This window comes from Phenylobacterium sp. SCN 70-31, from assembly GCF_001724605.1.
Taxonomy (GTDB): domain Bacteria; phylum Pseudomonadota; class Alphaproteobacteria; order Caulobacterales; family Caulobacteraceae; genus Phenylobacterium.
In genome coordinates this window covers 56,586-110,928 of the sequence record NZ_MEEX01000028.1, presented here as the reverse complement: position 1 = coordinate 110,928, position 54,343 = coordinate 56,586, and the positions used below count along the sequence as shown (strand labels likewise).

General features: G+C 69.0%; 59 protein-coding genes and 1 tRNA gene (2 of these 60 only partly in view). 29 read left to right on the top strand and 31 right to left on the bottom strand.

Annotation, left to right across the window (positions count from 1 at the left end; genetic code table 11):
* On the top strand, positions 1-489 hold the 3' portion of the coding sequence (locus ABS78_RS18625; protein ID WP_293382896.1) for a sterol desaturase family protein. 357 nt of this gene lie to the left of the window's left edge; 489 of the gene's 846 nt are visible here — the last part of the coding sequence; its start codon lies beyond the left edge, outside the window; the stop codon is at positions 487-489.
* A gap of 18 nt (positions 490-507) precedes the next feature.
* On the opposite strand, the gene ABS78_RS18620 is transcribed toward ABS78_RS18625, so the two are convergent.
* From ABS78_RS18620 to ABS78_RS18570, 11 genes are all read right to left on the bottom strand, one after another.
* Positions 508-1,236: a helix-turn-helix domain-containing protein gene (locus tag ABS78_RS18620; protein ID WP_293382893.1), complete on the bottom strand. Its 729-nt coding sequence runs from the start codon at positions 1,234-1,236 to the stop codon at positions 508-510.
* A 52-nt stretch (positions 1,237-1,288) separates the two neighbouring features.
* Positions 1,289-2,533 carry a cytochrome P450 gene (locus ABS78_RS18615; RefSeq protein WP_293382890.1) on the bottom strand — a complete coding sequence of 415 codons (1,245 nt, stop codon included), beginning with the start codon at positions 2,531-2,533 and terminating at the stop codon, positions 1,289-1,291.
* On the bottom strand, positions 2,530-3,024 hold the full coding sequence (lspA, locus tag ABS78_RS18610; protein WP_257835909.1) for a signal peptidase II: 495 nt from the start codon (positions 3,022-3,024) through the stop codon (positions 2,530-2,532). The genes ABS78_RS18615 and lspA overlap by 4 nt, the downstream gene beginning before the upstream one ends.
* Before the next feature lie 237 nt (positions 3,025-3,261).
* Complete coding sequence (locus tag ABS78_RS18605) at positions 3,262-5,718, bottom strand: heavy metal translocating P-type ATPase (RefSeq protein ID WP_293382887.1); 2,457 nt, start codon at positions 5,716-5,718, stop codon at positions 3,262-3,264.
* 11 nt (positions 5,719-5,729) lie between these two features.
* Positions 5,730-6,332 carry a cation transporter gene (locus tag ABS78_RS18600; RefSeq protein ID WP_257835910.1) on the bottom strand — a complete coding sequence of 201 codons (603 nt, stop codon included), beginning with the start codon at positions 6,330-6,332 and terminating at the stop codon, positions 5,730-5,732.
* Positions 6,333-6,364: 32 nt separating this feature from the next.
* A complete protein-coding gene (locus ABS78_RS18595; RefSeq protein WP_257835911.1) occupies positions 6,365-6,706 on the bottom strand; it encodes a hypothetical protein in 342 nt (113 codons plus the stop codon).
* 148 nt (positions 6,707-6,854) lie between these two features.
* Positions 6,855-10,073 (bottom strand): CusA/CzcA family heavy metal efflux RND transporter, encoded by a 3,219-nt coding sequence (locus tag ABS78_RS18590; protein ID WP_293382884.1) that lies wholly within the window; start codon positions 10,071-10,073, stop codon positions 6,855-6,857.
* An 8-nt stretch (positions 10,074-10,081) separates the two neighbouring features.
* The gene (locus ABS78_RS18585; protein ID WP_293382881.1) at positions 10,082-11,278 is read right to left on the bottom strand and encodes an efflux RND transporter periplasmic adaptor subunit; all 1,197 of its coding nucleotides are present in this window, start codon (positions 11,276-11,278) and stop codon (positions 10,082-10,084) included.
* Entirely contained in the window at positions 11,275-12,528 is a 1,254-nt protein-coding gene (locus tag ABS78_RS18580) for a TolC family protein (protein WP_257835912.1), read from the bottom strand. Before ABS78_RS18580 ends, ABS78_RS18585 begins: the two co-directional genes overlap by 4 nt.
* A gap of 48 nt (positions 12,529-12,576) precedes the next feature.
* Entirely contained in the window at positions 12,577-12,906 is a 330-nt protein-coding gene (locus ABS78_RS18575) for a hypothetical protein (protein ID WP_257835913.1), read from the bottom strand.
* A gap of 45 nt (positions 12,907-12,951) precedes the next feature.
* Positions 12,952-13,650, bottom strand: a complete 699-nt coding sequence (locus ABS78_RS18570; RefSeq protein ID WP_293382878.1) for a cation transporter — start codon at positions 13,648-13,650, stop codon at positions 12,952-12,954.
* A 69-nt stretch (positions 13,651-13,719) separates the two neighbouring features.
* On the opposite strand from ABS78_RS18570, the gene ABS78_RS18565 reads away from it, so the two are divergent.
* Genes ABS78_RS18565 through ABS78_RS18555 form a run of 3 tightly spaced genes read left to right on the top strand, consistent with a single transcriptional unit; the run spans position 13,720 to position 15,052 of the window.
* Positions 13,720-14,160 (top strand): helix-turn-helix domain-containing protein, encoded by a 441-nt coding sequence (locus ABS78_RS18565; protein WP_257835915.1) that lies wholly within the window; start codon positions 13,720-13,722, stop codon positions 14,158-14,160.
* Between the two features lie 23 nt (positions 14,161-14,183).
* Positions 14,184-14,555 (top strand): copper-binding protein, encoded by a 372-nt coding sequence (locus ABS78_RS18560; protein ID WP_257835916.1) that lies wholly within the window; start codon positions 14,184-14,186, stop codon positions 14,553-14,555.
* Positions 14,555-15,052 carry a Fur family transcriptional regulator gene (locus tag ABS78_RS18555; RefSeq protein ID WP_293382874.1) on the top strand — a complete coding sequence of 166 codons (498 nt, stop codon included), beginning with the start codon at positions 14,555-14,557 and terminating at the stop codon, positions 15,050-15,052. Before ABS78_RS18560 ends, ABS78_RS18555 begins: the two co-directional genes overlap by 1 nt.
* 35 nt (positions 15,053-15,087) lie before the next feature.
* Here ABS78_RS18555 and ABS78_RS18550 read toward each other — a convergent pair.
* Positions 15,088-15,172 (bottom strand) — tRNA-Leu (locus tag ABS78_RS18550).
* A 46-nt stretch (positions 15,173-15,218) separates the two neighbouring features.
* Positions 15,219-16,451, bottom strand: coding sequence for a site-specific integrase (locus tag ABS78_RS18545; protein WP_257835917.1), 1,233 nt, complete (start codon positions 16,449-16,451; stop codon positions 15,219-15,221).
* A gap of 366 nt (positions 16,452-16,817) precedes the next feature.
* On the opposite strand from ABS78_RS18545, the gene ABS78_RS18540 reads away from it, so the two are divergent.
* The 3 genes from ABS78_RS18540 (at position 16,818) to ABS78_RS18530 (ending at position 19,434) form a co-directional block, all read left to right on the top strand.
* A complete protein-coding gene (locus tag ABS78_RS18540) occupies positions 16,818-17,144 on the top strand; it encodes a FeoA family protein (protein ID WP_293382871.1) in 327 nt (108 codons plus the stop codon).
* Positions 17,141-19,015: a ferrous iron transport protein B gene (feoB, locus tag ABS78_RS18535; protein ID WP_293382868.1), complete on the top strand. Its 1,875-nt coding sequence runs from the start codon at positions 17,141-17,143 to the stop codon at positions 19,013-19,015. Before ABS78_RS18540 ends, feoB begins: the two co-directional genes overlap by 4 nt.
* Before the next feature lie 95 nt (positions 19,016-19,110).
* Positions 19,111-19,434, top strand: coding sequence for a hypothetical protein (locus tag ABS78_RS18530; RefSeq protein ID WP_293382865.1), 324 nt, complete (start codon positions 19,111-19,113; stop codon positions 19,432-19,434).
* Positions 19,435-19,586: 152 nt separating this feature from the next.
* Here ABS78_RS18530 and ABS78_RS18525 read toward each other — a convergent pair whose 3' ends face one another.
* Positions 19,587-21,215, bottom strand: coding sequence for an ABC-F family ATP-binding cassette domain-containing protein (locus ABS78_RS18525; RefSeq protein ID WP_293382863.1), 1,629 nt, complete (start codon positions 21,213-21,215; stop codon positions 19,587-19,589).
* Between the two features lie 252 nt (positions 21,216-21,467).
* On the opposite strand from ABS78_RS18525, the gene ABS78_RS18520 reads away from it, so the two are divergent.
* Positions 21,468-22,103, top strand: coding sequence for a hypothetical protein (locus ABS78_RS18520; RefSeq protein WP_293382860.1), 636 nt, complete (start codon positions 21,468-21,470; stop codon positions 22,101-22,103).
* Between the two features lie 119 nt (positions 22,104-22,222).
* On the opposite strand, the gene ABS78_RS18515 is transcribed toward ABS78_RS18520, so the two are convergent.
* The 6 genes from ABS78_RS18515 to hppD all read right to left on the bottom strand — a co-directional run bounded on the left by ABS78_RS18515 (position 22,223) and on the right by hppD (position 27,354).
* Positions 22,223-22,684, bottom strand: coding sequence for a MarR family transcriptional regulator (locus ABS78_RS18515; RefSeq protein WP_293382914.1), 462 nt, complete (start codon positions 22,682-22,684; stop codon positions 22,223-22,225).
* Between the two features lie 47 nt (positions 22,685-22,731).
* On the bottom strand, positions 22,732-23,736 hold the full coding sequence (locus ABS78_RS18510) for a fumarylacetoacetate hydrolase family protein (protein ID WP_293382857.1): 1,005 nt from the start codon (positions 23,734-23,736) through the stop codon (positions 22,732-22,734).
* Positions 23,733-24,008, bottom strand: coding sequence for a hypothetical protein (locus ABS78_RS18505; RefSeq protein ID WP_293382854.1), 276 nt, complete (start codon positions 24,006-24,008; stop codon positions 23,733-23,735). Before ABS78_RS18505 ends, ABS78_RS18510 begins: the two co-directional genes overlap by 4 nt.
* Complete coding sequence (locus ABS78_RS18500; protein WP_293382851.1) at positions 24,005-25,138, bottom strand: homogentisate 1,2-dioxygenase; 1,134 nt, start codon at positions 25,136-25,138, stop codon at positions 24,005-24,007. Before ABS78_RS18500 ends, ABS78_RS18505 begins: the two co-directional genes overlap by 4 nt.
* 15 nt (positions 25,139-25,153) lie before the next feature.
* Positions 25,154-26,152 carry an isoaspartyl peptidase/L-asparaginase gene (locus tag ABS78_RS18495; protein ID WP_293382848.1) on the bottom strand — a complete coding sequence of 333 codons (999 nt, stop codon included), beginning with the start codon at positions 26,150-26,152 and terminating at the stop codon, positions 25,154-25,156.
* Between the two features lie 89 nt (positions 26,153-26,241).
* Complete coding sequence (gene hppD / locus ABS78_RS18490; RefSeq protein ID WP_293382845.1) at positions 26,242-27,354, bottom strand: 4-hydroxyphenylpyruvate dioxygenase; 1,113 nt, start codon at positions 27,352-27,354, stop codon at positions 26,242-26,244.
* A 170-nt stretch (positions 27,355-27,524) separates the two neighbouring features.
* Between hppD and ABS78_RS18485 the strand changes: the two genes are divergently transcribed.
* The 5 genes from ABS78_RS18485 to ABS78_RS18465 all read left to right on the top strand — a co-directional run bounded on the left by ABS78_RS18485 (position 27,525) and on the right by ABS78_RS18465 (position 29,879).
* Positions 27,525-28,103, top strand: a complete 579-nt coding sequence (locus ABS78_RS18485) for a YqaA family protein (RefSeq protein WP_293382842.1) — start codon at positions 27,525-27,527, stop codon at positions 28,101-28,103.
* Positions 28,104-28,133: 30 nt separating this feature from the next.
* Positions 28,134-28,649: a disulfide bond formation protein B gene (locus ABS78_RS18480; RefSeq protein ID WP_293382839.1), complete on the top strand. Its 516-nt coding sequence runs from the start codon at positions 28,134-28,136 to the stop codon at positions 28,647-28,649.
* Positions 28,646-29,221: a demethoxyubiquinone hydroxylase family protein gene (locus ABS78_RS18475; RefSeq protein WP_293382836.1), complete on the top strand. Its 576-nt coding sequence runs from the start codon at positions 28,646-28,648 to the stop codon at positions 29,219-29,221. The genes ABS78_RS18480 and ABS78_RS18475 overlap by 4 nt, the downstream gene beginning before the upstream one ends.
* Positions 29,222-29,306: 85 nt before the next feature.
* Positions 29,307-29,525: a hypothetical protein gene (locus tag ABS78_RS18470; RefSeq protein ID WP_293382833.1), complete on the top strand. Its 219-nt coding sequence runs from the start codon at positions 29,307-29,309 to the stop codon at positions 29,523-29,525.
* Positions 29,526-29,591: 66 nt separating this feature from the next.
* The gene (locus ABS78_RS18465; protein ID WP_293382830.1) at positions 29,592-29,879 is read left to right on the top strand and encodes a hypothetical protein; all 288 of its coding nucleotides are present in this window, start codon (positions 29,592-29,594) and stop codon (positions 29,877-29,879) included.
* Here ABS78_RS18465 and ABS78_RS18460 read toward each other — a convergent pair.
* Both ABS78_RS18460 and ABS78_RS18455 read right to left on the bottom strand, forming a co-directional pair.
* Positions 29,876-30,682, bottom strand: coding sequence for a PEPxxWA-CTERM sorting domain-containing protein (locus ABS78_RS18460; RefSeq protein ID WP_293382827.1), 807 nt, complete (start codon positions 30,680-30,682; stop codon positions 29,876-29,878). The genes ABS78_RS18465 and ABS78_RS18460 overlap by 4 nt on opposite strands.
* Positions 30,683-30,782: 100 nt before the next feature.
* Positions 30,783-31,550, bottom strand: a complete 768-nt coding sequence (locus tag ABS78_RS18455; RefSeq protein ID WP_293382824.1) for a PEPxxWA-CTERM sorting domain-containing protein — start codon at positions 31,548-31,550, stop codon at positions 30,783-30,785.
* A gap of 414 nt (positions 31,551-31,964) precedes the next feature.
* Between ABS78_RS18455 and ABS78_RS18450 the strand changes: the two genes are divergently transcribed.
* From ABS78_RS18450 to ABS78_RS18425, 6 genes are all read left to right on the top strand, one after another.
* Positions 31,965-32,156: a Spy/CpxP family protein refolding chaperone gene (locus ABS78_RS18450; protein WP_293382821.1), complete on the top strand. Its 192-nt coding sequence runs from the start codon at positions 31,965-31,967 to the stop codon at positions 32,154-32,156.
* Between the two features lie 71 nt (positions 32,157-32,227).
* A complete protein-coding gene (locus ABS78_RS18445) occupies positions 32,228-32,959 on the top strand; it encodes a response regulator (RefSeq protein WP_293382818.1) in 732 nt (243 codons plus the stop codon).
* Positions 32,956-34,428 carry an ATP-binding protein gene (locus tag ABS78_RS18440; protein ID WP_293382815.1) on the top strand — a complete coding sequence of 491 codons (1,473 nt, stop codon included), beginning with the start codon at positions 32,956-32,958 and terminating at the stop codon, positions 34,426-34,428. Before ABS78_RS18445 ends, ABS78_RS18440 begins: the two co-directional genes overlap by 4 nt.
* An 83-nt stretch (positions 34,429-34,511) precedes the next feature.
* Positions 34,512-36,191, top strand: a complete 1,680-nt coding sequence (locus ABS78_RS18435) for a sulfatase-like hydrolase/transferase (RefSeq protein WP_363083563.1) — start codon at positions 34,512-34,514, stop codon at positions 36,189-36,191.
* 9 nt (positions 36,192-36,200) lie between these two features.
* Positions 36,201-37,202 (top strand): alpha/beta fold hydrolase, encoded by a 1,002-nt coding sequence (locus ABS78_RS18430; RefSeq protein ID WP_293382812.1) that lies wholly within the window; start codon positions 36,201-36,203, stop codon positions 37,200-37,202.
* On the top strand, positions 37,199-37,642 hold the full coding sequence (locus ABS78_RS18425) for a hypothetical protein (RefSeq protein ID WP_293382809.1): 444 nt from the start codon (positions 37,199-37,201) through the stop codon (positions 37,640-37,642). The genes ABS78_RS18430 and ABS78_RS18425 overlap by 4 nt, the downstream gene beginning before the upstream one ends.
* Positions 37,643-37,700: 58 nt before the next feature.
* Here ABS78_RS18425 and ABS78_RS18420 read toward each other — a convergent pair whose 3' ends face one another.
* On the bottom strand, positions 37,701-38,120 hold the full coding sequence (locus ABS78_RS18420) for a DUF1330 domain-containing protein (RefSeq protein ID WP_293382806.1): 420 nt from the start codon (positions 38,118-38,120) through the stop codon (positions 37,701-37,703).
* Between the two features lie 26 nt (positions 38,121-38,146).
* Positions 38,147-39,049 carry a haloalkane dehalogenase gene (locus ABS78_RS18415; RefSeq protein WP_293382803.1) on the bottom strand — a complete coding sequence of 301 codons (903 nt, stop codon included), beginning with the start codon at positions 39,047-39,049 and terminating at the stop codon, positions 38,147-38,149.
* Positions 39,050-39,197: 148 nt separating this feature from the next.
* Between ABS78_RS18415 and ABS78_RS18410 the strand changes: the two genes are divergently transcribed.
* Positions 39,198-39,809 carry a TetR/AcrR family transcriptional regulator gene (locus tag ABS78_RS18410; RefSeq protein ID WP_293382800.1) on the top strand — a complete coding sequence of 204 codons (612 nt, stop codon included), beginning with the start codon at positions 39,198-39,200 and terminating at the stop codon, positions 39,807-39,809.
* A 16-nt stretch (positions 39,810-39,825) separates the two neighbouring features.
* On the opposite strand, the gene ABS78_RS18405 is transcribed toward ABS78_RS18410, so the two are convergent.
* The 3 genes from ABS78_RS18405 to ABS78_RS18395 all read right to left on the bottom strand — a co-directional run bounded on the left by ABS78_RS18405 (position 39,826) and on the right by ABS78_RS18395 (position 42,418).
* The gene (locus ABS78_RS18405; RefSeq protein ID WP_293382797.1) at positions 39,826-40,386 is read right to left on the bottom strand and encodes an HNH endonuclease; all 561 of its coding nucleotides are present in this window, start codon (positions 40,384-40,386) and stop codon (positions 39,826-39,828) included.
* Positions 40,387-41,012: 626 nt separating this feature from the next.
* The gene (locus ABS78_RS18400) at positions 41,013-41,399 is read right to left on the bottom strand and encodes a glycine zipper 2TM domain-containing protein (protein ID WP_293382794.1); all 387 of its coding nucleotides are present in this window, start codon (positions 41,397-41,399) and stop codon (positions 41,013-41,015) included.
* Positions 41,400-41,530: 131 nt separating this feature from the next.
* On the bottom strand, positions 41,531-42,418 hold the full coding sequence (locus tag ABS78_RS18395; protein WP_293382791.1) for a branched-chain amino acid aminotransferase: 888 nt from the start codon (positions 42,416-42,418) through the stop codon (positions 41,531-41,533).
* Between the two features lie 74 nt (positions 42,419-42,492).
* Between ABS78_RS18395 and ABS78_RS18390 the strand changes: the two genes are divergently transcribed.
* The 3 genes from ABS78_RS18390 to ABS78_RS18380 all read left to right on the top strand — a co-directional run bounded on the left by ABS78_RS18390 (position 42,493) and on the right by ABS78_RS18380 (position 45,122).
* Complete coding sequence (locus ABS78_RS18390; RefSeq protein ID WP_293382788.1) at positions 42,493-43,200, top strand: response regulator transcription factor; 708 nt, start codon at positions 42,493-42,495, stop codon at positions 43,198-43,200.
* Positions 43,201-43,258: 58 nt separating this feature from the next.
* Complete coding sequence (locus ABS78_RS18385) at positions 43,259-44,620, top strand: ATP-binding protein (protein ID WP_293382785.1); 1,362 nt, start codon at positions 43,259-43,261, stop codon at positions 44,618-44,620.
* Positions 44,621-44,687: 67 nt separating this feature from the next.
* Entirely contained in the window at positions 44,688-45,122 is a 435-nt protein-coding gene (locus ABS78_RS18380; RefSeq protein WP_293382782.1) for a DUF2147 domain-containing protein, read from the top strand.
* A gap of 44 nt (positions 45,123-45,166) precedes the next feature.
* Here the strand turns inward: ABS78_RS18380 and ABS78_RS18375 are convergent, their stop codons facing one another.
* The 3 genes from ABS78_RS18375 to ABS78_RS18365 all read right to left on the bottom strand — a co-directional run bounded on the left by ABS78_RS18375 (position 45,167) and on the right by ABS78_RS18365 (position 46,928).
* Entirely contained in the window at positions 45,167-45,907 is a 741-nt protein-coding gene (locus tag ABS78_RS18375) for a pyrroline-5-carboxylate reductase dimerization domain-containing protein (RefSeq protein WP_293382779.1), read from the bottom strand.
* Between the two features lie 128 nt (positions 45,908-46,035).
* Complete coding sequence (locus tag ABS78_RS18370) at positions 46,036-46,539, bottom strand: YbjN domain-containing protein (protein WP_293382776.1); 504 nt, start codon at positions 46,537-46,539, stop codon at positions 46,036-46,038.
* Between the two features lie 140 nt (positions 46,540-46,679).
* Positions 46,680-46,928 (bottom strand): accessory factor UbiK family protein, encoded by a 249-nt coding sequence (locus ABS78_RS18365; RefSeq protein WP_293382773.1) that lies wholly within the window; start codon positions 46,926-46,928, stop codon positions 46,680-46,682.
* Positions 46,929-47,045: 117 nt separating this feature from the next.
* On the opposite strand from ABS78_RS18365, the gene lgt reads away from it, so the two are divergent.
* The 3 genes from lgt to pgeF are packed head-to-tail and all read left to right on the top strand — an operon-like array spanning position 47,046 to position 49,792.
* On the top strand, positions 47,046-47,942 hold the full coding sequence (lgt, locus tag ABS78_RS18360) for a prolipoprotein diacylglyceryl transferase (RefSeq protein WP_293382770.1): 897 nt from the start codon (positions 47,046-47,048) through the stop codon (positions 47,940-47,942).
* Complete coding sequence (locus ABS78_RS18355) at positions 47,939-49,018, top strand: SAM-dependent methyltransferase (protein ID WP_293382767.1); 1,080 nt, start codon at positions 47,939-47,941, stop codon at positions 49,016-49,018. The genes lgt and ABS78_RS18355 overlap by 4 nt, the downstream gene beginning before the upstream one ends.
* A 6-nt stretch (positions 49,019-49,024) precedes the next feature.
* Positions 49,025-49,792, top strand: a complete 768-nt coding sequence (gene pgeF, locus ABS78_RS18350) for a peptidoglycan editing factor PgeF (protein WP_293382764.1) — start codon at positions 49,025-49,027, stop codon at positions 49,790-49,792.
* Between the two features lie 20 nt (positions 49,793-49,812).
* On the opposite strand, the gene ybaL is transcribed toward pgeF, so the two are convergent.
* Complete coding sequence (ybaL, locus tag ABS78_RS18345; RefSeq protein WP_293382761.1) at positions 49,813-51,768, bottom strand: YbaL family putative K(+) efflux transporter; 1,956 nt, start codon at positions 51,766-51,768, stop codon at positions 49,813-49,815.
* A 148-nt stretch (positions 51,769-51,916) separates the two neighbouring features.
* On the opposite strand from ybaL, the gene ABS78_RS18340 reads away from it, so the two are divergent.
* The 3 genes from ABS78_RS18340 to ABS78_RS18330 all read left to right on the top strand — a co-directional run.
* Positions 51,917-52,852, top strand: a complete 936-nt coding sequence (locus tag ABS78_RS18340) for a ribose-phosphate pyrophosphokinase (RefSeq protein ID WP_293382758.1) — start codon at positions 51,917-51,919, stop codon at positions 52,850-52,852.
* Positions 52,853-52,962: 110 nt separating this feature from the next.
* Positions 52,963-54,021, top strand: coding sequence for a hypothetical protein (locus ABS78_RS18335; RefSeq protein ID WP_293382755.1), 1,059 nt, complete (start codon positions 52,963-52,965; stop codon positions 54,019-54,021).
* A gap of 176 nt (positions 54,022-54,197) precedes the next feature.
* A protein-coding gene (locus ABS78_RS18330) for a 50S ribosomal protein L25/general stress protein Ctc (protein ID WP_293382752.1) crosses the window boundary here: on the top strand, positions 54,198-54,343 show its 5' portion. It continues 463 nt past the right edge of the window; the window shows 146 of its 609 coding nt (coding positions 1-146); it begins with the start codon at positions 54,198-54,200; its stop codon lies beyond the right edge, outside the window.

Genomic DNA, 54,343 nt, shown 5'->3' with positions numbered 1-54,343 from the left:
ATCACCCTTTGCCATTACTTCAGCCACAAGTTCCAATGGCTCTGGCGCTTCCACGCCGTCCATCACTCAGTAAAGCGGATGTACGGCTTCAACGGCCTCATGAAGCATCCTGTGCACCAAGCCGTGGAGACGCTCGCCGGGACTGCGCCCCTGATCCTGATGGGCATGCCGCTCCAGATCGGCGTCCTTCTCGGCTTCGCGGTCGCGATCCAGCTCCTGCTGCAGCATGCCAATGTCGACATGCGGCTCGGACCGCTGTGCTACGTGATGGCCTGGGCGCCCGTGCATCGCTTCCATCACCAGAAGGGGCCCGGCGTCGGCGACGTGAACTTTGGACTGTTCACCTGTCTCTGGGATTATCTTTTGCGCACGGCGTACTACGATCACAGCAAGCGCCTCAGCTCCGACGACATCGGCATCGGCGATCAGCCGAACTATCCGACGGACTATGTCGCCCAGCTGGCGGCCCCGTTTCGGAAAATCAGCTGAGACCAGGCGCTCGCCGGCCTAGGCGCTGGGCGTCGCGAGGTGGAGTTGGCTGGCGGTCACCCCGAACGTGGCCTTGAGGGTGCGGGCGAGGTGCGCGGCGTCGGCGAAACCCGCAGCATGCGCGGCGACCGTGGCGTCACGGCCAGCCAGGAGATGCTCGGCGGCCAGGCGAAGCCGCCGCCAGAGCAGGAAGCGCCGATAGGGCAAACCGACCTCCTCTGCGAAGAGGTGGCGGAAGCGCTCAGGAGACAAGCCCGCGACGGCGGCCGCCCGCTTGAGGGGCGTAGGCCCCTCCGATAGATCCTCCTCGAGCACAAGCATCGCCGCCTGGAGGCGCGGATCCAGGGGCCGGGGCGCAGGCGTGGGCGACGACAGCCACCTCGCCCAAAACTCTTGCCCCGGCGCGCCCCTCAACACGGCAAGAGATCGCGTTTGCCGGATTTGCCGCAGCTTGGCTTCCAGCTCCGTCGCCGCGTAGCGCGAGGGCTCCAGGAAGATGAGCTCGGCCGAAGGGGACGCCACGAGGCGATGGGGCGTCAAGGGATCGATCAGGACGCAGTCAGCGGAGACGCTGCGTCCCTCGGCATCGTGGACCGTGAGCGGCTCGCCGCTCAGGACGGCCTGTGCGGCGAAATGACGGTGGGCGGCGGCGTCGCCCACCGCGCCGCGCCAGACTGCCCATGTCGCTCCCAGCTCCAGTGCACCGGCCCAGCCCGGTTTATCCTTGCCCCCGGCAGGCCGACTCATGAGCGATTCCACAGTCCGATCCATGGAGCGGTCAGAGCGCCGTCGGGCGCCATCAGTTCAGGCCAACGCCGCGCATGATGAAACGGCTGCGCGGCAAGGCCGGCAATCGCCCGAAGTCGAGCCCGAGGTCCTGCTGGGGGACCTCGTAGCGAATCCTTCGGGTCAGCACCTCGAAGGCGCGCTCCATGATCTCAACTACGATCCACTCGCCCGGGCAGCGGTGGCCGGCCAGATGGTCACCGCCTCCCTGCGGCACGAAATCGAACGGACCGGGCGGATGGGCGGCGAACCGTCTGGGTCGAAAGGCGTCCGGATCGGCCCAGGCGGACGGATCGTGGTTGGTGCCGTACAGGTCCAGGATCACCTGCCGGTCCGCCGGGAAGCTGAGGCCGCGCCAGGTGAAGGGCTGCCGCACGCGCGCGATGAGCGACGGGAAGAACGGGTAGAAGCGGCGCACCTCCTGGATGAAGGCGTTGCGTTGCACCGGTCCCTCACGCGCTACCTGCGCCGCTTCCGGATGGGTGTGCAGGGCGTGGGCGAGCAAGACCACGTAGACAGCGGTCGCGACGGTGGGACGCAGCACGTTGGCGAGCTCGACGGCGGCGATGTTCGCCGCGAGCAGCTCGCCGTTGAACTCCCGCGCATGCGCGATCCGGAAGGCGGCGGTGTCCTCATCCGGTGTCTGGCCGCCGTCCCGGATCGCCTCGACAACCCGCGAGAGCCAATGATCGACCTTGCGGCGTGCGTAGCGGGACCAGAGATGTCGAGGGCCGCGCGCGCCGGCCGCATCGAACAAAGCTCGGAGTTCTCGCGCGCGGCGCTGGACCTCTGCCGCCTCGAGCGGCACGCCAGCCCACGCGCACACCGCACGCGTGAGCATCGGATGCAGTTCATCGTAGAAGGTGATCTCGCGGCCGTCCGACGCCCAGCCCGCCGCGGCACGCATTAGTTCCGCTTCGAGAAGCTCTCCAAGCACCCTGATGCGCTCAGGCGCCATCAGGTCCATGAACAGCTGCTTGCGGTGGCGATGTGCGTCACCGTCGAGCCCCTGAACGCCCCCTTCGCCGAGCAGGGTTTTGCGGATCGGCGACGGCATGGCGCCTTCTCGCTTGAAGCGGTCCACGTCGTAGAAGAGGGCCGCGGCTTCGGGTCCTTTCAGGCAGATCGTGTCCTTGAAGAGGACATGCGTTTCGAAGCCGTCTGCGCCGATCCGAATGCACTGTTTGGAGATGAAGCGATAGGGGTCAGTCACTAGGGCTAGAGTGGCGTCATGCGGCGGCTGGTGGCGGGCGGTCATGGATGCCCTTTCGCTGGAGGACTGGACGGGGTGGTGGCGGAGGCCTGCCGGCCAAGCGAGGTGAGCAGCAGCCATGCGACACCGACGGTGATCGCGGTGTCTGCGAGATTGAAGGTCGGCCAATGGAAATCGGCGATGTGGGCGTCGATGAAGTCGGTCACTGCGCCGAGGCGGACCCGGTCGACGATGTTCCCTAGGGCGCCACCGACAAACAGCGCGAGCGGCGCCGCCACGGCGAGACGGCGCTCGCGCCACATCCATGCCATGAGCCACAGCGCGACTGCCGCCGTGCCGGCGACCAGCAGCCAGCGCCCAAGTTCGCCTGAGCCGGCGAAGAGTCCTAAGGTGACGCCCGTATTGGACCCGAGCTGCAGGTTCAGAAATGGCCCCAGGGTCGCGGGCTCCGTGAGGTGGGCGCGCGCTATGAGCTTGGTGGCCTGATCGGCCGCGAGCACGCCGAGGCTAAGGGTGAGTCCAAGCGTCCTGTGCATCGAGGCTCCTTTAGCTGCTCAGCCTGCCACCTCTAGCTGCTAGAGGATCAAGCCCGATCTGGCGCCGCTCGAGCGCGCGAGCGGACCGGCCTGCGCCGGCGGCCCGCTGACAGAGCTTCAGGGAAGCGCGCTCGGTCCAGCGCCGCCGCAAAGGGACTGCGCAGCCCAACGTCGCGACGTGCGAGCCACTGCATTCGCTGGCAGGACTGTAGCAGTGCTTGTTGAAGCACAGCAATTTCAGGGCTTGTCCCGATGGCCCAGCAGGCGCAGGGCGTTGAACACTACGAGGAGCGTCGACCCTTCGTGGAAAACGACGGCCGCACCGATCTTCAGGCCAAAAATGGTCGCAGGGATCAGGAACGCGACCATCCCCAGGCTGACCAAGAGGTTCTGCTTGATGATGGCGCTGGTCTGACGGCTTAGGCTGACCGCGAAGGGCAGTCGCCGCAGGTCGTCCGCCATTAGGGCGACGTCTGCGGTCTCAAGCGCCACGTCGGATCCGGCTGCGCCCATCGCGATCCCCACGGTCGCGTTCGCCATGGCCGGCGCATCGTTGACGCCGTCCCCGACCATCGCGACGCCGCCCGCTTGCTCGCGGAGCGTCTTGATGAAGGCGACCTTGTCCTCCGGCATCAGTCCGCCGCGGGCGTCGGTCAGACCGAGCTTGGCGGCGATGGCGTCAGCGACGCCCTGATTGTCGCCCGACAGCATGATCATGCGCTTGACGCCCAGCCGGCGGAGGGCGGCGATGACCTCTGCGGCGCCCTCGCGCGGCGTGTCCTGTAGGCCGATCACGCCGAGGTAGGTCTCGCCGCTCCGAACTACCATGACGGTCCGCCCTGAGCTGGAGAGCCGCTCGACTTCACCGCGCACCTGCTCAGGCACGGGTCCCCCCGGAACGGTCTCGAAGAGCTTGAGTTTCCCGATGAAGACGTCTTCACCGCCAAAGCGCCCGCGGACACCTTGTCCGGTGATGCTCTCCACCGCCTCGGCGCGTCCGGGCGGGCCAGGCAGCCTTTCGGTGGCTGCCGTGACAACCGCTGCCGCAAGCGGATGGTCGCTCAGCCCCTCGACCGCCGCCGCCGTCTCCAGGAGCCGCGCTTCGTCTACGCCCACGGCAGGCACGACGTCGGTGACGCGGGGGCGTCCCTCCGTCAGGGTGCCGGTCTTGTCGAACGCCAGAGCCTGCAGCCTCCCAAGGTTCTCCAGCGGCCCGCCCCCCTTCACCAGGACGCCGCCGCGTCCTGCGCGAGCCACGCCGCTGAGGACGGCGCTCGGGACGGAGATCGCCAGGGCGCAGGGGCTGGCGGCGACCAGGACCGCCATCGCGCGGTAGAAGCTCACGCTGAACGGCTCGTCGACCACGACCCAGGCGAACATCAGGGCGAAGACACCCAGGAGGACGGCCGGGACGAAGATCCGTTCGAACTTGTCGGTGAAGCGCTGCGTGGGCGAGCGCTGCGCCTCGGCCTCGGCGACCATGGTGACCACGCGAGCTAGGGTCGACTCACCGGAGAGGCGCGCCACGCGCACCTCCAGGGCTCCAGCCCCATTGATGGTGCCCGCGAACACCTTTTGCGCGGCATCGGCCGTTTCGAATGCGATGTCGTGGCCCGCCGCGCGCTTGTCGACCGGCATGCTCTCGCCGGTGACGGGGGCCTGATTGACCGAACTCTCGCCTACGACGACGACCCCGTCGGCCGGCAGCCGTTCGTTGGGCCGAACCATGACGATGTCGCCGATCTCGAGCGCCTCGACGGGGACATCTTCGAAGGTGTCGCCACGCTTGCGGCTTGCGCGCTCCGGCGCCAGTTCGGCCAGCGCCTCGATGGCCCTGCGAGCCCGCCCCATCGCGTAGTGTTCCAGTGCATGGCCTAGGCTGAAGAGCACGAGCAGCAGGGCGCCTTCGGCCCACTCGCCCAACGCCGCCGCACCCGCCGCGGCGACCAGCATCAGCGTGTCGATCTCGAAGCGGCGCTTACGGAGATTTTCGAGCGCTTCGCGCAGCGTGAAGTAGCCGCCGAACCCGTAAGCCAGGAGATAGAAGGCCAGCGGGATGGCGCCCTCAAGGCGGAAGGACGCAAGCCAGCCGATCAGCAACACCACGGCGGACAGCCCGGCGAAGACCAGTTCCGTCCGCTCGCCGAACGGGCCACCGTGCTTGTGCTCGTGTCCCTCTCCCGGCTTGTGCTCGTGGCCCCCGTGCTCGCCCTCCTTCGCGGAGGACTTGCGTCGTGCGGCTTCCGCATTTGACTGCCCAAGGGCGGCCGCGCGCTCCAGCAGGTAGGCCTCCAGGGCGACGGGCTCGACCTTCGCGGGGTCGAACTCGACCAGGACCGCGCCGGTCACGCCCACATCGGCGTGGAGCACCCCCGGACGGCCTCGGAGGTCGTCCGCCAGGGTCCGGGCGGCGCGGGCATGCAGCGGCTGGCTCAGGCGAAAGTTGGCGTGGCCGGAGGCGCTTGCGAGGCGGGCGCCCTGCTGCACGGCCAGGGCGCGAACCTGGGACGCAGAGATTTGGGCTGGATCGAAGTGCACGCAGAGCACCGCGTCCTCGCGGCCCTGCACATGCGCTTCGGCGACCCCGGGCCTTGAGGCAAGGACCTCCGCGAGTTGCTGCACACAGCGCTCGCAAGCCTCCGCGGCGGCCGGCAGCAGGACCGGGATCTCGAGACGAAGCTTGTCTTCAGCCACAGCGCGTCCTTTCAACTTTCCGTCGCGGGCTCTGCGCGGCTCTCGGCCGCGTCCCGTAGAATTTCCAGCCCGCCCTTCGCCGCGATCAGGGCCACCAGCACGCCCACGACCAAGTCCGGCCAGGCCTGGTTCAGCCACATGATCAAGGCCCCGGCGACGAGGATGCCGCCGTTGGACGCGAAGTCATTGAGGCTGAAGGTCTCTGCCGCGCGCATGTTCACGTCGTCGCTTTGCGCACGGCGCAGGAGGAATAAGCAAACGAGGTTCACGCCCGCAGCGACGAGCGCCAGGGCCATCATGGTCCAACCGACGGGCTCGGTTCCGAGCCACCAGCGGCGGATCACGTCCAGAAGCACGCCGCCCGCGAAGATCAGCAGCATGATACCGGAGACCCCCGCCGCTCGGCGTTTCCAGACGGCGGCGCGGCCGACGGCCAAGAAGCTGATCGCGTAGACGGCGGCGTCTGATGCGTTGTCAACGGCGTTGGCGATCAGCGCGCTCGAGTCGGCGAGCAGACCGGCTAGGCCAAGGCTGACGAACAGCGCTGCGTTGAGCACGAACACCCAAAGCAAGGTCCGCCGTTGCGCACGGTCGACGTCGCTCAATGCGGCCATGTCTCCTTGGCAGTTGACTTCGGAGACCTCCCTCATTGCTCGGGGCCGATGGGGTGCGCGCCCGCGGGTGCGTAGTTGACCCGGATGCGACCGATGAGGTCCGCGGGCACTCCGAGGCGAGCGGTATAGGCCGCTGCTGCCGGATGCCGGCCCACGAGGGAGCCGCGCCATCGGACGTGCTTCAACGCCAGCAGGCCGCCCTGCCGGTCGAAGGCGGCGACATCCAGGTGGCCCCCAGTGGGGAGCCTGGACGTTGGGCGGCGGCGCACCAAGCCGCGGACCACGGCCGGATGTTCGCCGACCCGCAGATAGCCGGTGAGGATCTTTAGCGGGCCTCCTTCGACGAGCTCGACGGCTGGGGTCGGCTCGGCCAAGGCCGCGCCGGACGCCGCAGCGATCAAGCCCGTGGCGAGAGTCGCTACACGGCAGAACCGCTGGGCAGCCCGGGGGCCCGGCCGTGGCGCGCCTCGCACCCGGCCGCTCCGGACCTTCAACGGGCCTCGTTCCATTCCGCTCATGGTGTCAGTCCTCAATCCCTTCGGCGCTCCGATGTCGGACCGCCTGGGCGGCAAACGTCGGCAACACCAACAGGGTCAGAGCGGTTGCTGTGAGCAGACCTCCGATGACGACTGTGGCGAGAGGCTTTTGCACCTCAGCGCCTGCGCCGTGTGCGATGGCCATGGGGATGAAGCCGACAATGGCGACAAGAGCGGTCGTCAGGACAGCGCGTAGCCGGCTAGACGCACCTTCGATGGCTGCATCCTTCGGGAGCAGCCCTGCTGTCAGGCGCTCGCGGATCGCCTGCATCAGGACGAGCCCGTTCAGTGTCGCCACGCCCGACACCGCGATGAACCCCACAGCCGCGGAGACGGAGAAGGGCATGCCCCGCAGGAGCAAGGCGACGGCGCCGCCGACGAGGGCGAGGGGAACGCAGGCGAAGACGAGGGCCGCCTCCGCAAACGAGCCAAGCGCCATGAAGAGCAGAATGCCGATGAGCACGAAGACCACCGGGATCACCAGTCCTAGCCGTTGTTCGGCACGCTGCAGGTTCTCGAACTGACCGCCCCAGTCGAGGTAGACCCCGGTGGGCAGGGCGACTTTCGCGACGCGCTGCTGGGCGTCGCTCACAAATCCGCCGAGGTCGCGGCCTCGAACGTTGGCCTGCACCACCATCCGCCGGCTCCCGTTCTGCCGGCTGATCTGGTTGGGGCCTTCTGCTGTGTCGATGCGAGCCACGGACGCCAGAGGCACCACGGCGCCGGAGGTCGACACGACTGGCAGAGCTGCAAGGGCGGCGGGATCGTTGCGCGCCGCTTCCGGCAAGCGCACGACGACATCGAAACGGCGGTCGCCCTCGAAGATCTGACCCGCCTCAGCGCCCCCAATGCCCGCCGAGACGGCCTCACTCACGTCCGCCGCCGAAAGGCCGTAACTGGCCGCAGCGAACCGATCGACTTTGATGGTCAGGGTGGGCAGGCCGGAGGCCTGCTCGACCCGCACGTCCGCCGCGCCGGGGGTCTGCCGCAGGGCGGCGGCGACCTGATCGGCTGTTCGCTGCAACGTTCCGAAGTCGTCCCCATAGACCATCACAGCCAGGTCCGTGCGGACACCCGAGATCAATTCGTTGAAGCGAAGTTCGATCGGCTGGCTGAACTCGAAATTATTGCCGATCTGTTGGCCCGCCGCCTTCTCGATTCGTTCGATCAGTTCCTCTTTCTGAAGTCTCGGGTCCGGCCAGGCCTTGCGATCCTTCAGTACGATGACGCTGTCGGAGATGTTGGGCGGCATGGGATCCACCGCCGCTTCTGCGGTGCCTGTGCGGGAGAACATGGTCTCCACTTCCGGCTGAGCCTTGATGGCGCGCTCAAGCGCCATCTGCATGGCGATGGATTGCTCCAGAGAGGCCGACGGCACACGCAGGGCCTGCATCGCGATATCGCCTTCGTCCAGGGTCGGGATGAATTCGCGGCCGAGTGTGAAGAACGAGATCACGCCAACGAGCAGCGCCATGCCCGCCGCCATGAGCACCATCCTTGGTCGCGACACCGCCGCTCCGATCGCCGGCTGGATGCGCTGGCGCGCCCAGCGAAGGATGCGAGTCTCGTGCTCCTCCACCCTTCCGTCTGGGCCCGAGTGCACCGACTTAGGATCCCGCACGAGCAAGGCGGCCATGGCAGGCACGAAGGTGAAGGACAGGATGAACGCGCCGACCAGGGCAAGCATGACCGTCGCGCCCATGGGCTGGAAGGTCTTGCCTTCGACGCCTTCGAGGGTGAGCAACGGGGCGAACACGAGCAGGATGATGAGCTGACCAAAGGCGGCGGGCTTGACCATCTGCCGGGCGGCCTCAACCGCCGCGCCGAGACGCTCGTGTCGGGTCAGCACCCGACCCAACTCGGCACGGCGCTGGCTGAGCAGTAGCAGCGTATTCTCGATCACGACGACGCCGCCATCGACCATCAATCCGAAGTCGAGGGCACCGAGGCTCATCAGGTTTCCGCTGATCCCGAACCGGTTCATCCCGATCACCGCGAACAGGAAGGAGAGCGGGATCATCAGCGCCGTGATCGTCGCCGCGCGAATGTTGCCGAGCAGCAGGAAGAGGATGACGATGACGAGAAGCGCGCCTTCGGTCAGGTTGCGCGCAACGGTCTTGATGGTCGAGTTGACCAGCTCGCTTCGGTTGAGCACCGGAATCGCGACCACGTCGGGCGGAAGTGAATCATCCACTTCTGCCAGCCGTTCCGCCGCGGCTTGAGCGACGGTGCGACTGTTGCCCCCGGCGATCATCAGCGCGGTGCCGAGAACGGCCTCGTGGCCGTCGCGACTGGCGGCGCCGAGCCGCAGGCCCTGTCCGATCTCCACGGTCGCGACGTCTGCGACCCTCACGACCAGACCATCCCGGTTCACCACCGGAGCCTGCGCCAGGTCCTGAATGGACCCGGCGAGGGCGTCGCTCCGCACGACCAGGGCCTCGCCCGCCCGCTGAACGAAGCCTGCGCCAGCCTGGGTGTTTGCGCGCTCGAGCGCCTGCACAAGATCGCCCAGACTGAGCTTGTAGGCTGACAGTCGGGCGGCGTCCGGGCGGACTGCGTACTCCTTTACATAACCACCGACGGTATCCACGCCCGCCAGCCCCGGGGTGGAGCGCATCTGCGGCGCGATGATCCAGTCCTGCACCGTGCGCAGGTAGGTCGCCCTCTGCTGCGGAGTCGCCAGCCGCTCTCCCTCGGGCGTGAGGTAGACGCCATCCGGCTGCCAACCCGGCCGCCCAGCCCGCGCCTTCGCCTGGTCGAAGGCCGCGTAGTCGACTGTCCACATCAGGACTTCGCCGAGCCCGGTGGTCACGGGGGACAGCGCCGGCTCGACACCGTCGGGCAGGTTCTCCTGTGCTTCTCTCATCCGCTCGGCGACCTGCTGACGAGCGAAATAGATATCAGTCTGGTCGGTGAAGACGGCGGTGATCTGGCTGAAGCCGTTGCGCGAGAGTGAGCGGGTGCTCGTCAACCCTGGGATCCCCGCAAGGGCGGTCTCCAGCGGATAGGTGACCTGCCGTTCGATCTGCTCGGGGGCGAGCGAAGGCGCGACGGTCGTGATCTGGACCTGACGGTTGGTGATGTCCGGGACTGCATCGATCGGCAGCCGGGTGAGTTCGAAAAGCCCGAGGCCAGCCACAACGGCGACAGCGAGGATCACGAACCAGCGGAAGCGTACGGACGCTTCGATCAAGGCTTTAAACATAGGAAGTCCTAGTGTCCGTGCTCGGCTTCGCCCTTGGCGAGTTCGGCTTTCAGGAGGAAGGCGTTGGCCGCGGCGACCCGCTCCTCGCCGCCCAGCCCGCGGAGGATCTCGGTGCGGCCGCCGGCTTGGCGCCCAACCAGCACCGGTGTGGCACGGAAGCCTCCGTTCACCGCCACGAACACGACGCTCGAGCCCTCGATGCTCTGAACGGCATCGCTTGGCACTGTCAGCCCGCCTGCCTCAGCGCCGGTGATGACCGCGCCCGTCACCGCCGAGCCTGCCGGGGGGAGCACGCCTCCAGCCGCGCGTGCGCGGATGACCGTCGCACCCGTCTGCTCGCCGGCAGCCGTCGCAACTCCGACGATCACGGCGTCAAATTCGCCCGTGGGCCCTTGGACCCGAATCCGGGATCCTGCGCGAACGCCGGTGGCGACACTCGGCGGTGCATTGAAGACCAGTTCGACCCGGTCGGGGTTGGTCACTTCGGCGACGACGCCGCCCTGCGTGACGAAGCCGCCAGGCCCGATCGCGACAGAGGTGACGACGCCGGAAATCGGGCTGGTGACGGTCAACCGGCCCGCAGCGTTCGGCCCCCCCGACGCCGACGCCCGCGCACGGGCGGCCCGCGCCGCCGCCTCGGCGCTGAGCGCTTGAGCTCGCGACGTCTCGACCTCTTGCCGTGCAACGATCCCCTGGGAGCCAAGGCTCTGGTCACGTTGATAGGCGCGTCGCGCGGCGTCGGCCGCTGCGGCTGCAGCGTCGGCGTCGGCTCGGAAGGTAGCGGCTTCGCCGCTTACCAGGACCGCAAGGCCCTGGCCGGCGCGGACCGATTGCCCGGCGGCTACGAGAACCCGTTCCACGCGGCCGGCCACAGCCGCTCCAACGCTGGCCCGGGCATCGATCATCGGCTCGACACGCCCCGAAAGCCGGACTTCGCCGCCGCTGCCACGGGTGACCGCGACCAGCTGAATTCCGGAAGCGCGGATCTGCGTCGGCGTGAGCGCAACGACTCCTTCGGGCGCTGCGGCGCCCTCTTCGCTGTGGCCTTCTTCCTCCGCGCCTTCTTCCGCGTGCTCCTCGCCAGCGGCGGGAGCCGCGGGCTTGCTCATCATGTTCGACAGGACGAACCCGCCCCCGCCGGCCAGCATCACTGCGGCCGCGACCGCGCCATATAGGCGCGCATTGTCCCTCTTCATTGTCATCATTGTACTCCGGGGGTGGCGACGCCGCTGAGCCGAGCTTGCGCGGCCTGGGCGCTGATCCGCTCGACGGCGGCTGCAATGGTTTGGGCGCGCGCTTCAGTCAGGGCGCGGCGGGCGGCGACCAGTTCGGCGAGCGGGAGTTTGCCGGCCTCGTACCCGATGCGGGCGAGACGATAGGCTTCTTCGGCGGTGCTCTCGCCCTCGCGGGCTGCCGCGAGCCGGGTTTCGGCCGCTGAGATGCGCGCCGTGCTGGTGCGGACGGCGGCTTCGGCGTCGAGCCTGGCCGCGTTCAGCCGGGCCTCGGCGGCTGTCTGTTCAGCCCGAGCGGCGGCGATATTGCCGCGGTTCTGATCGAACAGCGGCAGGGGCACAGAGACGCCCGCGACGAGCGCGGTGGCGTCGTCCTCTTGGAAACGGCGCAGGCCGACGGAGAGGGTCACATCCGGAATGGCTCGACGTCGTTCAACGCTAAGGCGTCGCGCCGCCGCTTCTCGCTCAGCCTGTGCAGCGAGGAAGGCCGTCGTCGCGTTCGCTGCGGGATTGGCTCCGGAGAAGAGTGGAGCTTTCGCCTCGAGTAGGCTGACCGGGATCGAGGTGATTGGCGCCGACGCCCCGGCGAGGGCTGTCAGATTGCCGAAGGCAGTCGCACGCGCAGCCTGGGCTTCGTCCACCGCCGCACGGGCGGCTTGCACCGCCGCCTGAGCCTGGAGACGCCGCAGGTCGGCCTCCCGTCCCGCCGCGACCAGGGCTGTGGCGATGCGCGCATCCTCTTCCGCGAGGCTTCGCGAGTCATGGGCGAGTTTCAGTCTCCGTTCGGCCGCCTCGGCATCAGCATAGGCGGCCGCCAAATCGAAGGCGTATTCCGCTTCGATCCGGCGGGCCTGGGCGCGAGCCGCCTCGACTTCCGCACGCCCAGCCGCGACCCGCCCCGAGCGCTTGCCGCCAAGCTCGACAGTCTGACCGATCGTCGCGGTGGTCTCCGACAGGCTCGTCCCGCGGAAGGGACCGGAACCGGAGAAGTTTTCGATCTCGAGTCCCACGCTCGGGTTGGGGATCGCGCCTGCCTGCCTTGCGAGCCCTTCGGCCCGAGCGATGTTGGCGCGCGCCTCGGCGAGACGGGGGGCGGTGGCCTGCGCCTGGGCCAGCAGTGCGGCGAAGGGCGGCGCAGGTTCGGCCATAGCGGCGCCCGCTGCGCCGAGGCTGACCAGCAAGAGCAGTCCCGCCAAAGGCGAGCTGCGGAAGTCGGGTTTCATGGTGTCCCTCTTGAACGTGACGGAATGAGCGCGTCAGCGCGCGAGCCGTCAGGCTCTGGGAGGTCGGATCAGCCCGAACTTGGGATCGGAGATCGGCACCCGGTTGCGCACGAACGGGTGGGCAACCGCCAGCAGCGGAGCGGACAGCTCGCCGGCGGCTAGCGTGGCCGGTACGTAGGGCGCGCTGTGATGGCAATGTCCGTGGATGCAGATGCCGCGTCCCTCGTCGAGAGGCGGTGGACCAGCATCGTCGGCGGGGGCGGCGGCGACAGGCAGTTCAGCCGCAACGGCGCTCAGGCTGCCTTCGTCGCGGCAGATGAGGCCGTCGAGACCCGGCCCGAGCGTGAGCACGGTCAGCACGAGCGCAGCGAGCACCATGCCGACCTTCCGCCACCAGGGTGAGGTCCATTCCATCGCCCGTCCCTATATCGAGACTGACGAGCGCTGGGAATGCGTTACAAAATCACGTTCGGCTTTCGCCGCGCGACGCTCTTCACGGGCCTGAGCGGTGATCTGCCAAGCGGAGCGGAAAAAGACCGCTGCCAGCAGCACGCCCACGATCACGTCCGGCCAGCGCGACCCTGCCACAGTGACAGCCACGCCGGTGGCTGCCACGGCAAGGCATTGGATGAGGTCATTGCGCGTGCAGAGCCAGACGGACCGGACGTTGGCGTCGCCCTCGCGGAAGCGCACCAGAAGCAGGGCCGCCAGGAGGTTGGCGGCTGCGCCGAACAGGCCCAGGCCGGAGATAGCGCCGCCCTCCGGCGAGGCCCCGGTGAGCGCCCGCCAGATGGCCAGGCCGAGGATGCCGGTCGCCATCACGGCGAGGCTGGCGCTTTTGATGAATGCGGCGCCGGAACGCAACTGGACGCTCTTGCCGATCACCCACAAGCTCAAGGCGTAGGTGGCCGCATCGGCTGCGAAGTCGAGTGTGTTGGCCGCCAGCGCAGCCGAGTCGGCGAGCCAGCTGCCGATGGCGACGACGACAAAGCCAACGATGTTGATAGCGATGACGGCGGTGAGGGCGCGCTTGTAGGCCGGAGACGCGCCGTCGAACGCGACGGCGCTCCCGCAGCCACATCCCGCGGCAGCCGGCCTCTCGGAGGTTGAACAACTGGACATGCAACCACCCTGCACCCTCTAGTGGCTAGAGGATCAAGCACCTATTTTGACGGCACGACAGGAGGCCGCATGCCAGCGCTCACAATCGGCAAACTCGCCAAGGCGACCGACGTGAAGGTCCCGACGATCCGCTTCTACGAGCAGATCGGGCTTCTGCTCAAACCGGACCGCACCGAGAGCGATCGCCGCATTTACGATGATCGGGCCGTGCGTCGGTTGGCGTTCATCAAGCACGCGCGCCAGCTTGGCTTTTCCGTCGACGCGATCCGCACCTTGCTCGACCTAGCCGATCATCCGGATTACGCCTGTGACGACGCAAACGCCCTCGCAGCAGAACAGCTGACCTCAATCGAGACGAAGATTGCCCAGTTGCAGGCGTTGCGGTCCGAGTTGAAGCGCATGGTTGCGACCAGCTGCCGTGGCCTCGCCGGCGACTGCCGCGTCATCGAAACTTTGGCCGATCACGCCCTTTGCGTCACGGATCACTCGACCTCCCGAGCGCTCCCGTGAGGCCGTTTGCTGGCGCCGCCCTGATGCTCCTGCTCGCCATCCTGTTGATCGGCTGCGAGCGGGAGCCGACCGTGGAGCTGACGCCAGAGGAGATGAGCCATTTGAGGCTCAAGCGGTTGGACCCGGAACACGGCCGACCAGTACGCCCGCTGATCTCGCAGTTCGGCACCGAGGAAGGACTTGGAGAGGTGGTCGCAATCGATCCGAGCAGGTTGACGGTCTCGCTTCGTCACACGCATCAATCCCGCAACGACTGGCCGAGCATGGTGATGAACTTTCGTGTCCGGCAAAGCGATATCGCACGCCTTCGGCCGGGCGCGCGCGTCTACTTCCGCGCTACCGTGCAGGATGAGGCGGGCGAGATCCTCTACGTTTCTCCAGCGCCGGCGAGCTGATGGGCCACCAGTTCGAGCCGCCGGGCATGGCGTGTAGCCACCGAACGAAGGGCGAGCTTGCCGACAATGCGGTCGAACGGCGGCTCGCCGAAGCCTCCGACCACTGTGCTCGGGTGGGCCAAACCTGGACTCCAGGGCGAGCACGCATCTACGACTTGTTGGTTCGCGCGGAGAGGCCGATCGGCGCCTATGAGCTGTTGCAGGCGCTCTCGAGGCCAAGCTACGCAGCCAAGCCACCGACGGTTTACCGGGCTCTGGAGTTCTTGGTTCGCGTCGGCCTCGCACACCGGATCGAGAGCTTGAATGCATTCGTGGCCTGCGACCGCCATCACGGCCGCTCAGCGATCGAATTCCTGATCTGCGACTGCTGCGGCAGGGCCCAGGAATGTGAACTCGAAATCGATCAGACCGCATTCGCGGCCGCTTCTGCACGAGGCTTCAAGCCCAACCGTCTCGTTCTGGAAGTCCACGGCGTGTGCCCAGACTGCGTCGGCTGAGTCCCGATAGCAGCCCGGCATTGTCGGAGATTGTTTGGTGCGGGCGGTCGGAATCGAACCGACATGACCGAGGTCGCGGCATTTTGAGTGCCGTGCGTCTACCAGTTTCGCCACGCCCGCGGCGGAGACCTATCTAGCTTCCGAGGAGGCGTTCGCCAAGAAGGCGCTAGGCGTTCGCCAGCGCCTTTCCCGCGGAAGGGACCTTCCGCGTTTTGGAACGGCCGTTAAGCGCTGCTGCATCCACGCGCGTCTTGATGTGGGACGCGTAGAATTTCTCGATCATCTCCACGCTCGTCCGGCAGTTCTTGGCCACCTGGTAGATGTCGGCGCCTTCGAGCAGGCGCAGGCAGATGTACGTGTGACGCAGGCTGTAGGCGGTGCGCGGGTTGCCGTCGCGATCCTCCTTCAGCCCTAGCTCGTCGAGCACTGCGTTCATGAGCTGCCGCTGGATCTTCCCGAACACGGGAGCTGTCGGCTTGCACACGCCGCGCCGCTTCAGCAGCCGCTCGAAGGGGGCGACCGCGTCGGGCGTGCTCTTGCAGAAGCCGACACCGCGTTTGCCGCGGACGTCGATCTCCAGAATGCGTTGCCGCGTGGCGGCGTCTGTCACGACCTTCACGTCTCGGAATTCGAGGCGCTGGGCCTCGTCGGGGCGGAGCCCAGTGTTCGCCATGAACTCCACGAAGTCGTGGAAGAGCTCGCACTCACTCCGCCAACGGTCGCGCTTCGGGCTGCGGGCGCGTTCTTCGGTCGCTGCGCGTAGCCGTTCGTACTCCTCAGGCGAGAACCACGCGCGGTGCGAGATCTTCCCCGACGTCTTGTACGGCGCCGACATGTCTGGAACGGCGGCGATCCATCCATGGCGGTTCGCCGACTTGAGCACCTGGCGAAGCGTGACCGTCTCCTGATGCAAGGTGCTCCGCGCCGGGCGCTTGCCGCCCGCGTTGCCGAGCCGCGCGACGCGATATTGCTGGATCAGACCCGCTGTCACCTCGCTGACCGGGCGTTTGCCGAAGAACGGGAGAAGATAGAGCTTGAGGTGCCGTTCCTTGTTCTCGACGTAGCGCGCATTCCGCTCACCGGCGGTCAGGACGCGGTACTCAGCCATGAACGCTTCCGCGGCCTGCTTGAAGGTCTTGGCCGTCGGGGAAGAGGGCAGTGGCGGGACGGTCGCGACCGCCCGGTTGAGCCCAAGGCTGCGAGAGCCCAACCGATCTTCGGCGATGCGGTCGAGCGCCCACTCACGAGCGACGGTCAGCGCCGCGTCGAGCCGGTCCTGGTGGGTCGACGCTCGATGGTTCCGGCCGCTGAGGTAGATGGCGCATTGCCAGAAGCGGCTGTTTTCGCGCCTGTAAACGTGAACTCGGCCGTCGAGAAGGGTATGGCGTTCGGCGGGCATGTCTTCGGCTCCTGCTGAGCAGGTGTGCAGGACATGTGTAAGTCCGAAGGCCTATTAAGCTGCTGTTTTTGCAGCGAAAGATAGACGCTCCTGGCTTTTGAGTCCGGCGCGTCTACCAGTTTCACCACAGGGGCAGCGGTTGCTGGTTACACCGGCTGGCCTCGGGGGTGCAATCGGCCAGACGCGCGAACGCATCCCCAAAGACATCCCCAGAACCTGCAGGGCGCAGGAAACGCCACGAGGCCCCGCCGCGACCGGTCGACGCCCGAGGAGGACCGCGTCAATGCGGCCCTTGCGTCGGGGCCGGCCACGCAATAGTTGATAATCGTTCGCATTAGTGGCGGGCGCTGGAATTCCTGGGATACGATGCACGAGACAGTCGGCGCCCCCGTTGCGCCTGCGGAAGTAGGGGCGTCCGCGGAAGGACTCGTCCGCCTGAGCCAGGCCCGGCCCGGTGACCACGGCGTCATCGCCGAGGTGCGGGCCGATCACGCCACGGAGCATGCCGTGGACGTCCACGAACTGGAGCGTCGCCTGCTGGAGTTCGGCTTCGTCGAGGGCGCCGCCTTCGAGGTGCTGCATCAGGGGCTGTTCGGCGCCGACCCCATCGCGGTGAAGCTGGACGACATGCGTGTCGCGTTGCGCCGGCGCGACGCCGCCGACGTGTGGGTGCGGCTGGAGGCGGACCGATGAGCGAGGCCGCGCTTCCGCCGACCCGCATCGCGCTGGTCGGCAACCCCAACACCGGCAAGACGGCCCTGTTCAACGCCCTCACCGGCGGGCGCCAGAAGGTGGCCAACTACGCCGGCGTCACCGTGGAGCGGAAGGAAGGCTTCCTGACCACGCCCGGCGGCCGGCGGCTGTCGGTGCTGGACCTGCCCGGCACCTATTCCCTGCGCGCGCGCAGCCCCGACGAGGTGGTGACCCGCGACGTGGTGCTGGGCCGCCTCGCGGGCGAGGCGGCGCCCGACGTGGTGGTGGCGGTGGCCGACGCCACCAACCTGCGCCTGGTCCTGCGGCTGATCCTGGAACTGAAGGCCGTCGGGCGGCCGATGGTGCTGGCGCTCAACATGTACGACATCGCCCAGCGCCAGGGCCTGCGGATCGACCTCGAGGGCCTCGGCCGCGAATTGGGCTGCCCGATCGTGACCACCGTGGCCACGCGCAAGCGCGGGATCACCGAGCTGGCGGAACAGGTCGATGCTCTCGTCGAGTCCGGCGCGCTGGCCACCGACAACGCGTGGCATGAACCGTCGGCCGCCGAGATCCGCAGCGCCCACCGCGACGCGCAGCGCCTGCTGAAGGCCCACGTCCGCCCGCCCGAGCGGCCCGACACCCTGACCGGCCGCATCGATTCGGTGCTGCTGCACCCCGTGGCGGGCCTGGTCATCCTGCTGGCCCTGCTCTTCCTGATGTTCCAGGCGGTCTTCACCTGGGCGGGGCCGCCGGCCGACGCCATCGAGGGCGGCGTCGCCTGGCTGGGCGGCCTGGTGGGGGAATGGCTTCCGGACGGCCTGATCCGCAGCCTGATCGTCGACGGCCTGTTCGCGGGCGTGGGCTCGGTGCTGGTCTTCCTGCCCCAGATCCTGGTCCTGTTCCTGTTCATCATCCTCCTGGAAGACCTGGGCTACATGGCCCGCGCCGCCTTCCTGATGGACCGGATCATGGGCGGCGCCGGCCTGCACGGACGCGCCTTCATCCCGCTGCTGTCGTCGTTCGCCTGCGCGATCCCCGGCGTCATGGCGGCGCGGGTCATCGACCAGAAGCGCGACCGGATGACGACGATCCTGGTGGCGCCGCTGATGACCTGTTCGGCGCGGATTCCGGTCTACACCCTGATCATCGGCGCCTTCATCCCCGACCGCACGGTGGGGCCGGGCCTGAATCTCCAGGGTCTAGTGATGTTCGGGCTGTACGCCGCCGGCATCGCCAGCGCGTTGGCGGTCTCGTTCGTGATCCGCAAGGTCTTCTGGCGCGGCGCGGTCGAGCCGTTCCTGATGGAGCTGCCCACCTACAAGCTGCCCTCGCTGGAGAGCGTGCTCCGCAACCTCTGGCTCCGGGCCGAGATCTTCATCTCCCGCGCCGGCCGCATCATCATGCCGCTGATGGTGCTGGTGTGGGTGCTGTCCACCTTCCCCGGCCCGCCCCCCGGGGCCACGGACCCGGCCATCGACTACAGCTTCGCCGGCATCATCGGCCAGGCGTTGCAGCCGCTGTTCGCCCCCATCGGCTTCAACTGGCAGATGGTGGTGGCCCTGATCCCCGGCTTCGCGGCGCGCGAGGTGGCGGTGGCCGCGCTGGGCACCGTCTACGCCGTGGGCGACGCCGAGGCCAATGTGGGCGCGCTGGGCGCGCGGCTGGCCGAGCACTGGAGCCTGGCCACGGGCCTCTCGTTCCTGGCCTGGTACGTCTTCGCGCCCCAGTGCGCGGCGACCCTGGGCGTGGTGAAGCGCGAGACCAACTCCTGGGGCTGGACCGCGGTGATGTTCGTCTACATGGTCGCCCTCGCCTACCTCGCCTCGTTCGTCGTCTACAACGTGGCGGTGGCCCTGGGAGCCGGTTGACGGCCTGGCCGACGGGCGCCGTCCCGGCGTTAACCTCGCCTTTCCCGTGCGATTTAACCGGCCGATAAAGGAACAGGGTGAATGCTGTCGGCGTCATGCAGAAACCGCAGGAACCCGCCAACGACGCCCCCACCGGGAAGAAGCCGCCCATCCGGGTGAGGCAGACCCTGTGCAAGCGCGTCCGTGAGGCCCTTCTATCGCTCGGTGGCGAAGCGCACCGGTCGATGGTGATCGAACAGGTGGCCCGAACCCTGGGCCACGACGTCCGGCAGATCCCGGAGGAACTCCAGCTCGAGGTCATCGTCTCGTTCGAGCAGACCTGGCGCGACGAGCGCAAGCGGGCCGCCTACGGCTTCCACCTGCCGTTCGGCGAAGGCTCGCACCGCTGGAGCGTGCGCGAGGACGCGCTGGCGGCTTAGCGCGATGGGCTCTGAGAGCCCCTCCGTCGCGCCGAGATCGTTGCAGGCGAGCCGTGGACTTCGGCGTTCACCCCTCCGGAAGGTGCTCAACGCCCGTTCCAGGTCGCCCGCCCTCAACCTGTCGAACCGACGGGATGTCGGAGCCTGAGCCTCTACCCTCCGGGGTGCAGCCCCGGCGCCTCCTGGCCCGTGCGCGCGACATACTCCGTGTAGCCGCCGCCGTACTGATGGATTCCCTCGGGCGTCAGCTCCAGCACGCGGTTCGAGAGCGCCGCCAGGAAATGGCGGTCGTGCGAGACGAAGAGCATGGAGCCCTCGAAGTCCGCCAGGGCGGCGACCAGCATCTCCTTCGTCGCCATGTCGAGGTGGTTGGTCGGCTCGTCGAGGACCAGCAGGTTCGGCGGATCGAACAGCATTCTGGCCATGACCAGGCGCGCCTTCTCGCCGCCCGACAGCACGCGGCAGGGCTTCTCGACATCGTCGCCGGAGAAGCCGAAGCACCCCGCGAGGGTGCGTAGCGCGCCCTGGCCCGCCTGCGGGAACGCGCCGTCCAGCGACTCGAAGATCGTCTCCTCGCCGTCCAGCACGTCCATGGCGTGCTGGGCGAAGTAGCCCATCCTGACGCTCGCGCCGATATTGACCGTGCCCCGGTCCGGCGCGGTGGCGCCGGCCACGAGCTTCAGCAGCGTCGACTTGCCCGCGCCGTTGGCGCCGAGCACGCACCAGCGCTCCTTGCGGCGCACCAGGAAATCGAGGCCCTCGTAGATGGACTGCGCGCCGTAGGCCTTGTGGACGCCGCGCAGGCTGATGACGTCGTCCCCCGACCGCGGCGGACTCCTGAACTCGAATTGAACCGACTGGCGGCGGCGGGGCGGCTCGACACGTTCGATCTTGTCGAGCTTCTTGACCCGGCTCTGGACCTGGGCGGCGTGCGAGGCGCGCGCCTTGAACCTTTCGATGAACTTGATCTCCTTGGCCAGCATGGCCTGCTGACGCTCGTACTGCGCCTGGCGCTGCTGTTCGCCGAGCGCACGCTGCTGTTCGTAGAAGTCGAGATCGCCCGAGTAGGTGATGAGCGAGCCGGCATCGATCTCCACCACCTTGCCGACGATGCGGTTCAAGAAGGCGCGGTCGTGCGACGTCATCAGCAGCGCACCGTCGTAGTTCTTCAGGAAGGCCTCGAGCCAGATCAGGCTTTCCAGGTCGAGGTGGTTGCTGGGTTCGTCCAGCAGCATGCCGTCGGGCTTCATCAGCAGGATGCGGGCCAGCGCCACGCGCATCTTCCAGCCGCCCGACAGCAGGCCGACGTCGCCCTCCATGCGCTCCTGGCTGAAGCTCAGGCCGGCCAGCACCTCGCGCGCGCGGGCTTCCAACGCATAGCCGTCCAGTTCCTCGAAGCGCTCCTGGACTTCGCCATAGCGCTCGATGTTGGCGTCCAGGTCGTCGGCCTGGTCCGGGTCGACCATCGCCGCCTCGAGCTTGGCCATCTCGGCGGCCAGCGCGCTGACGGGCCCGACGCCGTCCATCACCGCGGCGACCGCGCTCTGGCCCGACATCTCGCCGACATCCTGGCTGAAATAGCCGATGGTCATTCCGGCATCGATCGCGACCAGTCCGTCGTCGGGCTGCTCCTGGCCGGTGATCATGCGGAACAGCGTCGTCTTGCCGGCGCCGTTCGGGCCAACGAGCCCCACCTTTTCCCCCTTCTGGACGCCCATCGAGGCTTCGATGAACAGGATCTGGTGGCCGTTCTGCTTGGAGATGTTGTCGAGGCGTATCATGCGGCGGTGAGCTAGCTCGGGCGCAAGGAGAACGCTAGCCTCGACCCACGGGCGGCATGTCCAGGTCCGCCATCCATACGGTCCGGCCGCGAGGACGCCTGGGCGTCGTGGGGCGATTTCTGAACGTCGCGCGGCTTGGTCTTATGTGGCTAGGCGCAGTTCGACAAAGGCGCCACGCGGGTCTCACACTCGACGTCTATTCGCAGTGCGGCGGCGCTTTCATCACGCATGGCGCATGAGCATAGTGTCGTCATGAAACATCGAAGCGGCATCGCCAGTGTCATCATAGGCGCAGCCTTCGTCTTGGGTTCAGTCGCCCGCGCGCAGGAACAACACCTTGTCCACGCGGATGAGCCCCTTTGGGCTCCAGGGTCGGATAACGTTTGGCCGAAGCATTTCATCAGCAAGAATGAATTCGGCTGCATCCACCCGATCGGGTTAGGCGACTGGAAATTCACCCCCCAAGACGGAGATGTAGACTTCGAGACGTGGTATCGAATTACAAACTACGGAGTCTTCCATTGCTGGATGAATGTATCCGAGGGCAGTGATCCCGAAAGCCAATCCCATAGTCGTCCTTCATTCCTGATCCGTATATCGGAGGGCGGCCCGATGGAGCTGTGGGTGATGCAGATTGGCGCAGTGCCAGGCAGCAACTATCTCTTGCTATCCCGACCGCCCGAAGGTGGGCTGATCAGCCAGTTCAATGTGTTGCAGCACCAATGCCATCGCAGTCAGACGCGTGGCGGTCCGTCACTGGACATATTGAAAACACGCTATTGCAGCATCAGCACTCGCAAAGAACTCATCGCTCTCGCGAGACGGATGGCGAGCCTCCCTCCACGTGGAACACTGGTGCTTCAGAACAGTGAACCAGGAGCGAAATAGCCTCATCGATCTCCAAAATGTCCGCGCTCGGTCGATCGCACCACGTTAAAATCCGCCATGCGCAGGTCCATTGGGCTCGCGTCTCGCCAACCATGACGCATTGAAGAGAACAACCCGCCCTACCCCAGGCTCTTCGGCGGCTCCGCCTCGCCCGAGAGCTGGCCGGCCGCGGTCTGCAGCCGCGTCAGGAGGCGCTTGAGCAGCTTCACGTCCTCGGGGGAGAGGCCCGAGATCAGGGCGGCCTCATAGGCCAGGGCCAACGGCGCGATCTCGGCGTGGAGGGCGCGGCCTTCGGGGGTCAGGGCCAGGACGTGGCTGCGGCCGTCCGCCGTGTTCTGCGAGCGCGCGACCAGCCGCCGCTTCACCAGCCCCTGGGCCGAGCGACTGACCGTGACCTTGTCCATCACCGTACGCGCGACGATCTGCACCTGGGTCAGGCCGCCGTCCTCGGCCAGCACGCACAGCAGCCGCCACTGCGGCACCGTCAGGCCGAAGCGATCCTCGTAGGCGCGGGCGATCAGCCCCGAGACCGCGTTCGACGCCACCGAGAGCCGGTAGGGCAGATAGGCGTCGAGCCGCAGGCCGGTGTCGGCGTCTCGATCCTCCGCCGCCGGAACCTCGGGCCGGCTCACGCGGCGGTCACCCGCTGCTCGATGGCGCCGAAGAGCGTGTGGCGCCGGGCGTCCACCATCTGGATGCGCACCACGTCGCCGTCGCGCAGGAAGGGCGTCGAGGGCTTGCCGGTCAGGATGGTCTCGATCGTGCGCACCTCGGCCAGGCAGGAATAGCCGACGCCGCCCTCGGCGATGGCCTTGCCCGGCCCGCCGTCCGGACCGCGGTTGGAAACGGTGCCCGAGCCCACGATGGAGCCGGCGGACAGCGCGCGGGTCTTCGCCGCGTGAGCCACCAGCGTGCCGAAGTCGAAGGTCATGTCGACGCCGGCGTCCGCCTCGCCCAGAGGCTTGCCGTTCAGCTCGACCTCCAGCTTGCCGTGCAGCTTGCCGTCCTTCCAGCTCGGAAGCGCATCGGGCGTCACCGCCACCGGCGAAAAGGCGCTGGCCGGCTTGGACTGGAAGAAGCCGAAGCCCTTGGCCAGCTCATCGGGGATCAGGTTGCGCAGGCTGACGTCGTTGCACAGCATCACCAGGCGGATGGCGGCCAGGGCCTCGTCGCGGCTCGCGCCCATTGGCACATCGCCGGTGACCACCGCCACCTCGCCCTCCAGGTCGCAGCCCCAGGCCTCGTCCTTCAGCGGGATCGGGTCGCGCGGTCCCAGGAAGCCGTCCGAACCGCCCTGGTACATCAGGGGATCGGTCCAGAAGCTGTCGGGCATCTCGGCGTTCCGCGCCTGGCGCACCAGCGCCACGTGGTTCACGTAGGCCGAGCCGTCGGCCCACTGGTAGGCGCGCGGCAGCGGGCTGGCCGCCTCGTGCTCGTGGAACCGGGCCTTGGGAACCGAGCCGTGCTCCAGGCTCTCGGCGAGGCCGCGCAGTTCGGGCTCGCAGCGGTCCCAGTCGTCCAGCGCCGCCTGCAAGGTCAGCGCGATCCGGTCAGCCGGCGAGTACCAGGCCAGGTCGTTCGAGACGACCACGAGGCGGCCGTCCCGCCCCCCCTTCAGCGACGCCAGCTTCATTCCTTGCTCCCGTTCCTCGAAACCGATCGTACCCGCCGCACGCCCCGTTCATAGGCCTGCGGCTCATAGACGGCCACTTCCACGCGGATGTCGCCGCCGGCCTCCGCCTCCCATAGGTAGGCGCGTTCGAAGCAGACGTCCCGGCCCTCGGGCGTGAAGCCCTCGAAGGTGTCGCCCCAGGGCGTGACCTTCGCCAGTTCGCGCCAGCCCAGGGTGAGCGCCCGTCCGAGCTCCTCGTCGGCCGCGGCCGTGAGGTCTTCCTGAAGGCTCACGCGCCCTTCCAGCTGTCGACGTAGGCGGGGTTCTCCACCGTCGCGGCGGCCTCGCCCACGTCGAGCGGATCGCGCGTGTCGATCATCACGGCGTACTCGTCGGTGGCCGGCTTGGGCTGGGCGAACATGTTCTTCAGCGCCTTGGGGTGCGGCCCGTGGGTGAAGCCCGAGGGATGGAAGGTCATCATCCCGGCCTCGATGTGGTCGCGGCTGAAGAAGTCGCCGGCGTGGTAGAACAGCACCTCGTCGTAGTCGTCGTTGTTGTGGAAGAACGGCACCTTCAGCGCGCCCGGATCGGTCTCGAAGGGCCTGGGCGCGAAGGTGCAGACCACGAAGCGGTCGCTGACGAACGTCGAATGCACGCTGGGCGGCAGGTGGTAGCGGTGGCTCACCACCGGACGGATGTCGGCCACGTTCAGCCGCACGGGCGCCAGGTCGCCGTGCCAGCCCACGGCGTCCAGCGGGTTGTAGGGATAGGTCACCGTCGAGACCTGGCCGCGCTTCTTCACCTCGACGCGCACCTCGCCGGGCCGGTCCTGATGGGCGCGGAAGGCGGCGTCCATCTCGGGCGTGTCCAGCACCGCCGGGTCGAACAGCGCGTGGCCGCCCATCAGCCCGCGGTCGGGCAGCTTGTAGTGGGTGTTGGTGGCCTGGATCATCAGGATCGCGGTGGGGGACGCAGGGTCGAGCCGCCACATGGTCCCGCGCGGCAGGTACAGGTAGTCGCCCGCCCGGTAGCCCAGCCGGCCATAGTCGCAGAAGAGGTCGCCCTCGCCCTGGTGCACGAACAGGAGCTGGTCGCCGTCGGCGTTGCGCGCCAGCGCGGGCATGGCCTGGTCCAGCTTCCAGAAGCGCACCTCGCAGGCGGCGTTCAGCAGCACCACGCCCGCGGCCCAGGGCGACGGCTCGGCGGCGTTCAGGCGGGCCAGGTCGAAGGCGCGCGGCCGGAGGGGGCCTTCGAAGCTCGTCCAGCCCGTCGGCGGGCGGCGATGGTGCAGGAAGGCGGCCGGGCCGAAGAAGCCCTCCTTCGACACCTCGCGCTCATAGGTCCCCTCGGGCAGGTCGGCGTGCGCCTGCCGCGAGTGCAGCCCCTGCGCGCCGCGCACGGGAATCCAGTCGCCCTTGGCCATCTCCGGTCCTCGTTCCTAGTCTTCGTCCTTGTAGATTCCGACGGTCAGCGGAACGCCGTCGGCGATACGGGCGCGGTACATGCCCGACGTGTTGAAGCTCCACGCCATGCGGCCGTCCGCCCCGACGGCGACGATCCCGCCGGCGCCGCCCAGGGCGGTGAGTTCGTCCTGCACCACACGGTCGGCGGCCGCCTGAAGGGACAGGCCGGCGTACTCCACCAGCGCGCAGATCCGGTGCGCCACGCCCAGGCGGATGAAGTACTCCCCTTCCCCAGTGCAGGAGACGGCGCCCGCGGCGTTGGCGGCATAGGTGCCCGCACCGATCAGCGGGCTGTCGCCCACGCGGCCCCAGCGCTTGGCGTTGGTTCCGCCGGTGGACGTGCCGGCGGCCACGTTCCCGCCCGCGTCGCACGCGACGACGCCCACGGTGCCGTACTTGCCCTCCTCATGGACCAGCGCGCCCTGCGTGGCGTCCTGCGCCCCGGCCGGACGCTGCGGCCTGGGCAGGCCCGCCCGGTCCAGCGCCCTCTCCAGCGACCGCCATCGGCGCTCGGTGAAGAACCACGCGGGGTCCGCCTGCTCCAGCCCGCGGCTGCGCGCGAAGGCGTCGGCGCCCTCGCCGACCAGCAGGACGTGGTTCGAGCCCTCGATCACCGCCCGCGCCGCCGATATGGGGTGACGCGTGGTGGTCAGGCCCGCCACCGCGCCCGCGGCAAGGGTCGCGCCGTCCATGACGGCCGCATCCAGCTCGTTCCCGCCCTCGGCGGTGAAGGCCGCGCCGCGGCCGGCGTTGAACAGCGGGTCATCCTCGAGCACGCGGACCGCGGCCTCGACGGCGTCCATCGCCGAACCGCCCGCCGACAGGATCGCCCCGCCCGTGCGGGCGGCGGCGCTCATGGCCTCGCGATAGGCCGCGTCCTGCCCCGGCCCCAGGTCGCCGCGCGCGATGGCCCCGGCGCCGCCGTGCGCCACGAGGGACCATCGGATGTCCGACTTGTCGGAACGGGACGACATCCACCCTCTCCTGACGTGGGCCTGACGCGGCCCCGACACGGGGCCTGACAAGGGGCCTGACAAGGGGCCTGACGCGCTCGCGAAGCCCCCTAGGCCTTCGCCGGCAGCACGCCCCGGCGAATCTGGTCCAGCTCGATCGACTCGAACAGGGCCTTGAAGTTGCCTTCGCCGAAACCCTCGTTGCCCTTGCGCTGGATCAGCTCGAAGAAGATCGGGCCGATCATGTTCTCGGTGAAGATCTGCAGCAGCAAGCCCTGGCCCTCGGTGGGCGCGCCGTCGATGAGGATCTTGTTGGCCTGGAGGCGCTGGACGTCCTCGCCGTGCCCCGGGATGCGGGCCTCGATGCCGTCGAAGTAGGTGTCGATGGTGTCCTGGAACAGCACGCCCTGCTCGCGCATGGCCTCGACGGACTCATAGATGTCGTCGGCGCCCAGCGCGATGTGCTGGATGCCCTCGCCCTTGTAGTCCTTCAGGAATTCCTCGATCTGCGAGTGCTCGTCCTGGCTCTCGTTCAGCGGGATGCGGATCTTGCCGTCCGGGCTGGTCATGGCCTTCGAAACCAGCGCCGTCTGCTTGCCCTCGATGTCGAAGTAGCGGATCTCGCGGAAATTGAAGATCTTCTCGTAGAAGTCGGCCCACTTGACCATGTTGCCGCGCTGGACGTTGTGGGTCAGGTGGTCGAGGTAGGTCAGGCCGCGCGAGTTCGCCTCGACCTGGGACTCGGCGCCTTCGATGGGCAGGAAGTCGACGTCGTAGATCTCCTGCGCGCCATAGCGGTCGACCAGGTAGAGGTTCGAGCCGCCGATCCCCTGGATGGCCGGGATGTTCAGCTCCATCGGACCCACGGGGCCTTCCACGGGCGTGGCGCCGCGCTCCACCGCCAGCTTGAACGCCTTGGCCGCGTCGCGGACGCGGAAGGCCATCGCGTTGGCCGAGGGACCGTGGGCGGCGCGGAAATCGGCCGCCTGGCCGGCGGGCTCCATGTTGAGGATGAAGTTGATGTCGCCCTGGCGGAACCGCAGCACGTTCTTGGACCGGTGCTTCGACACGGCCGTGAACCCCATCTTCTCGAACAGGTCCTTCAGCCGCTCGGGTTCGGGCGAGGTGAATTCGACGAACTCGAATCCGTCGGTGCCGAGCGGATTGTCGAACAGGTCGCCGGACGCTGCGTGGCGGGCGGGAGCGGTGGTCTGAGCGGACATGGGGGCGTTCTCCTGAACCTGCCCATCTAGTATCATATGAAACTATATTGCGATAGATGCGCCTGAGGGAACGCACAAAAGCCGGGGATGGCGCCATGCCGGCTTCGCGCCTGGGCGACATCCGCTGCGAGCGCTGCTAGGCAGGGCGCCGGTTTCTCCCTGGATCGCCCATGTTCCGAAAGATCTACGAGTGGACGATGCGGCTCGCCGGTTCGCGCCACGCGCCCGCGTCCCTCGCCGCGGTCTCGTTCGCCGAGAGCTCGTTCTTCCCGATCCCCCCCGACGTGATGCTGGCGCCGATGGTGCTGGCGCGCCGCGAGAAGGCGTTCGTCTACGCCGCGATCTGTACGGCCGCGTCCGTGGCCGGCGGCCTGCTGGGCTATGCGATCGGCGTCTGGCTCGAACCCCTGGGCCTGGTCATCCTGAGGCTGTTCGGACATCCCGAAGGGCAGGCCGAATTCCAGAAGTGGTTCGATCAGTGGGGGCTGGCCGTCATCCTCATCAAGGGCGCCACGCCGATCCCCTACAAGCTGGTGACGATCACCGCCGGCTTGGCGCGATTCGACCTCTTCACCTTCATCTGGGCCTCGGTCCTGACCCGCGGCGTCCGCTTCTTCGCCGTCGCCGCGATCCTGAAATACTTCGGCCCGGCCATGCTCCAGGAGTTCGAGCGCCGTCTGAACCTGTATTCGATCCTGCTCCTGGCCCTTCTGGTCGGCGGGATCGTGCTCCTGAAGTTCGTTTTCTAGTCGCCGACACTTGTCCATAAGGTTGGGCCGATGACCTCTGTCCTGCGACACATCCTCGACCGTTGGCGGCTATGCGCGGTGCTCGCGGCGGCGGGCATGCTGGCGGCGGCCCACGCCTTCGAGACCTTCGGCGGCTATGCGCCCTGCATGCTCTGCCTGCGCCAGCGCGAGGCCTACTGGGCGGCCCTCGGCCTCGGCGCAGCGTTCATGGTGCTCGTGCGCATGCCCGGCGGACCGCGGTGGCGCGCAGCGACCTGTTGGGTTCTGGGTCTGGTCTTTCTCGTCGGCGCGGGGATCGCGGCCTATCATGCCGGCGCCGAGTGGAAGTTCTGGCCCGGCCCCTCGGCCTGCGCCGTCACCTCAGGCGGGGTGAGCGCCGCCGACCTCTCCGCATTCCTGGAGGGCGCGCCCGTCCGGGCTCCGGCCTGCGACGAGGCCCCCTGGGTCTTCGCCGGCCTGTCGATGGCGGGATGGAACGCCTTGATCTCTCTGGGGCTGGCGATCCTGAGCGTGATGGCCGCCCTGCGGGAACGGAGCAAGCGATGAGCCGAGACACACACCGCCAACCGACACCCCCTCGTCCCGGCCGTGGCGCGACCGCCGCGCGCCTCGCCGAGATCCTGCGGGTGGATCACGCCGGCGAACTGGCCGCCGTCCAGATCTACCGCGGCCAGCAGGCGGTGATGGGCGCAGCCCCCGGTCGCGAAGCCCTGGCCGAACGCTTCGGACGGATGGCCGCGGAAGAGGGCGAGCACCTCGCGCGCTTCGAGACGCTCCTCAACGACCGTCGCGTACGCCCCACCCTGATGGCGCCCGTCTGGCGCCTCGCCGGATTCGGCCTGGGCGCCGCCACCGCTCTCATGGGCGAAAAGGCCGCCCATGCCTGCACCGAGGCCGTCGAGACCGTGATCGGCGAGCACTACGCCGATCAGGTGGCCGAGCTTGAGACGCGCGATCCCGAACTGGCCGCCCAGCTCGCAGCGTTCCGCGACGACGAGCTGGCCCACCGCGACGCGGCCGTCGAGGACGGCGCCCGCGAGGCGCCGGGCTACAGCCTGCTCTCGGCGGTGATCCAGGCCGGTTGCCGCGCCGCCATCAGGATCAGCGAGAAGGTCTGAGATCGCCCCTGGGCGACGCGACGTCGGCGAACCGGGCGGCGCTGGACCCTGCGCATCGCCTGGGAGCTCCGCGACGTCGCGCGCATTGCGGGCGGCCTGCGACGAAGCCTCGCCCACCGTCCTTCAGGCCCGGCTGACCGAGTTGCGGGCCGCGGGCCTCGTCGACCTGATCGCCGGCCGGGGTTACGCCCTCACGCCGATGGGCCGGGAACTGATGGACTCGTTCATGCCGCTCTACGGCTTCGCCGAGCGCTGGGCGCAGGCCGTCCACAGACCGGCGGACGCCGATCGGGACGACTCATGAATTCTTCCGGTAAGGACTCGCCAGACGCCTGAAGTTCTGCTTTTGTTCGCGTCAGGGAGTTGAATCATGGCGGACGGAAGCCGACAGCAATTCAGCCGGGACTGGACGGTGGGCGAAGCGCGCCTGGGCTGGGCCACGGCCGCGCGGTCCAGCCTCTGGGCGCGCTGCGCCTGCGGGCGCGAGGCGGTGGTCGATCCCCGCCCCTGGCTGGACCAGGGCCTGAGCCGCCAGACACTCCACGATCTGGAACACCGTCTGCGCTGCGTGTGCGGCGCCCGCCAGGCGGCTCTGGAGATTCGCGGACTCGCCGAGGCCCCGGGCGGGGGCGCCGGCGGAATCCACGTCTTCCGCTAGGCTCTGACCAGCGCCAGGGCCGGTTGCATGCGGCGCGCGCGGCGCAGCATCGCCCCGGCCAGGCCGAATCCGCCGATCATCAGCGCCCAGGTCCCGGGCTCCGGCACGGCGGCGATGGCGAAGCTCTGATGGGCGCTCTTCGTCCCGTACTTGCCGGTCTCGGAGATGAAGGTGATGCCGCTGTTCACGTGGCCGTAGCCCGTGAGGTAGTCCATGTAGTTCGCCGAGGCGAAATTACCCATGAGGCCGTTCACCGCGCCGTTGCCGCTGGTGACGGTGTAGCCCGGATTGATGACGCGCCAGATCGCCCCCTGCAAAGCCGCCAGGGTGTCGATCTTGCTCGTGCTGGACGGCGCCTGATCGTAGACGAGCGTGCCGTAGTTCACGAGCCGGCCAACCTGGAGCACCTGCTGGTCGCTCAGCGGCGCGGCGCCCACGAACGGCGTCGAGGTCAGGTATTTCGAATCCGTCTCGAGCGCGTTCTCGTCGTCGTACTTGAGGTTCAGCACGCCGGTGCTGATCGAGTGGAAGATGTCCACGCAGAAGCCGACGAAGTTGAACGAATCCCCGACCGCCGCCGTGCCCTCGTAGGCCGTGAAGTACAGCGGCGCCATGTAGACCGCCTGGTTCAGGCCAGGGCCGCTGATCGTCGCGGTCCGCGACTTGTCCATGGTGGCGGACTGCAGGAAGTACTCCGCCGATTGCGCCGGAGCGCTCATCGCCATGGTGCAGGCGAACGCCAAGGCCGGCAGCGCGCCCTTCAGGGCGAGCGAGGCGGACTGGATTGCATTGAAACGGGACACTTCGGAGCTCCTGCCGTCGGTTTTCGCCGGCAGGAGCAGGAAGCAGGCCAACCGTCGCAGACGGCGCGCGCGAGGCGCCCCGTCTGCTCGGGACACCCGATCAGGCCGCGGCGGCCTGGCGGCGCGAGCGGCGCAGCATGGCGCCGGCGCAGGCGAAGCCGCCGATCATCATCGCCCATGTCGCAGGCTCGGGAACCGCGGCGATGGCGAACGCCTGGGTCAGCTTGCTGTCGGGATAGACCCGGCTGTCGGTGAACGGCGTGAGGAACTTGATGCCGCTGTGGACGTGGCCGTAGTCGGCGTTGAAGAAGCTCGTGTAGCTGAGCCCGGCCAGGTTATCGATGCGGGTGTTCAGCGTCGCGTTGGTGCTGGTGACGTTCAGGCCCGACACCACCTGCCAGATCGCGCCCTGGACCACCGCCAGTTCGTCGTAGCGGGCCGCGCCGCCCGGCGCGTTGTAGAAGACGTTCGTCCCGTAGTTCACCAGCCGGCCGATCTGGAGGATCTCCTGGTCGGTCAGCACCTTGGGCGCGGTCGGATGCGAGTCCGTCGTGAGCGGGATGGTGTCGGTGTACTTGAGGTCGGGATTGTAATCGGCCAGCGTGATCGCGTGGTAGACGTCGACGCAGAAGGCGACGAGGTCGCTGAACGGCTGGTCCACCACATCGTCGATATAGCCATCGAACTGAACCGGCGTGGCCTTCACATTGCCGATCCCGGCGATGTTCAGCGTACGCGGGCTGTCCATCGTCCCGCTCTGCATGATGTAGGTGGCGGCCTGCGCCATCGGCGCGAAGGCGAGGCCCGCGGCCACCGCGGCGGCCCCCACCGCGACCTTCGCCCCCCCAGACGTCAGCCCGCGAGTCATGTTTCCAAAGAACTGAAGCACCGTGTCCTTACCCCGTTGTCTTTCCCGCTTTCCCCGAAGAGGCGGCACGCCGTCGCCGACCCGCGCCCGTCCAAACCACGGTTAGGTCGAAAATTAACCATGGGAAATCGGACTCGCCTGAGCCGGGAAAATGCGGGGCCGAAGGCGGTCTGCGGCTCCCCCAGGTTGGGGGGAAGGACTGGGGGAGCCGCGTTCCGGAGGCCGTCGGGAGAGACGGCCGGCGGGGTCGGGGACCGGGTGTGGGGGAGGAAGACCCGCCGCCGACATCCGCATGTTCGACGCCGGATGCGGCGGACGTAGGGCGCAAGCGTGGCCTCTGCGGCCCCAACTAAGGCGGCCGCCGCCGTTTTCGAAACACAGCCGTAACGCGGCGAGGGCGTCGTTCGGCGCGCGATGGCGGTTCAGGAGGCCGCCGACCGCGCGGCCGCACGCCGCAGCGCCCTGGAACGCTTCTACGCCGCGCTCAGCCCCGAGCAGCAGCGGGTCTTCGACGCCCTCGGCCGCCTGACGGGACCGGGCGGATCGGCCCCCGATGACCCGCAGCCGGGCCGCAGAGGTCCCCGGCCGGACCATGGCCCCGGCTGACGCCGGGCGCATCGATGCGAATGTGGCGAAGTCGCGATGACGGCGCCACAGTCCCCGCCGAAAGGCCCAGCATGACGGCAGACTCCCCCGCCCCGACGGCGCGCCATATCCTTGTGGTCGACGACGACACCGACCTGCGGGGCCAGATCGTCGACTACCTGTCCGAGCACGGCTACCAGGTGCACGCCGCTGCGGACGCGCGGACGATGGACCAAGCGTTGGAATCGGCGCCGATCGACCTCGTGGTGCTCGACGTGATGCTGCCGGGCGAGGACGGCCTGTCCATCTGCCGCCGCCTAGCCGCCGAGGGCGGCCCCGCCATCATCATGGTGAGCGCCATGGGCGAGGAGATCGACCGAGTCCTGGGCCTGGAACTGGGCGCCGACGACTATCTGGCCAAGCCTTGCAGCCCGCGCGAGCTGCTCGCGCGCGTGCGCGCAGTGTTCCGGCGCCTGGACGAGGTGCGGGGCGGCGCGCCCAAGCGGGGCAAGGCCTATCGGTTCCAGGGCTTCACCCTCGACGCCCTCCGCCGCCAGCTCCGCGCGCCCAACGGCGCCACCATCCTGCTGACCTCGGGCGAATATTCGCTGCTGTCCGCGTTTCTGGACCACCCGCAGCGGATCCTGTCGCGCGACCAGCTCCTCGACATCGCCCGCGGCGAGGACGTCGATGTCTTCGATCGGGCGGTCGACGTCCAGATCAGTCGGCTGCGCCGCAAGCTCCACGCTTGCAGTGATGGCGAGATCATCAAGACGGTTCGCGGCGCGGGCTACATGTTCGACGTCGCCGTGACCCGGCCATGAGTCCGTCCCGACGCCTGCGGGTCAGCATCGGCCTCCAGCTGGTGGCCCTGATCGGCGCCTGCCTGGTGGCGACCCATCTCGTGGTCTTCGCCGCCGTGGCCCTGCTGCCGCCGCCCCGCCCCCCACTGTACCGGATCGCCGAAGTGGCCGAGGCGCTGAACGGCGGCGCTCTGGACGCCCGGCTGGGCCGTCCCCTCCTGCGCGAAGTCGTCGACACCCCCCCCGAGGCCCGACCCTTGTCGCGCCGTCGGGCCTGGGCGGCCGAGGCCCTGGCCGCCGAGTTGGGACGCCCGCGGGACGAGGTGCGGTTCGTCCCCCGCCTGCCCGGACGGCTCGAACGGCTCCTGCAACCCGAGCGCGGCCTGCGCCAGGCCCTGCCGGCGCACGGTGGGCGGGAGGGGCCCCCGCCCGCCCCGCCGTCCCTTCCTCCCGACGCGCCGCCGGAAAGGTCCCGCCTGGACGGGTCCTCGGGGCCGATCCCACCCGCCGTGGACCGGGCGCACGGCCCCCGCGAACTGGTGATGGGCGACTTCACGGCTGCGCTGCGCCGGCCCGACGGCCGCTGGACGGTGGTCCGGACATCTCCCGAGTCGTTCCCCACAGAGTGGCAACGACGCCTCTTCCTGGTGCTGGCGGCCGGATTCGCCGTCGTGGCGCCGGCCGGCCTGCTTTTCGCGCGCCGCATCACCGCACCGCTGAAGCGGTTCGGCCAGGCTGCGGAACGCCTGGGACGCGACCCTCTGGCGCCGCAGATGACCCTGTCCGGGCCCGCCGAGATCGGCGCCGCCGCCGACGCCTTCAACGACATGCAGGCCCGGCTGCGACGGTTCATCGACGACCGCACGGCGATGGTGGGCGCGATCAGCCATGACCTGCGCACGCCGCTCGCGCGGATCCGCTTCAAGCTGGAACGCGCGCCCGCCGACGTCCGCCAGGGGGTCCTGGCCGACGTGAGCCAGATGGAGCAGATGATCCAGGGCGTACTGACCTTCATCCGCGACGAAGGCGCCCCGCGCCGGCGCGAGCCTCTGGACCTGCTGTCCGTGGTGGAGGTCGTCGCCGACGACGCCGCGATGATGGGGTGGGACGTGGAGCTGGCCGAAAGCGAGCCGGATGACGCCGAGCCCGTGACCGTCGAGGGCGACGCCGTCGCGCTCCAGCGCCTGTTCGTCAACCTCGTGGAGAATGCGGTGAAGTACGGAGGCCGGGCGCGCCTCAGCGTCGCGCGCGTCGATGGCCACGCCGTGGTCGAGATCGCAGACGCCGGGCCCGGCCTGTCGCCCGAGGATCTGGAGCGGGCCTTCGCGCCGTTCTACCGCACCGATGCGTCGCGCAACCTGGACGCCGGCGGCATGGGCCTCGGCCTGCCCATCGCCCGATCCACGGCGCGGGCGCACGGCGGCGACATCACCCTGTCGGCACGCCCGGAAGGCGGCCTCGTCGCCCGCGTCACGCTGCCGCTCGCCTGATCCTGGTCGCGCCATCTAGCGGCACGCTCAATGTCACTATATAAGCCTCTCAAACGAACAGGAACGGGTTGGGAGGACATCACGTGAGGCTGAGGACATGGCTTGCGGCCGGGGCGGTCGCACTGGTGGCGGCCGGAGGGCTGGCCTACATGAACCGGGCCACGATCCTGTCGATGGTCGCCAAGTCCCAGATGCCCCCGGTCGAGCCGAACCGGCCGGTGACCTGGGCGCAGGGCCCCGCCCAGCCGCCGACGGGCGAGCGGCCGCCGAACATCATCCTGATCCTGGTCGACGACCTCGGCTACAACGACATCTCGCTGCACGGCGGCGTCGGCGGTGGCGCCGTACAGACGCCGCATATCGATTCCCTCGCGCGGGATGGCGTCGCCTTCGAGCAGGGCTACACCGGCAACGCCACATGCGCCCCGTCGCGCGCCGCGCTGATGACCGGCCGCTATGCAACCCGCTTCGGCTTCGAGTTCACCCCGGCGCCGATCGCCTTCCAGCGCATGGTGGGCACCAATTCCGAACCCGGCTCGCCGGTGAAGCCGCACTTCTTCCAGGATCGCGTCAAGGACATGCCGTCCGGCGGCAAGGACGACAGTCGCAGCGCGTCCAACATGCTGAGCGTGCCGACCAGCGAGATCACCATCGCCGAGGCCCTCAAGACGCGCGGCTACCACACCATCCATCTGGGCAAGTGGCACCTGGGCGGCGAGAAGGGATCTCGCCCCGAGGAGCAGGGCTTCGACGAGAGCCTGGGGTTCATCTCGGGCGGATCGATGTTCCTTCCCGAGAAGGACCCGAACGTCGTCAACGCCAAGCAGGACTGGGACCCCATCGACAAGTTCCTGTGGCCGAACCTGCCGTATGGCGTCCAGTACAACGGCAGCCCGATGTTCGAGCCGCGCGGCTACATGACGGACTATCTGGCCGACGAGGCGATCGCCGCCATCAAGGCGAACCGGAACCGGCCCTTCTTCATGTACTGGGCGCCCAACGCGCCGCACACGCCGCTCCAGGCCAAGAAGTCGGACTATGACGCCCTGCCCTCGATCTCGCTGCACCGCGAGCGGGTCTATGGCGCCATGATCAAGAACCTGGACGACAACATCGGCCGCATCCTCCAGACGCTGAAGGACGAGGGGCTGGACCAGAACACCCTGGTGATCTTCACCTCCGACAACGGCGGCGCGGGCTATATCGGGATCGAGGGCGTCAACGCGCCGTTCCGCGGCTTCAAGTCGACGTTCTTCGAAGGCGGCATCCGCACGCCGTACTTCATGCGTTGGCCGGCGGCGATCCCGGCCGGTTCGCGCTACCCCTACCCCGTGACGCACGTGGATCTGTTCTCGACCACCGTGGCGGCCGGCGGCGGGCAGTCGCCCTCCGACCGCACGATCGACGGCGTCGATCTGCTTCCGTTCGTCCAGGGCCGCGCCGATGGTCGGCCGCACCAGACGCTGTTCTGGCGGTCGGGCCAGTACCGCGCGATCCGCGACGGCGACTGGAAGCTGCAGCTCAACGGCGCCCGCAACGACAAGGTCTGGCTCTTCAACCTGGCCGACGACCCCACCGAGAAGAAGGATCTGGCGGCGGCCGAGCCGGCGCGCGTCCAGCAGATGCTGGGCCTGCTCAAGGCCCGCGAGGCGGAGATGGTGAAATCCATGTGGCCGTCTCTGCTGCAGGGCGCCGTCTACGTGGATCGCGTCGGGGGCTCGCCCTACGGCCAGAACGACGAATACATCCTCTGGGACAACTGAGGCTCCGTCATGTCGCGACCGCTGACCACGGCGGGCGGCGTGGCGTTCCTCAGGACGCCTGAGGACAGCTTCGCCGGCCTGCCCGACTATCCCTACGCGCCGAACTACATCGAGTTCGAGGGCCTGAGGATGCACTACGTCGACGAGGGGCCGCGCGACGGTCCCCTCGCCCTGCTGATGCACGGCATGCCGACGTGGAGCTATCTGAACCGGCACATCATCGCCCGCCTGGTCGAAGCGGGCTGGCGGTGCGTGGCGGCCGACCACATCGGCTTTGGGCGATCGGACAAGCCCGTGGACGACGGATGGTACTCCATCCGCCGTCATCGGGCGGCGCACAGGGCCCTGATCGAAGGTCTCGACCTCACGGACATCACCCTCTTCTGCCAGGACTGGGGCGGCCCCATCGGGCTCGCCCAGGCAGCCGAAATCCCCGAGCGGTTCTCGCGGCTCGTGGTGATGAACACCTGGCTGCACCATGTCGGCTACGCCTACGAGCCGGACCTCCTGCGCTGGAACGAGATGTGGCGGCCCAGCGGCTTCTTCGCCGAGAACGTGCCCGAGCGGGTCAGTCTGGGCTGGTTCATGATGATCAGCCTGGGCCACATGGCCGCGCGGGACCTCTACGGCATCGCCCAGACGGGCGCTTATCCGGCGCTGACCGAGGTGGGCGAACAGGCGCGGCGGGGCTATGACGCGCCCTTCGCGGGTCTGGGCCGACCCGGCCACGCGGGACCTCGAAGATTTCCTCTCAGCCTGCCGTTCGACAATCCCGAGGGCGGAGCCGCCGACGACCAGGCGCGCCATTTCGAGACCCTGCTGGGCTGGCGCAAGCCGATCCACTTCGTCTGGGGCGGCGCCGACAAGACCTTCACCGAGGCCTGGGGGCGGGACTGGGCGGCCCGGTATCCGCAGGCGACCTTCGACCTGCTGCCCGACGCCGGCCACTTCCTGCAGGACACGCACGGGCGGCGTATCGCGGAGATCGTGCTGGGGCATGCGGCGTCATGAAACTGCTCCCGCCCCCAGGTCCGGCCGACTTGTCGGCCAGTCGCGCGGCCTCGATCTTCCTCGGGGTCTGCGCCGTCTTCACCATTGGGCCGGGCGCGATCCACAGCTTCCTGCCGGACGGCGGCGCCGAGGTGATCGCCGGGCTCGACCTGGGCGACCGGCGGGACCTGGTGATCAGCGTCTTCGCGTGGCAGGGCTCGACCCAGATCGCCTTCGGCCTGGCGATGGCGGCCGTGGCCCTGCGCTACCGGGCGCTCACGCCGCTGTTCCTCCTGCTGCTGGCGGTCGAGCGCACGCTGATGACCCTACACGCCTGGGTCCTGAAGCCGGGCGGCCAGCATCATCCGCCCGAGCACTACGCCAGTCCGGCGACCGCGGTGCTGGCGCTGATCTTCCTGGCCATCGCCCTGCGCGCCCGACCGGCCCGACACACGCCATGACGCGTGGGCGCGCCCCCCGCGCGCCCACGCGTCCCAGCCCCCCGGCTGTTCGAACGGGCTATTCGAAGCCGACGCCCGGTTTGGTCTTGATGTTGAGTTGGCCCGCGAGCCCCGCCTTGCGGTGGTGTTCGATGGCCTGCATCTCGGGCGACATGGCCATCGCCTGGAAGGCCTTCAGCGACGGATACTCCGCCAGGCCGACAGCGTCCCAGAGCTCCTCAACCTCGCCCAGCAGCAGGCCGGTGACCTGGCCGTTGAAGCGGATCCGTCCCCCCAGGCCTTCGACCAGCTTGCGCACTTCTACCGCGTAGCGGTTGTAGGCCTGAAGGCCGGTCAGATGTGAATCCGAACCGTCCGGATACTCGGCCTTCTCCTTGAACTTCAAAAGGTTGACCATCACGAATGGCCCATCCTCGGGGCCGGCGAAGAACTGCATCGCCTGCTTCGGTTCCGGGTGGACCGCATTGACGACCTTCATGGCTTTTCCTCCCTCCAACACGTCCTTCAGTCCCGGCGGCGGATCATGGCGTCGAGAATGTCGACGATCGGCCCCGGGCTGTCTTCCTGCAGGAAATGACCGCCGTGCAGCATGGTGTGCGGCTGATCCTTCGCGCCGGGCACGCGCGCCTGGAACAGCGCCTCGCCGCCCTGGGTGATGGGATCGCCGTCGCTGAACGCGGTGAGGAAGGGCTTCCTGAACGTCTCCAGCACCTTCCAGGCCGCACGATTCTCCTCGACCGAGGCGTGCTCGGGCGTCACCGGCACCAGGGTCGGAAACTGGCGGGCGCCTTCCTTGTAGGTGTCGTCCGGGAACGGCGCGTCATAGGCCGCGACCTCGGCGTCGGTGAGCGCCCGGGCGGACCCCATGTTGATCAGACCGCCGATCGGCATGACCGGAATGGTCTGGCTCAGTTCCAGCCACGACTTGAAGCCTTCGGTCATGCCCGACCCGACCGGCAGGCCCGTGTTGGCCACCACAACGCCCGCGAAGCGTTCGGGGAAGGCCGCCACGAGGCGAAGGCCGATCAGGCCGCCCCAATCCTGGCAGAACAGCGTGACGTCCTTCAGGTCCATCGCCCGGAACCAGTCGCTCATCCAGGCCACATGACGTTCGTAGGTGTAGTCGGTGCGCAGGCTGGGCTTGTCCGACCGGCCGAAGCCGATCAGGTCGGGCGCGATGGCCCGATGGCCCTTCTCGGCGAGACCCCGGATGATGTGGCGATAGAGGTACGCCCACGACGGTTCGCCGTGCATCAGCAGGACCGGCGCGCCATCGCGCGGCCCCTCGTCCACATAGTGCAGACGCATCCGCGTGCCGCCTGCGTCCGTCACGTCGCCATAGCGGGGTTCGTAAGGCCAGTCCGGCAGTCCCTCGAACCGAGCGTCCGGCGTGCGCAGAACCTCCATGTCCTCTCCTCGACCCTCTCGTCATACTCAGTATCGCGCCATATAGTGACACCATGCCTGTCACTACAAGCGAAGATCGGTCCGGAACGGCGCACGTCGCCGGCGCCCCGGCCTCGACAGCAGGCGGCAAGGCGGGCAGATCATGGGCATGACCTCCGCTCCCGGCCTCGCGCCCGGTCCCGACGAGACCTCCGCCGACCATTCCGACGGCCGTCGACGGCGAGGCCAGGACAATCGCGCGAGGATCGTCCGGGCGATGATGGAGATCGTCCATTCGGGCGAAGTGGCCCCCAGCGCCGAGCAGGTGGCGAGCCGCGCCGAAGTGGGCCTGCGCACCGTCTTCCGCCACTTCCAGGACATGGACAGCCTGTACCGCGAGATCTCGGCGGTGATCTCAAAGGAGGTCCGCGGCGACTTCCTGGGGCCGCTGGCCGCCCAGGACTGGCAGGGGCGGGTGCTCGAGATGGCGGGACGGCGCATCCGGGCCTACGAGAAGATGGCCCCCTTCAAGCGGGCGGGCGACGCCTTCCGCCATCGCTCGAAATTCCTGGGCACCGATTACAACATCCTGGTCGTGGAACTGCGCGAGCGGCTCGAAGCCGAACTGCCGGCGACGGTTCGCCGGGATCGCGACACTCTAGAGGCGCTGGATCTCGCCCTGAGCTTCGAGACCTGGTCGCGTCTGCGCCGCGAGCAGGGCCTGACGCCCAAGCGCACCCAGGCCGTGGTCGAGGCCTTGATCCGCCGCCTGCTGGCCTGAGACGCGGGAGCCCGCGTCAGGCCTCCAACTCGATGTCCCAGTAGAGATAGTCCAGCCAGCTCTCGTGCAGGTGGTGCGGGGGGAAGCGGCGGCCGCGTTCCTGCAGTTCGTAGGCGCTGGGACGACGCGGCTTCAGCCGCGGGTGCATGTGGGCTTCATGCGGCATGCGGCCGCCCTTGGTCAGGTTGCAGCGCGCGCAGGCCGCGACGATGTTCTCCCAGGTCGTGCGGCCGCCGCGCGAACGCGGGATCACATGGTCGAACGTGAGGTCGCTGTCGGCCGAGCAGTACTGGCAGGTGAAGCTGTCGCGCAGGAAGACGTTGAAGCGCGTGAACGCGGGAGGGCGATCCTGGGCCACATACTGCTTCAGCGAGACCACGCTGGGCAGCTTCATCGCGAACGACGGGGAATGGACTTCCTGGTCGTAGGTCGACACCACGTCGACGCGATCCAGGAACACCGCCTTGATGACCTCCTGCCAGGGCCACAACGACAGCGGATAGTAGGACAGGGGCCTGAAGTCGGCGTTCAGGACCAGACAGGGCCAGCCTGAGGGCGGAGCCTTAAGCACCTGCATGGCAGGTCCTCCGCGGGCGCTCGACGGCGGCTATGACGCTCGACTTTGGACTGAAGACGCACCTCCAGACGGCAAAGAATTCGACGTGGCTGGAGAAAATATAGGTCCGATTCGGAGACAACTCTACGACGGCGGGGGCCGAAACCCTCGCGCGCCTCGCCCTTGCCTTCGGGCGAGGCGCTGACTGCGGCGCATTGGGCTCAGGCGCCGAGGACGGCGGTGGCGCCGGCGACGGTCAGGGCGAGTCCGACGAAGGCGAACGACACGACGGTGTCCAGCAGGCGGTTCATCAGGGTCGACATCTCGTTATCTCCCGTCCTGGGCAAGGCGGCCGATCCGCCCCGCATCCGATCTAGACACTGATTAGATATCGCAATCTGAACACCGAACAGATCAGCGATTTTGCCTGACAGCTATGCGTTTCCGCATGGCGACAGCGACTGCCTCCCACACGACGGGCATCCGCCGGCCGCGAGCGTCGGCGTGAGGTCATCCGAAGCCGCAAGCGGCGAATCTCGAATCGCCAGGAACCCCGGGAGACGCGGCGGGACGGAAGCCGGGTCCGCGCGCAAAAGAACGGGCGCCGCTTTCGCGGCGCCCGAGGCGGTGTGTGCGAAGGATCGTGACTACCGGCGACGGTAGCCGCTGTCGTAGCGGTCGTAGCCGTAGCGGGGCGTGGCCTGGCGGTAGCCGTAGCCGTAGCCGCCGCGGTCGTAGGCCTGGTAGCGGCTGTCGCCGTAGTAGGGGCGGCTGTCACGATAGGCGTAGCCGTAGCGATCCCGACGCCTGTCGTTGTCGTTGTTCACCGCCGCGCCGACCGCGGCGCCGGCGACGGCGCCCAGGACCACGCCTTCGGTCTTGCCGTTGCCGATGGCGGCGCCGGCGACACCGCCCAGGATCGCACCGATCAGGGCGCTTTCCCCCTTGGACGCGGCGGCGGCCTGCGAGGCCGGCAGGGCGACCGCGCCCGCGGCCGTGAGAACCATCGCGGTTCTGATCAGCTTGTTCGTCATGGCTCGTTCTCCTTGCCTTGCCGGACCCGCGGAGGCGCATGTCCGGCGTATCTTGGAGACGAACCTAGGACCCCCGGCCTGAACGACCCCGGAGTCCCCTGTTCAGCTTGGCGACAGGTTTCGGACCGCCCTCAGGCCGGCACAAGCTCGCGCCGCACCAGGCGGGCGTAGTCGTCCATCAGGCCCAGCGACAGCGCCGCGGGGGTGAAGCGGTACTCGCCGATCTCGGCCACGGGCGTCACCTCGGCGGCCGTGCCGACGACGAAGCATTCGGTGAAACCGGCCAACTCTTCGGGCCGGATGTGGCGCTCGACCACCTCGATACCCTTTTGCTTCGCCAGCCCGATCACCGTCTGGCGGGTGATGCCGTTCAGGAAGCAGTCGGGCGTCGGCGTGTGGATCACCCCGTCCTTCACGAAGAAGACGTTCGAGCCCGTGCTCTCGGCGATGTAGCCGCGATAGTCGAGCATCATGGCGTCGGTGTAGCCGTCCTTCTCCGCCGCGTGCTTGGAGATGGTGCAGATCATGTAGAGGCCCGTGGCCTTGGCGTGGACCGGCTCGGTCTCGGGGCTGGGCCGCTTGTACTTGGCCCAGGTCAGCCGGATGCCCCTGGCCCTCTCCTCGGGCGAGAAGTAGGAGGGCCATTCCCACACGGCGACGGCCACGTGGATCTTCGTATTCTGGGCCGAGACGCCGATCATCTCGGTCCCGCGCCAGGCGATCGGCCGGATGTAGGCGTCGGTCAGGCCGTTCTTCGCGCAGGTGTCCTTGCAGGCCTGATCGATCTGCGCCACCGTGAAGGGTATCTCGAAGTCCAGGATCTCCGCGGACTTGAAGAGACGTTCGGTATGCGCCGTCAGCTCGAAGATTTCGCCTCCGTACATCCGCTCGCCCTCGAACACGGCCGACGCATAGTGCAGACCGTGGGTCAGGACGTGCACCTTCGCCTCGCGCCAGGGTACGAACTGGCCGTCCAGCCAGATCCAGCCGTCGCGATCATCGAAGGGAACCAGGGACATGAGGGGAAAGCCTCCTTTCGAATGCGCCTCTTGAACCCGTCACGAAGCCCGGCGTCAAACGAATTGGACGCGGGATGAGCCTCTCCGACGCCCCTGCCCGCCCGCGGCACCTGCTGATCGTCGACGACGACGACCGCATCCGCGATCTGCTGAAGGAGTACCTGACCCGCGCCGGGTTCCGCGTGACGGCGGCGGCCGGCGGCGCGCCGGCCCGCCGGCTGATCGGCGCGCTGGACTTCGACCTGGCGGTCTTCGACGTGATGATGCCCGGCGAGGACGGCTACTCCCTCACCCGCTGGCTGCGCGAACAGCGCGGCGCCCCCGGCCGCACGCCGGTGCTGATGCTGACGGCGAAGACCGAGGCGGGAGACCGGATCGAGGGCCTGAGGCTGGGCGCCGACGACTACCTGGGCAAGCCGTTCGAGCCCGAGGAGCTGTTGCTGCGGATCGAGGCCATCCTGCGTCGCAGCCAGGAGCGCTCCGAGCCCTCGGGGGCGCTGTCTCTGGGGCGCTGCGCCTTCGACGCCGAGCGCGGCGAACTCACCTGTTCGGGCGAGCCCGTGCGCCTGACCGAGGCCGAGGTGGCTCTGCTGCGCCAGCTCGCCCGCACCCCCCACGACGCGGTGGACCGGCTGGAACTGGCCCGGGACTCGGTGGACCCGTCGGGCCGCGCCGTCGACGTGCAGGTCACCCGCCTGCGCCGCAAGATCGAAGACGACCCCAAGACGCCGCGCTATCTCCAGACGGTTCGCGGCGTCGGCTACCGCCTGGCGCCCGACTGATGGGACGGGCTGATGGGTGCGCCCTTTCTCTTCCCCTCGCCCCGCGTGGGATAGGAACGTGAGGCTCCCCTCGTCCTTCCGCGTGCTGGTCCGCTGGCTGAAGCGGCGGCTGCCGGCGACGCTGTTCGCGCGGTCGCTGCTGATCATCGTGCTGCCGGTGGCCCTGATGCAGGTGGCGGTCACCTACGTCTTCTTCGACGCCCACTGGCAGACGGTGACGCATCGCCTGTCGGAAGGGCTGGCCGGCGACATCGCCTGGGCCGTGGAGAGCTACAAGGACGATCCCGCCCCCGGGAATTTCGCCCGCCTCTCGCAGCGCGCGGAAGAGTCCCTGGGCCTCTCCATCGCCCTTCAGCCCGGCCGCCAGCTCCCCGCCAGGCGGCGCGACCCGCCGCCGATCATCGAGCCCTTCTTCGCGCCCATCGACCGTTCTCTGGATCGCGCCCTGTCGGAACGGCTGGACGACCCGTTCTGGTTCGACACCACCCGCTACCCGGCCTACGTCGACATCCGGGTGGACGTGCCGGGCGGGGTGATGCGGGTATTGGCCCCGCGCGAGCGGGCCTTCGCCACCCAGGGGCACATCTTCGTCCTGTGGCTGGCCGTGGCCACGGTGATGCTGACCGCCGTGGCGATCCTCTTCATCCGCAACCAGGTGCGCGCCATCGAGCGCCTGGCCAACGCCGCCGAAGCGTTCGGGCGCGGCGCCGACGCGCCGGCCTTCAAGCCGCACGGCGCCCGCGAGGTCCGACGCGCGGCCACCGCCTTCCTCGACATGCGCGCGCGCATCCAGCGTCACATCGAACAGCGCACGGCCCTGCTCGCCTCGGTGAGCCACGACCTGCGCACGCCGCTGACCCGCCTGAAGCTGGCCCTGGCGCTCGCCGAGCCCAGCAACCGCAACGCCGACATGAAACGCGACCTCGCCGAGATGGAGCACATGATCGACGAATACCTTGCCTTCGCCCGCGGCGAGGGGGGGGAAGCCGCCGAGACGGTGAAGCTGGCGCCGCTGATCCAGGCGGTGAGCGAAGGCGCCCGTCGCCTCGGCGCCCAGGTCCGCGTCGAAGCCGATCCCGATCTGGCCGCCACCGCACGGCCCAACGCGCTAAAGCGAGCGCTGTCCAACCTGGTGATGAACGCCGCGGCCCACGGCGAGCATCTGGTCGTCACGGCGGAACGCGTCGGCGGCGCGATCGAGATCACGGTGGACGACGACGGGCCCGGCATCCCGGCCGAACGCCACGAGGAGGCGTTCAAGGCTTTCGCCCGGCTGGACGAGGCCCGCAACCAGAACACCAAGGGCGTCGGCCTCGGCCTGGCCATCGCCCGCGACGTGGCCCGCGGTCACGGCGGCGACATCGTGCTGGGCCGTTCGCCGCTGGGCGGACTGCGCGCCGTGATCCGACTGCCGGGCTGACGGCGTTCACGCACGGTTCAGGCGTCCGGCGCAGCGTGCCGGCAAGACATCGAGGGGGAACACATCCATGCGCATCGCCGCCGTCATAGTCGCCGTCACGTTCTCAGCGGGCCTGGCCCTCGCCGGCGGGCCGGCCGCCGCCGACCCCGTCCACGGCGAATGGCTGACCCCGGACGGCTCGGGCAAGATCCGGATCGCCCCCTGCCCGGGCAAGCCCGACCGGGTGTGCGGCGCCATCTCCTGGCTCAAGAACCCCGCCGACGCCAAGGCGACCGACCTGAACAACCCCGACCCGGCGCTCAAGCGCCGGCCGATCCTGGGCCTGCCGATGATCCGCGACTTCAAGGCCGCCGGGCCCGGCCGCTGGACGGGCGGCAAGATCTACGACCCCAACAGCGGCAAGACCTACGACAGCAAGCTGTCGGTGAACCCCAACGGAACGCTCAAGGTGGAGGGCTGCGTCCTGATGGTCTGCCAAGCCCAGACCTGGCGGCGAAGCTAGACCATTCGTCGCTCGATTGGATCCAGCGCGGGACGCCGAAGACTCTAGCCGCCCAGTTCCTTCGAGCGGCGGACGGCCGCGGCCACCGCCTCCTCCAGCAGGCCCGGAAGGCCGCCCTCGCCCATCAGAACCTCGAGCGCCGCCTGGGTGGTGCCGCCGGGCGAGGTCACCTGGCGGCGCAGCTCGGCCGGATCCTCGCCGTCCTCGGGCGCCAGCCCGCCCGCCGCGCCGGCGGCCTCCAGGGCTTCGATGAACGCGTAGAGATAAGCCGGCGCCGAACCCGAAACCGCCGTCGCGGCGTGCATCAGGCCCTCGTCGTGAAGGTCGACCACCGCACCCAGCGGCTCGAACAGCGCCCGCGCCCGCGCCCGCGCCGCCGGGTCGTCGGCGAACAGGCTGGCCGTGCCCTGGCCGATGGCGGCCGCCGTCGTGGGCATGACCCGCGCGACGGGACGCCCGCCGAACGCCTTGGCGATGTCGCCCGAGCGCACGCCGGCGCAGATCGAGACCACCACCGCCCCCGCGCCCAGCCAGGCGGCCGTCTCGCCCGCCACGTCGCGCCAGATCTGCGGCTTCACCGACAGCACCACCGTGCCGGCGCGCGCCAGGTCGGCGTCGGGCGGGTTCACCAGCGCCCCGGCGCGCGCGGCCAGTTCCGCCGCAGGGCCGGGATGGGGATCGCGGACCATCAGTTCGCGGCCGTCGAAGGCGCCGGCGGCCAGCCAGCCCTCGATCATCGCTCCGCCCATGCGCCCGGCGCCCAGCATCAGGATCGGTGTGCTCATCGCCGCACGCTTAGCCGAGGGCCGCGGCCGGCAAAACCCCGAACGCAAGCAGGAGGGCGCGCGCCGCCGAGGCCCAGTTCCTCAGGAGTATGCTCGGCCCGGAGCAGGGCGGCCGGACAGCGCGGCGATCAGGCCTCGCCGACGGTCTCGAACATGCAGGCCGCGATGGCTTCCTGCGGCGTCTTGGCGCCGCGCAGGAGGAAATCGAACGCCGGGAAGAAGCGGTCGGCCGCTTCCACCGCCACATCGATCATCGCCGCCGCCTGAGCCAGGCTGGGCTGCTCGCCGCTCATCAGCGCCATGCCGTGGCGGAAGACGATCTCGCCCTCGTCCCAGAGTTCGAAATGCCCCAGCCACACGCGGGGGTTGATCGTCGCGATGAGTTCCTGCGCCGTCTGGCGCTGCGCGCGCGGCACCGCGAGGTCCATCGAAAGGCAGAGCTGGAGCGTATCGCCCTCGGGCCGCCACGCGAACCAGAGCTCGTAGTCCTTCCAGTCGCCCGCGAGGCTGAACGCGAGATCGCCGTCCTCCGTCCGGTCGAACGGAAGGTTTTCGGCGGTAAGCACGTTCTCGACCACGTCGAGCGGATCATTCGTCAGGACGACGCTTTCGTCGGTCTGCGAGGTGTCCATTCAAGACCCCTTTCGACTCGGACGGGGAGCAGAACGCCGCCCCCGAATCGCCCGCAATATCGAACCTAAACCGTTTCTGAATGAGAGTGTCACTGCGTTCTTGCGTCGCGCGAGCAGCTTTCGCGTAAGGCGAATCCCACTCAGGGCGCCTTGGGCGCTTTCCGGGCGGGCCTGGCGGCCTTCAGGGCGTCGATCTCGGCCCGCAGAACCGCCATCTCGGCCTTCAGCGCATCGAAGTCCTCGCGCCGCACCAGGTCCATTTCGGCCACCAGACGATCGGTCTGGCTGCGGAAGGCGGCCTTGGCCTCCTCGCCTGCGGCCTGGGCCAGTCCCATGGCGGCCGTGGTCAGCTTGGAGATCTCGTCGAGGATCGGATTCTGGGTCTGCATCTCAGGTCTTCGTTGCGCGGGAGGGCCCGCCAGCCTCGCATATATGGGCGCTCGGGGGATGAAAGCGAAGGCCTTCTCGTCTAAGTCGCTGGGTGAGAACGCTGGAGCCGCCGCCAAGTGCCCTTCCCCGAGATCGATCCGGTCCTCGTCCAACTCGGCCCCTTCGCCATACGCTGGTACGCCCTGGCCTATGTGGCGGGCATCCTGCTGGGCTGGCGCTATGCGGTCGGCCTGCTTCGAAACACCGCACTCTGGACGCACCGCCCCGCCCCGCTCACGCCCGAGCAGATGGACGACCTCGTGCTCTGGATCGCGCTGGGCGTCATCGGCGGGGGCCGGCTGGGCCACGTGCTGTTCTACCAGCCGCTCTCCGACGTCGCGGCCGATCCCCTCGGCGTCTTCCGCGTCTGGGAAGGCGGGATGAGCTTCCACGGCGGCGTCATCGGCGTGACCATCGCGATGGTGCTGTTCGCCTGGCGCAACAAGCTGGACCTGCTCCGGATCGCCGACGTGGTGGCGCCCGCCTATCCCATCGGCCACTTCCTGGGGCGCTGCGCCAACTTCATCAACGGCGAGCTGTGGGGCCGACCCGCGCCCGACCTGCCCTGGGCCGTGGTCTTCTGCAACGACCAGATCCAGAAGGACTTCGGCTACTGCCCGGCCGGCATGGTCGCGCGCCACCCGAGCCAGCTCTACGAGGCGCTGTTCGAGGGGCTGATCCTGTTCCTGATCCTGCGCTGGGCGACCCACGGCGCGAAGCTCGGGAACCGGCGCGGCGTCGTGGCGGGGATCTTCGTGCTGTTCTACGGCGTCTTCCGCATCGCCATCGAGACGGTGCGCGAGCCCGACGCCGGCCTCGAGAACCTGCCCCTCGGCCTGACGATGGGCATGATCCTGTCCATCCCGATGGTGCTGGGCGGGCTGTGGCTGATCTGGCGCGGCATGCGCGAACCCCTGCCGCCGGCGCTGCCGGCCGCCCCCCCGTCCGCCGGCCGGGCCGATCAGCCGGCGTGAATCCGCGCCCGGACCTCTCCCTGCGCGAACGGCTGGCGGCCCAGATCGCCCAGGACGGGCCGCTCACCGTCGCCCAGTACATGACCGCGTGCCTGCACGATCCCCGGGGCGGCTATTACGCCACGCGCCCGGCCCTGGGCGAGGCCGGCGACTTCGTGACCGCCCCCCTCGTCAGCCAGATGTTCGGCGAACTCATCGGCGTCTGGTCGGCGCTGGCCTGGGGACGCCTGGGCGAGCCGCGGGACGTCGTCCTGGTCGAGATGGGCCCCGGCGACGGGACCCTCATGGACGACCTCCTGCGCGCCGCGCGCGCGGCGGCGGGGTTCCTGGACGCCGCCGAGGTGTGGCTGGTCGAGACGTCGGAGCCGTTGCGGACCCGGCAGCGCGAGCGACTGGGCGACCGGATGGGTGGCCGCATCCGCTGGGCGCGTTCGCTGGACGATGTCCCCGGCGGCCGGCCGCTCATCCTGGTGGCCAACGAGCTTCTCGACTGCCTGCCGGCGCGGCAGTTCGTCCGCGGGCCGCTGGGCTGGACGGAGCAGGTCGTGGGACTGGATCGCGACGGCGCCCTGGCGTTCGCCCGGGTCCCGGCGCCCGGGGGCCTGCCCGACGCCCGCGAGGGGACGGTGCTGGAAGTCTCGGCCGCGCAGCAGGCCCTGGGTTCGGCCCTGGGCGAGCGGCTCGTGCGGGATGGGGGCGCGGCGCTGCTCATCGACTACGGTCGGGACGCGCCCGGTTTCGGCGACACGCTCCAGGCCTTGCGGCGGCACGAGCACACCGACCCGCTGGCCTGCCCGGGCGAGGCGGACCTGACCGTCCATGCCGACTTCCCCGCCGTGATGGCCGCGGCCGAACGCGAAGGCGCAACCGCCGCCATCCAGACCCAGGCGCGGTTCCTCGCCCGCATGGGGATCGGCGAACGCGCCGAGACCCTGCTTCGCGCCCGCCCCGACAAGGCCGCCACGATCGGTCGCCAGCTCACCCGGCTGGTGGGCGCCGACCAGATGGGCGACCTCTTCAAGGCGTGCTGCCTGCATTCGCCGGGCTGGAGTCCGCCGGCTTTCGAGGAAGACTGAGGTCCGATGCCCGCCCTGCCCGTCCTCACCTCGCCGCGTCTCGACCTGCCCGGCGTCCGCCATGCCTTCTTCACGCGCCGGGGCGGGGCCTCGCAGGGGATCTACGACAGTCTCAACGTGGGGGTGGGCTCCAGGGACGATCCCGACGCCGTCGCCGAGAACCGCCGCCGCGCGGCCGCGCATCTGGGGGGGACCCTGGTCACCGCCTATCAGGTCCATTCCGCCACGGCCTTCGCGGTGGCGGGACCCTGGACCGACGGGCCCGGCGAAGGCGACGCGGTGGTGACGGCGACCCCCGGCGTCGTCTGCGGCGCCCTGGCCGCCGACTGCGCCCCCATCCTGCTGGCCGATCCGCAGGCGCGGGTCGTCGGCGCGGCGCACGCCGGCTGGAAGGGCGCGCTGACCGGGGTCGCCGAGTCGGCCCTGGATCGGATGGAGGCGCTGGGCGCCCGGCGCGACCGCATCGTCGCCGTCGTTGGCCCCTGCATCGGCCCGGACTCGTACGAGGTCGGCCTGGAGTACGAGGCGCGCTTCGTGGAGGTCGAAGCCGACTACGCCCGCTTCTTTTCGCCGGGCGCCACGGCCGACAAGCGGCAGTTCGACCTGCCGGGCTTCGTGCTGGCGCGGCTGCGGGCCGCGGGCGTCGAGGCTTGCGAATGGATCGGCCGGGACACGTGCGCCGAACCCGACCTGTTCTTCTCCAACCGGCGGGCGTTCAAGACCGGGGAGCCCGATTACGGCCGGCTGCTGTCGGCCATCGTCCTCGAGGCTTGAGGCCCGCTCAGTAGGCCCGCTCAGTAGACTGGGGCGCGGGCGGCCAGAAGCATGCCCGAGCGGGTCAGCTCGACGCTGCCGTCGCCGAACACGCGCAGCAGGCTCTTGGCCGCCAGCCCCGCGACGGCGTCGGCGAGTTGCGCCTCGTCGAAGCGCCCGACCCGCTCCGCGCCTTCGAACAGCGCCGCCCTCGGCACCGGCTGGCCGGCCGACAGGCCGTCCAGGCGTGCGCTGGACAACAGCGCCCATTCGGCATCGCTCAGGATCGGCCGCCCCTCCGGGGTCACCGCCGGGCCGGCCAGGGCCGCCTCGCCCGCCGGCGCGCGCGCCGGCCGCAGCCGGCCCAGCATGGCGGCGGCCAGTTCGCGCTCGCCCGAGATCGTCATGTCGCAGCCCAGCTTCGTCAGGTGCTCCACCTCGGCGTCCGAATGCGCGCGGGCGATGATCTCCATATCGGGCTTCACCTTGCGGGCTTCCTGCACGATGCCCCCGGCCTCGAAGCCGTTGGGCACCGTTACGATCATCCGGCGGGCGCTGGCGATGCCGGCCGCCGCCAGGACCCGCGGGTCCGCGGCGTTGCCGGCCAGCACCTCGAAACCCTTCTCCTTCGCGCGCTTGCGGGCCACCTCGTCCAGTTCCACCACCAGGAAGGGCCGGCCCACTGTCTCCAGGCCCTCCGCGAGGGCGGCGCCCACGCGGCCGAAACCCACGACGATGTCGTGTTCGGTGAGCGCGGTAGGCAGGAAGTCGTTGGCCGGCTGGGGGGCGCCGGCCTCCACGGCGACGATCTTCGACCGCGACCGCGTGATGACGGCGAAGACCAGCGGGGTCAGCAGGATCGAGATGATCGCCCCGCCCAGGATGAGGTCCCGGCCGCTCTCAGGCAGCAGGCTCAGGCCCACGCCGAGCCCGGCCAGGATGAACGAGAACTCCCCGATCTGGGCCAGCGAGGCGGCGATGGTGAGCGCCGTCTGGCTGTCGTGCCGGAAGGCCCGCACGATCCAGTAGGCCGCCGCCGACTTGCCCACCACGACGATCAGGACGGTGGCCAGCAGCGGCCAGAACTGTTCAAGCACCACCGACGGGTTGAACAGCATCCCAACCGAGACGAAGAACAGCACTGCGAAGGCGTCGCGCAGGGGCAGCGTCTCCTCGGCCGCCTGCTGGCTGAGTTCGGACTCGGCCAGGATCATGCCGGCGAAGAAGGCGCCCAGGGCGAACGAGACGTCGAACAGCGTCGCGGCGCCGAAGGCCACCCCCAGCGCGATGGCGAAGACCGCCAGGCGGAACAACTCGCGCGAGCCCGTGTGCGCGACCCAGTGCAGGATCCACGGGATCACCCGCCGCCCCACGATCAGCATGAAGGCGACGAACGCCAGGACCTTGCCGATGGTGACGCCCAGCGGGACGATCCAGCCCTGGACAGGGTCCGAGGCCGACTCGGACGCCGTCAGCGCTCCGGCCAAGGCGGGCAGGAGCACCAGGGCCAGGACCATCGCCAGGTCCTCGACGACGAGCCACCCCACGGCGATCCGGCCGCGGTCCGTCTGGATGATTCGCCGTTCCTGCAGCGCGCGCAGCAGGACCACGGTGCTGGCCACCGACAGCGCCAGACCGAACACGAGACCGGCGACGAGGGTCCAGCCCATGAAATAGGCCAGCCCCATGCCCAGCAGCGTCGCCGCCGCCATCTGGCCCAGGGCGCCGGGAATCGCGATGGCCCGGACCGACAGCAGGTCCTTGAGCGAGAAGTGGAGGCCCACCCCGAACATCAGCAGGATCACGCCGATCTCGGCCAGTTCGGTGGCCAGACTCTGGTCGGCCACGAAGCCCGGGGTGAACGGCCCCACCAGGACACCCGCCAGAAGATACCCCACCAAGGGCGAAATCCGCAGCCGATGCGCCAGGGCGCCGAGCGCGAAGGCGATCGACAGGCCGGCGACGATGGTGGCGATCAGCGGCGTATGGTGGGGCATTCGGCTCCTGGGGCGGGCGTCGGACGCGGCGTCGATCTCCCGCATAGCGGTTGCACGGGCATGACGCCACTAGAGCCGGCGTGATCCGGCCTTGCTCCCGGCCGCGCGCCTGCTAAAAGCGCGCCGTCACCGCACATTCGAGGCTCCGATGAAGCTGCTCGCCGGCAACTCCAATCGCACGCTGGCGCAGGCGGTGGCGAACCACCTGGACGTCCCCCTCTGCCGGGCCCAGGTGAAGCGGTTCGCCGACAACGAGGTCTGGGTCACCATCGACGAGAACGTCCGGGGGGAGGATGTCTTCATCCTCCAGTCGACCAGCTATCCGGCCAACGATCACCTGATGGAGCTGCTGGTTTGCGTCGATGCGCTGAAGCGCGCGTCGGCTCGGCGGATCACCGCGGTCACGCCCTACTTCGGCTACGCCCGCCAGGACCGGAAGACCGGCGGCCGTACGCCCATCTCCGCGAAACTCGTCGCCAACCTCATCACCCGGGCCGGCGCCGACCGTGTCCTGACGATGGATCTGCACTCGGGCCAGATCCAGGGCTTCTTCGACATCCCGACCGACAACCTGCTGTCGGCGCCCCTGCTGGCCGCCGACATCAAGGAGAACTACGACCGCTGGCGCGACCTGCTGGTCGTCTCGCCCGACGTGGGCGGCGTGGTCCGCGCCCTGGCCGTCGCCAGCCGCCTCGACACCGAGCTGGCCATCGTCGACAAGCGGCGCTCGGGACCCGGCAAGTCCGAGGTCGCCAATATCATCGGCGACGTGTCGGGCCGCCGCTGCATCCTGTTCGACGACATGATCGATGGCGGCGGCACGCTCTGCAACGCCGCCCAGGCGCTGGTCGACGCCGGCGCGGCCGAAGTGTCGGCCTATGTCACCCACGGCGTCCTGTCGGGCGCGGCGGTCGAGCGCGTAGAGGCGTCGGTGCTGAAGGAGCTGGTCATGACCGACTCCATCGCGGCCCCCGAGCGCGCCGGCGACGGCGGCAAGATTCGCTATGTCAGCTGCGCCAGCCTGATCGGCGAGGCGATCCGCCGCATCGCCAACGAAGAGAGCGTCTCGAAACTGTTCGACTGACATCGGGGGCCGGCCACGCTTGCCGCGAAGCGCCCGAAGCAGCTAAGCCAGGACCACCTCGGGGGGCGGGGTTTCGTCAACTCACCACTCGCAAGAGGGGGAAACGCCTGATGCCGATTCGATTCCAGGCCAGACACGCTCTCCCGGTCGCTGTCGCCCTGGCCGTCCTGACCGCCTGCGCGGAACAACCCAAGACGATCGCGCCGCCGCCGCCGCCGCCGGTTCCCTCGGTCATGCTGTCGCCGCAACTGGTGGAGATGGCCAGCGCCTATCGGCGCTACCTGGGCGCCGCCACGGCCATCACCCCGGTCTTCACGGACGGCCCGGGCGTGGCCGGCGCTCTGCGTCAGGGCGCGACCTACGAGCCGCAGCAACTCACCAAGGGCGCGATCGCCTACGGCGCCATCGTGGCGCTCCAGGACCCCGCGTTCGTCGCGGGCGTGCGCGTCTACGCCCGAGATCCGGCTCAACGCCGGCAGGTCGTCCACGAACTGCTGAAGGACCCGGCCTATGCGGTCGGGCTCGCCGGCTCCCAGACCGCCGCCAGCCACGTCATCGCTGCGCTGGGCGGCGACGCCCAGCGGCTCTACGACGCCGGCAAGCAGGTGAAGCAGGCCGCCTACGACATCCAGAAGCAGCCCTGGTCGCGGGGCGAGGTGGCCGGACGGGACGCCCGGCTGGCCGGCGCCAAGAGCCTGTCCGCCGCGGCCATGTCGGGAGACGCCAACGAAACCGCCCGCCTGCAACACGCCTCGACCGGCGGGTCTCCCTTCGACGCCGCCGCCGCCCAGGCGGCCGCGCCGCCCTACACCCCGACGGTGATCCGCAGCCTGGCCCTGGCGGCCCTGGCGGTGCTGGGCGAAGCGGGCGACGCCAACCTGGAAACGGTGATGGGGCTGGTTGTCGAACCCAACATCGGCTCGTGCATGAACTTCTCGAAGCTCAACCTCTATCAGTGCCTCGCCGTGGCGCGGCCGCACTACGAGGACGTCTTCTGCCTGGGCCAGCACGCGATGATGGACACCGGGCGCTGCATGATCCGCGCGGCCGGCCTCCCCGAGCCGCACGAGCCTCGGTTCGTCCCCGACGCCAGCTCGATCGCCCGGGGCATGCCGGCCAAGAAGGCGCCGGCCAAGGCGCCCGCCAAGAAGCCCGCGAAGAAGAGCTGAACCGCGCCGCGTCGCGCCGGCGTCGCCACCTGTGCGGCCCTTGCGCGACCTCGACGCGGCCCCGTTGCGCCGCCCAAGTGTTTTGTGTATCTACGCGCACCCTTTCGACCCGCTCGGGTCCCGAATTTCCGTCGCCGCGCGCGCGCCGCGCGGCGGCTTCGTTTTGAGGCAAGGCCATGGCCGAGATCGTTTTGAACGTTGAAGTCCGCGAACAGACCGGCACCGGCAGTGCGCGCGCCACCCGCCGCGACGGCAAGGTCCCGGGCGTCCTGTACGGCGGCGACAAGGCGCCCGTCGCCATCGCGGTGAAGTCGAACGAGTT

Bases quoted from the DNA above. Each gene is read 5' to 3' on its own strand.
- ABS78_RS18620 (WP_293382893.1), bottom strand. From the start codon at position 1,236: ATGAGTCGGCCTGCCGGGGGCAAGGATAAACCGGGCTGGGCCGGTGCA.
- ABS78_RS18615 (WP_293382890.1), bottom strand. From the start codon at position 2,533: ATGACCGCCCGCCACCAGCCGCCGCATGACGCCACTCTAGCCCTAGTG.
- lspA (WP_257835909.1), bottom strand. From the start codon at position 3,024: ATGCACAGGACGCTTGGACTCACCCTTAGCCTCGGCGTGCTCGCGGCC.
- ABS78_RS18600 (WP_257835910.1), bottom strand. From the start codon at position 6,332: ATGGCCGCATTGAGCGACGTCGACCGTGCGCAACGGCGGACCTTGCTT.
- ABS78_RS18590 (WP_293382884.1), bottom strand. From the start codon at position 10,073: ATGTTTAAAGCCTTGATCGAAGCGTCCGTACGCTTCCGCTGGTTCGTG.
- ABS78_RS18585 (WP_293382881.1), bottom strand. From the start codon at position 11,278: ATGATGACAATGAAGAGGGACAATGCGCGCCTATATGGCGCGGTCGCG.
- ABS78_RS18580 (WP_257835912.1), bottom strand. From the start codon at position 12,528: ATGAAACCCGACTTCCGCAGCTCGCCTTTGGCGGGACTGCTCTTGCTG.
- ABS78_RS18575 (WP_257835913.1), bottom strand. From the start codon at position 12,906: ATGGTGCTCGCTGCGCTCGTGCTGACCGTGCTCACGCTCGGGCCGGGT.
- ABS78_RS18570 (WP_293382878.1), bottom strand. From the start codon at position 13,650: ATGTCCAGTTGTTCAACCTCCGAGAGGCCGGCTGCCGCGGGATGTGGC.
- ABS78_RS18565 (WP_257835915.1), top strand. From the start codon at position 13,720: ATGCCAGCGCTCACAATCGGCAAACTCGCCAAGGCGACCGACGTGAAG.
- ABS78_RS18560 (WP_257835916.1), top strand. From the start codon at position 14,184: ATGCTCCTGCTCGCCATCCTGTTGATCGGCTGCGAGCGGGAGCCGACC.
- ABS78_RS18555 (WP_293382874.1), top strand. From the start codon at position 14,555: ATGGGCCACCAGTTCGAGCCGCCGGGCATGGCGTGTAGCCACCGAACG.
- ABS78_RS18545 (WP_257835917.1), bottom strand. From the start codon at position 16,451: ATGCCCGCCGAACGCCATACCCTTCTCGACGGCCGAGTTCACGTTTAC.
- ABS78_RS18540 (WP_293382871.1), top strand. From the start codon at position 16,818: ATGCACGAGACAGTCGGCGCCCCCGTTGCGCCTGCGGAAGTAGGGGCG.
- feoB (WP_293382868.1), top strand. From the start codon at position 17,141: ATGAGCGAGGCCGCGCTTCCGCCGACCCGCATCGCGCTGGTCGGCAAC.
- ABS78_RS18530 (WP_293382865.1), top strand. From the start codon at position 19,111: ATGCAGAAACCGCAGGAACCCGCCAACGACGCCCCCACCGGGAAGAAG.
- ABS78_RS18525 (WP_293382863.1), bottom strand. From the start codon at position 21,215: ATGATACGCCTCGACAACATCTCCAAGCAGAACGGCCACCAGATCCTG.
- ABS78_RS18520 (WP_293382860.1), top strand. From the start codon at position 21,468: ATGAAACATCGAAGCGGCATCGCCAGTGTCATCATAGGCGCAGCCTTC.
- ABS78_RS18510 (WP_293382857.1), bottom strand. From the start codon at position 23,736: ATGAAGCTGGCGTCGCTGAAGGGGGGGCGGGACGGCCGCCTCGTGGTC.
- ABS78_RS18500 (WP_293382851.1), bottom strand. From the start codon at position 25,138: ATGGCCAAGGGCGACTGGATTCCCGTGCGCGGCGCGCAGGGGCTGCAC.
- ABS78_RS18495 (WP_293382848.1), bottom strand. From the start codon at position 26,152: ATGTCGTCCCGTTCCGACAAGTCGGACATCCGATGGTCCCTCGTGGCG.
- hppD (WP_293382845.1), bottom strand. From the start codon at position 27,354: ATGTCCGCTCAGACCACCGCTCCCGCCCGCCACGCAGCGTCCGGCGAC.
- ABS78_RS18485 (WP_293382842.1), top strand. From the start codon at position 27,525: ATGTTCCGAAAGATCTACGAGTGGACGATGCGGCTCGCCGGTTCGCGC.
- ABS78_RS18480 (WP_293382839.1), top strand. From the start codon at position 28,134: ATGACCTCTGTCCTGCGACACATCCTCGACCGTTGGCGGCTATGCGCG.
- ABS78_RS18475 (WP_293382836.1), top strand. From the start codon at position 28,646: ATGAGCCGAGACACACACCGCCAACCGACACCCCCTCGTCCCGGCCGT.
- ABS78_RS18465 (WP_293382830.1), top strand. From the start codon at position 29,592: ATGGCGGACGGAAGCCGACAGCAATTCAGCCGGGACTGGACGGTGGGC.
- ABS78_RS18455 (WP_293382824.1), bottom strand. From the start codon at position 31,550: ATGACTCGCGGGCTGACGTCTGGGGGGGCGAAGGTCGCGGTGGGGGCC.
- ABS78_RS18450 (WP_293382821.1), top strand. From the start codon at position 31,965: ATGGCGGTTCAGGAGGCCGCCGACCGCGCGGCCGCACGCCGCAGCGCC.
- ABS78_RS18445 (WP_293382818.1), top strand. From the start codon at position 32,228: ATGACGGCAGACTCCCCCGCCCCGACGGCGCGCCATATCCTTGTGGTC.
- ABS78_RS18440 (WP_293382815.1), top strand. From the start codon at position 32,956: ATGAGTCCGTCCCGACGCCTGCGGGTCAGCATCGGCCTCCAGCTGGTG.
- ABS78_RS18430 (WP_293382812.1), top strand. From the start codon at position 36,201: ATGTCGCGACCGCTGACCACGGCGGGCGGCGTGGCGTTCCTCAGGACG.
- ABS78_RS18425 (WP_293382809.1), top strand. From the start codon at position 37,199: ATGAAACTGCTCCCGCCCCCAGGTCCGGCCGACTTGTCGGCCAGTCGC.
- ABS78_RS18420 (WP_293382806.1), bottom strand. From the start codon at position 38,120: ATGAAGGTCGTCAATGCGGTCCACCCGGAACCGAAGCAGGCGATGCAG.
- ABS78_RS18415 (WP_293382803.1), bottom strand. From the start codon at position 39,049: ATGGAGGTTCTGCGCACGCCGGACGCTCGGTTCGAGGGACTGCCGGAC.
- ABS78_RS18410 (WP_293382800.1), top strand. From the start codon at position 39,198: ATGACCTCCGCTCCCGGCCTCGCGCCCGGTCCCGACGAGACCTCCGCC.
- ABS78_RS18405 (WP_293382797.1), bottom strand. From the start codon at position 40,386: ATGCAGGTGCTTAAGGCTCCGCCCTCAGGCTGGCCCTGTCTGGTCCTG.
- ABS78_RS18400 (WP_293382794.1), bottom strand. From the start codon at position 41,399: ATGACGAACAAGCTGATCAGAACCGCGATGGTTCTCACGGCCGCGGGC.
- ABS78_RS18395 (WP_293382791.1), bottom strand. From the start codon at position 42,418: ATGTCCCTGGTTCCCTTCGATGATCGCGACGGCTGGATCTGGCTGGAC.
- ABS78_RS18390 (WP_293382788.1), top strand. From the start codon at position 42,493: ATGAGCCTCTCCGACGCCCCTGCCCGCCCGCGGCACCTGCTGATCGTC.
- ABS78_RS18380 (WP_293382782.1), top strand. From the start codon at position 44,688: ATGCGCATCGCCGCCGTCATAGTCGCCGTCACGTTCTCAGCGGGCCTG.
- ABS78_RS18375 (WP_293382779.1), bottom strand. From the start codon at position 45,907: ATGAGCACACCGATCCTGATGCTGGGCGCCGGGCGCATGGGCGGAGCG.
- ABS78_RS18370 (WP_293382776.1), bottom strand. From the start codon at position 46,539: ATGGACACCTCGCAGACCGACGAAAGCGTCGTCCTGACGAATGATCCG.
- ABS78_RS18365 (WP_293382773.1), bottom strand. From the start codon at position 46,928: ATGCAGACCCAGAATCCGATCCTCGACGAGATCTCCAAGCTGACCACG.
- pgeF (WP_293382764.1), top strand. From the start codon at position 49,025: ATGCCCGCCCTGCCCGTCCTCACCTCGCCGCGTCTCGACCTGCCCGGC.
- ybaL (WP_293382761.1), bottom strand. From the start codon at position 51,768: ATGCCCCACCATACGCCGCTGATCGCCACCATCGTCGCCGGCCTGTCG.
- ABS78_RS18340 (WP_293382758.1), top strand. From the start codon at position 51,917: ATGAAGCTGCTCGCCGGCAACTCCAATCGCACGCTGGCGCAGGCGGTG.
- ABS78_RS18335 (WP_293382755.1), top strand. From the start codon at position 52,963: ATGCCGATTCGATTCCAGGCCAGACACGCTCTCCCGGTCGCTGTCGCC.